This window comes from Pontibacter sp. H249 (assembly GCF_037892465.1).
GTDB lineage: Bacteria > Bacteroidota > Bacteroidia > Cytophagales > Hymenobacteraceae > Pontibacter.
Genome location: NZ_JBBKTR010000018.1, coordinates 1 through 57,671, shown reverse-complemented (window position 1 = coordinate 57,671; position 57,671 = coordinate 1). Strand labels below are relative to the sequence as shown.

General features: G+C 45.4%; 42 protein-coding genes (1 of these 42 running past the window's edge). 25 read left to right on the top strand and 17 right to left on the bottom strand.

All coding sequences use genetic code 11. The annotated features are described in order from the left end of the window. Both WG943_RS18345 and WG943_RS18340 read left to right on the top strand, forming a co-directional pair. Positions 1-290: the 3' portion of a mechanosensitive ion channel family protein gene (locus tag WG943_RS18345; protein WP_340411240.1), read on the top strand. It extends 799 nt beyond the left edge of the window; the window shows 290 of its 1,089 coding nt (coding positions 800-1,089); its start codon lies beyond the left edge, outside the window; its stop codon occupies positions 288-290. Between the two features lie 36 nt (positions 291-326). After that, a complete protein-coding gene (locus tag WG943_RS18340; RefSeq protein ID WP_340411239.1) occupies positions 327-926 on the top strand; it encodes a DUF2179 domain-containing protein in 600 nt (199 codons plus the stop codon). A gap of 146 nt (positions 927-1,072) precedes the next feature. Here WG943_RS18340 and glgB read toward each other — a convergent pair whose 3' ends face one another. Genes glgB through WG943_RS18325 form a run of 3 tightly spaced genes read right to left on the bottom strand, consistent with a single transcriptional unit; the run spans position 1,073 to position 8,749 of the window. After that, positions 1,073-3,373, bottom strand: a complete 2,301-nt coding sequence (gene glgB / locus WG943_RS18335) for a 1,4-alpha-glucan branching protein GlgB (RefSeq protein ID WP_340411237.1) — start codon at positions 3,371-3,373, stop codon at positions 1,073-1,075. Next, positions 3,366-6,701 carry a maltose alpha-D-glucosyltransferase gene (treS, locus tag WG943_RS18330; RefSeq protein ID WP_340411236.1) on the bottom strand — a complete coding sequence of 1,112 codons (3,336 nt, stop codon included), beginning with the start codon at positions 6,699-6,701 and terminating at the stop codon, positions 3,366-3,368. Before treS ends, glgB begins: the two co-directional genes overlap by 8 nt. A gap of 23 nt (positions 6,702-6,724) precedes the next feature. After that, positions 6,725-8,749, bottom strand: a complete 2,025-nt coding sequence (locus WG943_RS18325; RefSeq protein ID WP_340411235.1) for an alpha-1,4-glucan--maltose-1-phosphate maltosyltransferase — start codon at positions 8,747-8,749, stop codon at positions 6,725-6,727. 213 nt (positions 8,750-8,962) lie between these two features. On the opposite strand from WG943_RS18325, the gene treZ reads away from it, so the two are divergent. From treZ to WG943_RS18300, 5 genes are all read left to right on the top strand, one after another. Next, positions 8,963-10,807, top strand: a complete 1,845-nt coding sequence (gene treZ, locus WG943_RS18320) for a malto-oligosyltrehalose trehalohydrolase (protein ID WP_340411233.1) — start codon at positions 8,963-8,965, stop codon at positions 10,805-10,807. A gap of 1 nt (position 10,808) precedes the next feature. Next, a complete protein-coding gene (locus tag WG943_RS18315; RefSeq protein WP_340411231.1) occupies positions 10,809-13,232 on the top strand; it encodes a DUF3536 domain-containing protein in 2,424 nt (807 codons plus the stop codon). A gap of 1 nt (position 13,233) precedes the next feature. Continuing rightward, on the top strand, positions 13,234-15,942 hold the full coding sequence (treY, locus tag WG943_RS18310; protein WP_340411230.1) for a malto-oligosyltrehalose synthase: 2,709 nt from the start codon (positions 13,234-13,236) through the stop codon (positions 15,940-15,942). After that, the gene (gene malQ, locus WG943_RS18305) at positions 15,939-17,480 is read left to right on the top strand and encodes a 4-alpha-glucanotransferase (protein ID WP_340411229.1); all 1,542 of its coding nucleotides are present in this window, start codon (positions 15,939-15,941) and stop codon (positions 17,478-17,480) included. Before treY ends, malQ begins: the two co-directional genes overlap by 4 nt. A gap of 69 nt (positions 17,481-17,549) precedes the next feature. After that, the gene (locus WG943_RS18300; RefSeq protein ID WP_340411228.1) at positions 17,550-18,107 is read left to right on the top strand and encodes a thioredoxin family protein; all 558 of its coding nucleotides are present in this window, start codon (positions 17,550-17,552) and stop codon (positions 18,105-18,107) included. Here the strand turns inward: WG943_RS18300 and WG943_RS18295 are convergent. Next, on the bottom strand, positions 18,088-18,924 hold the full coding sequence (locus WG943_RS18295) for a murein L,D-transpeptidase catalytic domain family protein (RefSeq protein WP_340411226.1): 837 nt from the start codon (positions 18,922-18,924) through the stop codon (positions 18,088-18,090). The genes WG943_RS18300 and WG943_RS18295 overlap by 20 nt on opposite strands. A 154-nt stretch (positions 18,925-19,078) precedes the next feature. Here WG943_RS18295 and WG943_RS18290 point away from each other — a divergent pair, with 154 nt between their 5' ends. Beyond that, positions 19,079-20,434 (top strand): M23 family metallopeptidase, encoded by a 1,356-nt coding sequence (locus WG943_RS18290; protein WP_340411224.1) that lies wholly within the window; start codon positions 19,079-19,081, stop codon positions 20,432-20,434. Positions 20,435-20,475: 41 nt separating this feature from the next. Here WG943_RS18290 and WG943_RS18285 read toward each other — a convergent pair whose 3' ends face one another. Continuing rightward, complete coding sequence (locus WG943_RS18285) at positions 20,476-21,375, bottom strand: Ppx/GppA phosphatase family protein (protein WP_340411223.1); 900 nt, start codon at positions 21,373-21,375, stop codon at positions 20,476-20,478. Between the two features lie 206 nt (positions 21,376-21,581). Next, a complete protein-coding gene (ppk1, locus tag WG943_RS18280; RefSeq protein WP_340411222.1) occupies positions 21,582-23,684 on the bottom strand; it encodes a polyphosphate kinase 1 in 2,103 nt (700 codons plus the stop codon). A gap of 184 nt (positions 23,685-23,868) precedes the next feature. Between ppk1 and WG943_RS18275 the strand changes: the two genes are divergently transcribed. The 3 genes from WG943_RS18275 to WG943_RS18265 are packed head-to-tail and all read left to right on the top strand — an operon-like array spanning position 23,869 to position 26,390. After that, positions 23,869-24,333 (top strand): hypothetical protein, encoded by a 465-nt coding sequence (locus WG943_RS18275; protein WP_340411220.1) that lies wholly within the window; start codon positions 23,869-23,871, stop codon positions 24,331-24,333. After that, a complete protein-coding gene (locus WG943_RS18270; protein ID WP_340411219.1) occupies positions 24,305-25,393 on the top strand; it encodes a hypothetical protein in 1,089 nt (362 codons plus the stop codon). Before WG943_RS18275 ends, WG943_RS18270 begins: the two co-directional genes overlap by 29 nt. Before the next feature lie 55 nt (positions 25,394-25,448). Further along, positions 25,449-26,390 carry a DUF5996 family protein gene (locus WG943_RS18265; protein WP_340411217.1) on the top strand — a complete coding sequence of 314 codons (942 nt, stop codon included), beginning with the start codon at positions 25,449-25,451 and terminating at the stop codon, positions 26,388-26,390. Positions 26,391-26,425: 35 nt separating this feature from the next. Here WG943_RS18265 and WG943_RS18260 read toward each other — a convergent pair whose 3' ends face one another. The 5 genes from WG943_RS18260 to WG943_RS18240 form a co-directional block, all read right to left on the bottom strand. After that, positions 26,426-28,081 carry a S41 family peptidase gene (locus WG943_RS18260; RefSeq protein ID WP_340411216.1) on the bottom strand — a complete coding sequence of 552 codons (1,656 nt, stop codon included), beginning with the start codon at positions 28,079-28,081 and terminating at the stop codon, positions 26,426-26,428. Between the two features lie 66 nt (positions 28,082-28,147). Then, complete coding sequence (locus WG943_RS18255) at positions 28,148-29,305, bottom strand: amidohydrolase family protein (protein WP_340411215.1); 1,158 nt, start codon at positions 29,303-29,305, stop codon at positions 28,148-28,150. A gap of 33 nt (positions 29,306-29,338) precedes the next feature. Further along, a complete protein-coding gene (locus WG943_RS18250; protein WP_340411214.1) occupies positions 29,339-29,929 on the bottom strand; it encodes a hypothetical protein in 591 nt (196 codons plus the stop codon). Between the two features lie 167 nt (positions 29,930-30,096). Continuing rightward, positions 30,097-30,420, bottom strand: a complete 324-nt coding sequence (locus WG943_RS18245; RefSeq protein ID WP_340411212.1) for a 2Fe-2S iron-sulfur cluster-binding protein — start codon at positions 30,418-30,420, stop codon at positions 30,097-30,099. Continuing rightward, positions 30,420-31,427, bottom strand: coding sequence for an NAD(P)/FAD-dependent oxidoreductase (locus WG943_RS18240; RefSeq protein WP_340411211.1), 1,008 nt, complete (start codon positions 31,425-31,427; stop codon positions 30,420-30,422). The genes WG943_RS18245 and WG943_RS18240 overlap by 1 nt, the downstream gene beginning before the upstream one ends. A gap of 565 nt (positions 31,428-31,992) precedes the next feature. On the opposite strand from WG943_RS18240, the gene WG943_RS18235 reads away from it, so the two are divergent. After that, positions 31,993-34,977, top strand: a complete 2,985-nt coding sequence (locus WG943_RS18235) for a M43 family zinc metalloprotease (RefSeq protein WP_340411209.1) — start codon at positions 31,993-31,995, stop codon at positions 34,975-34,977. A 102-nt stretch (positions 34,978-35,079) separates the two neighbouring features. Here the strand turns inward: WG943_RS18235 and gyrB are convergent, their stop codons facing one another. Further along, positions 35,080-37,041 carry a DNA topoisomerase (ATP-hydrolyzing) subunit B gene (gyrB, locus tag WG943_RS18230; protein WP_340411208.1) on the bottom strand — a complete coding sequence of 654 codons (1,962 nt, stop codon included), beginning with the start codon at positions 37,039-37,041 and terminating at the stop codon, positions 35,080-35,082. A gap of 638 nt (positions 37,042-37,679) precedes the next feature. On the opposite strand from gyrB, the gene WG943_RS18225 reads away from it, so the two are divergent. The 7 genes from WG943_RS18225 (at position 37,680) to WG943_RS18195 (ending at position 43,159) form a co-directional block, all read left to right on the top strand. Next, entirely contained in the window at positions 37,680-38,099 is a 420-nt protein-coding gene (locus WG943_RS18225; protein WP_340411206.1) for a DUF2267 domain-containing protein, read from the top strand. Between the two features lie 155 nt (positions 38,100-38,254). Further along, positions 38,255-39,181, top strand: coding sequence for a phosphate/phosphite/phosphonate ABC transporter substrate-binding protein (locus tag WG943_RS18220; protein WP_340411204.1), 927 nt, complete (start codon positions 38,255-38,257; stop codon positions 39,179-39,181). 58 nt (positions 39,182-39,239) lie between these two features. Continuing rightward, complete coding sequence (locus tag WG943_RS18215) at positions 39,240-39,986, top strand: MBL fold metallo-hydrolase (protein WP_340411202.1); 747 nt, start codon at positions 39,240-39,242, stop codon at positions 39,984-39,986. 188 nt (positions 39,987-40,174) lie between these two features. After that, positions 40,175-40,612, top strand: coding sequence for a hypothetical protein (locus WG943_RS18210; protein ID WP_340411200.1), 438 nt, complete (start codon positions 40,175-40,177; stop codon positions 40,610-40,612). Further along, on the top strand, positions 40,596-41,279 hold the full coding sequence (locus WG943_RS18205) for an SCO family protein (protein WP_340411198.1): 684 nt from the start codon (positions 40,596-40,598) through the stop codon (positions 41,277-41,279). Before WG943_RS18210 ends, WG943_RS18205 begins: the two co-directional genes overlap by 17 nt. 4 nt (positions 41,280-41,283) lie before the next feature. After that, on the top strand, positions 41,284-41,676 hold the full coding sequence (locus WG943_RS18200) for a c-type cytochrome (protein ID WP_340411197.1): 393 nt from the start codon (positions 41,284-41,286) through the stop codon (positions 41,674-41,676). A gap of 316 nt (positions 41,677-41,992) precedes the next feature. Next, positions 41,993-43,159: a sigma-54-dependent transcriptional regulator gene (locus WG943_RS18195; protein ID WP_340411195.1), complete on the top strand. Its 1,167-nt coding sequence runs from the start codon at positions 41,993-41,995 to the stop codon at positions 43,157-43,159. 102 nt (positions 43,160-43,261) lie between these two features. Here WG943_RS18195 and WG943_RS18190 read toward each other — a convergent pair whose 3' ends face one another. After that, entirely contained in the window at positions 43,262-44,182 is a 921-nt protein-coding gene (locus tag WG943_RS18190) for a zinc-dependent peptidase (RefSeq protein WP_340411193.1), read from the bottom strand. 206 nt (positions 44,183-44,388) lie between these two features. On the opposite strand from WG943_RS18190, the gene WG943_RS18185 reads away from it, so the two are divergent. Beyond that, on the top strand, positions 44,389-44,994 hold the full coding sequence (locus WG943_RS18185) for a hypothetical protein (RefSeq protein WP_340411191.1): 606 nt from the start codon (positions 44,389-44,391) through the stop codon (positions 44,992-44,994). Between the two features lie 83 nt (positions 44,995-45,077). Here WG943_RS18185 and WG943_RS18180 read toward each other — a convergent pair whose 3' ends face one another. Then, the gene (locus WG943_RS18180) at positions 45,078-47,486 is read right to left on the bottom strand and encodes an alpha-ketoacid dehydrogenase subunit alpha/beta (RefSeq protein ID WP_340411190.1); all 2,409 of its coding nucleotides are present in this window, start codon (positions 47,484-47,486) and stop codon (positions 45,078-45,080) included. A 193-nt stretch (positions 47,487-47,679) separates the two neighbouring features. Here WG943_RS18180 and WG943_RS18175 point away from each other — a divergent pair, with 193 nt between their 5' ends. The 3 genes from WG943_RS18175 (at position 47,680) to WG943_RS18165 (ending at position 52,060) form a co-directional block, all read left to right on the top strand. Continuing rightward, positions 47,680-48,462: a DUF1573 domain-containing protein gene (locus WG943_RS18175; RefSeq protein WP_340411189.1), complete on the top strand. Its 783-nt coding sequence runs from the start codon at positions 47,680-47,682 to the stop codon at positions 48,460-48,462. A 243-nt stretch (positions 48,463-48,705) separates the two neighbouring features. Then, positions 48,706-49,821 (top strand): alanine dehydrogenase, encoded by a 1,116-nt coding sequence (gene ald / locus WG943_RS18170; protein WP_340411187.1) that lies wholly within the window; start codon positions 48,706-48,708, stop codon positions 49,819-49,821. A gap of 370 nt (positions 49,822-50,191) precedes the next feature. Next, entirely contained in the window at positions 50,192-52,060 is a 1,869-nt protein-coding gene (locus tag WG943_RS18165; RefSeq protein ID WP_340411185.1) for an LTA synthase family protein, read from the top strand. Between the two features lie 174 nt (positions 52,061-52,234). Here the strand turns inward: WG943_RS18165 and WG943_RS18160 are convergent, their stop codons facing one another. Next, a complete protein-coding gene (locus WG943_RS18160; RefSeq protein ID WP_340411183.1) occupies positions 52,235-52,684 on the bottom strand; it encodes a type I restriction enzyme HsdR N-terminal domain-containing protein in 450 nt (149 codons plus the stop codon). 88 nt (positions 52,685-52,772) lie between these two features. On the opposite strand from WG943_RS18160, the gene WG943_RS18155 reads away from it, so the two are divergent. Then, complete coding sequence (locus WG943_RS18155) at positions 52,773-53,546, top strand: AMP nucleosidase (protein ID WP_340411182.1); 774 nt, start codon at positions 52,773-52,775, stop codon at positions 53,544-53,546. Between the two features lie 20 nt (positions 53,547-53,566). Next, complete coding sequence (locus tag WG943_RS18150; protein WP_340411180.1) at positions 53,567-55,228, top strand: amidohydrolase; 1,662 nt, start codon at positions 53,567-53,569, stop codon at positions 55,226-55,228. Between the two features lie 308 nt (positions 55,229-55,536). Here WG943_RS18150 and WG943_RS18145 read toward each other — a convergent pair whose 3' ends face one another. Then, on the bottom strand, positions 55,537-56,865 hold the full coding sequence (locus WG943_RS18145; protein ID WP_340411178.1) for an MFS transporter: 1,329 nt from the start codon (positions 56,863-56,865) through the stop codon (positions 55,537-55,539). Positions 56,866-56,971: 106 nt separating this feature from the next. After that, positions 56,972-57,671, bottom strand: a 700-nt coding sequence (locus WG943_RS18140; protein WP_340411177.1) for a hypothetical protein, incomplete at its 5' end; no start/stop codon positions are given.

The following is a 57,671-nucleotide window of genomic DNA, read 5'->3' as shown; positions in this document are numbered from 1 at the left end:
ATTATACTATACCTATTGAGGAAGTACGCAGCGAATTTGAAAGGATACTGGCAAGCACAGAACTTTGGGACAAACAGGTAGCAGTATTGCAGGTTACAGACTCAAAAGAAAACTCTCTGGAGTTACGCGCTTTAATGAGTGCTAATAGTTCTGGTATTGCCTGGGACCTGCGCTGCCTGGTGCGCGAAAAGCTGGTACAGTTTATACAGCAAAACTACCCCGATGCGTTACCGAAGGTACGTACAGAATTTACTAACCCTTCTTTGCAATCGTTCATAAAACATCCTTAACTTTAATCATCACCCTTACGCCACAGCATACCATACATGGATTTATTTGAAGGTATAAACCCCACCATTGTACAATGGGTCATCATCCCGTTGTTAATATTTCTGGCCCGCATTTGCGATGTTACCTTAGGCACACTGCGCATTGTTTTTATATCCAAAGGCGATAAGATTATTGCGCCTTTACTTGGTTTCCTGGAAGTGCTTATTTGGTTAATAGCCATTACGCAGGTAATGGAAAACCTGAACAACATAGCTTCATACTTGGCTTGGGCCGGCGGTTTTGCAACCGGTAATTTTTTAGGTTTACGGGTTGAGCAGAAACTGGCACTAGGACAAATGGTAGTACGTGTAATCACTGTAGAGCCTGCCGATAAACTGATAGACCGGCTGAAAGGGCGGGGCTACCGCCTTACCTGCATCGATGCACGTGGTACCCGTGGCAAGGTAAACCTGCTCTTCCTGATTGTGAAGCGCAAAAAGCTAAATGAGGTGATAGACATTATCCGGGATTACAACCCGCAGGCCTTCTACTCTATTGAAGATGTTCGGTCAGTATCAGAATTGGATTTACCTCAAGAGGAATCACAAAGACAACTGGACTTACGCAGACTCTTCCCCCTGCGTAAGGGAAAGTAATTTGAGTTAAAGGGTTTGGGAGTTAGAGGGTTGGGGAGTTATGTCTCCCCTCAATCTGTTCCAAGTATAAAGTATGGCCTAAGTAAAACAAATGTATATTATACTTTGGCCTGTACTTTCTTACATCTCTAACTCCCAAACTCAACTCATTTTCTAAGCTTAAAGTATACAACTGCCAGCGGTGGTAGCTTCAGTGTAATAGAGTTTTCTCTTCCGTGGAACGGCTCAGGTACAGCATGAAGCGGCTCCGTGTTATGTGCGTTGCTGCCCCCGTAGCGGCCGTCATCGCTGTTAAATACCTGCACCCATTCCCCCAGGTGCGGCACCCCTAATTTGTAATGCTCGTGTAGTGCCGGCGTTAGGTTGCATACTACCAGCAACTCCTCCATGGGTGTAGCGCCTTTTCTTAAAAAGCTGACCACAGAGTTGTGTGCATCATGAAAATCTACCCACTCAAACCCTTCTGGCTCAAAAGAAAGAGCATATAGTGCAGGTTCAGCTTTGTAGATGGCATTCAGATCGCGAAGTTCTTCTTGTAAACCATGATGGAAACCGTACTGCAATAAATGCCACTCCAGGCTACTGTCGTGGTTCCATTCGCTGGTCTGGCCAAACTCGCCTCCCATAAACAATAGCTTTGCACCCGGGTGGGCATACATGTAAGCATATAGTGCACGTAGGTTAGCAAAGCGTTGCCATTCATCTCCTGGCATTTTTCTAACCAAAGCACCTTTGCCGTGCACCACTTCATCGTGCGAAAGCGGCAGCATAAACCTTTCAGAAAAAGCATATACCATACTAAAAGTAATGTCCCCTTGGTGGTGACGGCGGTAGACCGGATCCTTTGAGAAGTAAGTAAGCGTATCGTGCATCCAACCCATCATCCACTTCATGTTAAAGCCGAGGCCGCCATTCTCTACCTTACCGGTTACTGCAGGCCACGCCGTAGATTCTTCTGCTACCGTTTGCACATCCGGGAAACGGTCGTGCACCGCTTTGTTAAAGTCCTTCAGGAACGAAATCGCCTCTAGGTTTTCGCGTCCGCCGTGCTCGTTTGGTATCCATTCGCCTTCTTTGCGGCTGTAATCTAAGTATAACATGGAGGCCACTGCATCTACACGTAGGCCATCAGCATGATATTTATCCAGCCAGAAAAGTGCATTGCTAATCAGGAAAGATCGAACCTCATTGCGACCATAGTTAAAAATGTAGCTGTTCCAGTCAGGATGGTAGCCTTTGCGCGGGTCGGCGTGCTCATACAAATGTGTTCCATCAAAGTATGCCAGGCCATGCTCATCCGATGGGAAATGAGATGGGACCCAATCCAGGATTACACCAATGTTGTGCTGGTGCAATACATCTATTAGGTGCATCAGGTCTTCTGGAGACCCTAAAAGACTTTGCGCTGCGAAATAACCCGTTATCTGATAGCCCCACGAGCCACTAAACGGGTGGTACATGATTGGCATCAACTCTACGTGCGTAAAGCCCATACTTTGTACATAGCCAGGCAGTTCTTCTGCCAGTTCGCGGTAAGTTAATGGCCTGTTGTTGTCTTCGGCTTTACGCTTCCAAGATCCCAGGTGCAGCTCGTAAACACTGTACGGCTGTGGCTGTCCTGCCAGTTCTTGTCGGCGCTGCATCCAATTGCTGTCCTGCCACTCATACTGTAAGTTACAGACAACAGATGCTGTTTGCGGAGGCATTTCACGGGCAAAGGCAAAGGGGTCGCTTTTCTCAACCTGATACGAGTTGTACTGAGACTTGATATGGTATTTATAAAGCATACCTTTTGACACCTCCGGAACAAATCCTTCCCAAATACCGGAACCATCATGACGCACAAATAGGCGATGGCTGTCACGATTCCAATGGTTGAAATCCCCTATAACTGAAACCTGCTCTGCGTTGGGAGCCCAAACAGCAAAGTATGTTCCCTGCCTGCCGGCATGCTCCATAGGGTGCGAACCTAATTTTTCGTACAGCTGCGTGTGCCTGCCCTCTTTAAACAGGTAAATATCAAATTCAGACAATAAACTAACCGGATATACAGCACGCTGTTCCTGTAACTGCGCTGCAGAGGCTGGCTCAACAGGAACAACCTCCTCTGGCATAGCCGTTGCCGGAACAGTTGCATTCTTCTTTGCGGTGGTTTTGGCAGCGCCGCCTGTTGTACTTTTGCTCTTTGTGGTTGGAACAGCCTTTTCTTTACCCTGCCCAGCAGTTTTTGTAGTGGTAGCTTTGGCTTTAGAGGCCCCCTTTGCACGAGCAGGTTTACCTGCCTCACCGGGTACTTTATCAGTTACAGGCACACCCATTTCTGCTACAGGAGCCTCTTCCTTTTTACGTGAAGCGGCTTTCTTTGCGGTTGCACCTGTTTTAGAAGTTTTAGCTTCTTTTTTTATACTTGCTGGTTCGGTTGTTGAGTCTGTTTTCTTCTTAGCCATTACTGTACTTTCTCATGATGTATTTAATGCCCCTGATCGGGATAAGTACCCAATCCGGACGATTATTCAGTTCATATCCAAGTTCGTAGATTGCCTTCTCCAGTAGGAATGTCTGGATCAGGATCTCGAAATCCTCCTCATTTGGCGGCACCACACCTGTACCCATGGTTTTGCCCAGGTAATTGTGCATATAGAAGTTGCTGGCATAATGGTACCACTGCTCTGCCCATCCCTCCAGGTATTCTGCATCCTCTTTACGCAGGCCCTCCTGCTGGAAGTATGCACTATAAGCTGCATAATGGAACGAGCGAATCATACCGGCTACATCGCGTAAAGCAGATCGCTTAAGCCTGCGCTCACTAAACGAACGTGCAGGTTCTCCCTCAAAATCTATGATATAGAAGTCTTTGCCTGTAAACAGCACCTGGCCCAAATGGTAGTCGCCGTGTGTTCTGATTTTTTGGGTATCAATCTTTCGCTTAAAGATCAGTTTCAGTCTATCTAGCACCTCAGCGCGCATTTGCAGTACTTCTTCGGCCTCTGCCCTGATGTGCTCCGGCAGGTTTGGCAAGTGTTTAGCCAGACTATCAAAGTTTACACGCACCAGTGAGATAAGTGAAGAGTACAACGAGCGTTGGTAGTGCAGCGAAAAATTCTCAGGCACAAAGTCCTTGTTGTCATAAATACTGCTGAGTGCCAGGTGCATTTCTGCTGTGCGCTGCCCCAACAGTTCGATACGCTCTACATGGGCTCCACCAATTTGTAACTGAATATCATCTGGTATTTCAGTAAAGGCCATTGGTCTTGAAAGTGTACCCAAAGCCGGCTTTAGTTTTGCCCGGTCGTTTTGGGTACGGATACGCTCAAACATACGCTTCAACGAATCACCTACATAGTTCCAGGCATCTCCCTGGTTTGGCACCAGCTCCTGCAGCATCATCAGCACCATAGGTGCCTGCCCCGGCTCATGCTCCTCTACAGCTCCTAAAAACCGTGGTACATGTTCAAATCCTACATTATCTGTCAGCACCTGTACTACCTCCACATCCGGGTTTATAATACGGTCCAGTTTGCGGTATACTTTCAGGAAGAAGGTGTTATTGTAGATGATGGAAGTGTTGCTTTGTTCGGCAGACAATATTCTGGATGTTAGGTTGCCTTCTGCCTCGTTAATCATGCCTGTGACAACACGATGGCTGTAGCCTACAAGTTCTGCTCCATCTGCCTTAATGCGTTTACGCTTTGCAACCAGCTGCAGCAGCATCTGCCTGAATTCTTCGTTAAACAAGGCATCGTAAAGTATACCTTCCTTGCCATCCTGCGACACCCGTGCAATTACGCTGCTTGGGTTGGCACTACTAATCTCATCGGCCTGCTCTCCGGTGGCAAAGGCTACAGACAGTTGGTACAGTTCTGGCAATCCTTCATTATAACTCACCTCTATCAGCAACAGCGAAGCGGCCTGTCGGCCAAATGGCATAGACAGGTTTCTGATGATCTGCATACGCTGTACCGTACGGGCCTTGCCTCCGAACCAACGACGCTGCAAAATGTAAGGCGGCAGCAAACGGTTCTCCAGCAATTTAACCGACTGGTTTGTAAGTGCCTGCTTTAAGGAACTGATCTGTACAGCTGGTTTTCCTTGCTGTTCTGCCCCCTCCTGTGGCGCCTCCTGCGGCTTAAGCTCTAACCAGTAGTAGCCATGTCCGCCAACTGTAAACAGGTAGTTATCGTCCTTAACACCCGGGAACTTGTTTTTGCTGAACACCTCTACCGGAACATGCCCTTTATACTCGTGCAGGTCCAGTTCCACTGCCTCCGGAAAACGGGACAGGTTAGCAATCACAAGTATGGTTTCATCTTCGTACTCCCTGATAAATGCCAGCACTTTAGAGTTGCTTGGGTTCAGGAACTTTATACTTCCGCGGCCAAAGGCTTTGTAGCGCTTACGCATGTTAATGGTGCGTCGCATCCACCAGAGCAAGGAGTTTGCATTATGGTTCTGTGTTTCCACGTTCACCGACTCATACTTATACTCTGGGTCTATGATAACCGGCAGGTATAACTTTTGCGGGTTAGCTTCAGAAAAGCCAGCGTTGCGGTTATCGTTCCATTGCATCGGAGTACGTACGCCATCCCTGTCGCCGAGATAGTAGTTGTCTCCCATACCAATCTCATCGCCATAGTATACCACCGGTGTACCGCGCATCGAAAACAGCAAGATGTTCATCAGTTCAATCTTGGTGCGGTCGTTGCCTAGCAGCGGGGCCAGGCGGTGGCGTATACCCAAGTTAATGCGCGCCTGCGGATCTTTTGTATATACTTTGTACATATAATCACGCTCCTCGTCTGTTACCATCTCTAGCGTCAGCTCATCGTGGTTGCGCAGGAACATGGCCCACTGGCAGCTTTCAGGTATGGCAGGTGTCTGGTTAAAGATGTCGATGATCGGGTAACGATCTTCCATCTTTAAAGACATGAACAGGCGCGGCATGATCGGGAAGTGGTAATTCATGTGGCACTCGTCACCATCGCCAAAGTATGAAGCAGAATCCTCTGGCCACATGTTGGCCTCAGCCAATAGCAGTTTACCAGTATATTTCTGATCTACGTGCGCGCGCAGCTTTTTCAGGAAATCGTGCGTTTCGGGTAAGTTTTCACCATTCGTACCTTCCCGCTCGAACAGGTATGGCACCGCATCCAAACGGAAACCATCCACCCCAAGATCAAACCAGTAATCCAGCACTTTAAACACCTCCTTCTGCACGGCAGGGTTATCGTAGTTCAGGTCTGGCTGGTGCGAGAAAAAACGGTGCCAGTAGTATTGCTCGGCCACCGGGTCCCAGGTCCAGTTACTAGGCTCGTAGTCGGTAAAAATGATGCGTACATCTTTATACTTGTTCGGGTCATCGCTCCATACATACCAATCCCTGTACTTAGAGCCTTTCTTGGCACGGCGTGCACGTTGGAACCACGGGTGCTGATCGGAAGTATGGTTGATGACTAATTCTGTGATCACCTTCAGCCCACGGCGGTGCGCCTCCTTCACAAAGGCCTTAAAGTCCTGCATGTTACCGTAGTTAGGGTTTATGCTAAGGTAATCTGCAATGTCATAGCCGTCGTCGCGAAGGGGTGATGGGTAAAAAGGTAAAAGCCAGATAGCTGTTACGCCCAAATCCTCGAGGTAGTCAAGTTTCTGCATCAGGCCTTTAAAATCGCCGATGCCGTCGCCGCTGCCATCTTTAAAAGCTTTAATATGCAGCTCATAAATAATGGCATCTTTATACCAATGAATGTTGTCGTCTAGTTCAAATTTCTCGTCTGCCATAGTGTTGGTACAGGGTGTTTTGCTTATTCGTTAGTTGTATGGTGATCGGTTGGTAACCAGGTATCGTCTAAATTATCATGGCCCATGCCGGGATTTGCGGCTTCTATACGGAATACGTGCACAGGCATTTCGCCAGGCCTCAGTTCTACGTAGTTCCACTCGTCATGCCAGGTATATTTATGCTCCGTCAGCAGGTCGTGCACCAGGTACTGCTGGCCTTCTGGTATTTTTAGTTTCCAGAGCGGCACTTTTACCCAAGCCGACTGTGTATGATGCGGGTCTAGGTTTACGACAACCATTATCTTGTTTGTGAAGTCGTCGTTCCACTTGGCGTAGCAAAGTATACTTGGGTTGTCAGTCTCCCCGAAAATGATATTCCAGGTGGTTTGCAGCGCTGGGTTTACTTTACGTATTTTATTGATAAGCGTGATAACCTCTCGGATCTTGGTTTGCTTACCCCAGTCCCAGTGTTTAATTTCATACTTTTCTGAATCGAGGTATTCCTCCTTACCGGACACAGGCGTGGCTATGCCGAATTCGTATACCGGACCGTACAAACCATAGTTAGATGACATAGTTGCCGCCATTACTACTCTTGTAATATGTGCAGCCTCGCCTCCCTCCTGCAGCGCTACCGGGTTAATATCCGGGGTATTTGGCCAGAAGTTAGGGCGATAATACTCTCGCAGGTCCGTTTGAGTGAGCTCCGTCATGTACTGCTTCAGTTCATCGGCAGTGTTGCGCCAGGTATAGTAAGTATAGGTTTGGGTAAAGCCGATCTTTGCCAGGCGCTCCATCACCCGTGGCCGGGTAAAGGCCTCCGATAAAAAGATGACCTGCGGATGGTTTCTGTGAATATCAGCAATAACCCACTCCCAAAAAGCAAAGGCTTTGGTATGCGGATTATCCACCCTGAAAATAAATACACCCTGATCGATCCAATGAAGCAGCACGCGTCTCAATTCCTTCCACAAGTTTTGCCAGTCTTCGGTTTCAAAGTTTACAGGCAGCACATCCTGGTACTTTTTTGGTGGGTTTTCAGCGTATTGTACTGTACCGTCAGGTCGCCATTTAAACCATTGCGGGTGCTCTTTTACATAGGGATGATCCGGAGAACACTGAATAGCAAAGTCAAGGGCAACCTCAATGCCGTGCTCTCTTGCCTGGTGCACAAATTCACGGAAGTCATCTAATGTACCGAGCTCCGGAAGTATGGCATCATGGCCTCCTTCTTCGGAACCAATGGCCCACGGAGAGCCAGGCTCGCCGGGTTCTGAGGTTACGGAATTGTTTTTACCTTTTCGGAAAGCGCGGCCAATCGGGTGTATCGGTGGCAGGTAAATGGTATCAAAGCCCATCTCGGCAACACGTGGCAGCAAACGCGCAGCATCTTTAAAGGTACCATGGCGGCCGCCCTCCTGCGCTGCCGACCTCGGGAAGAATTCATACCAGGTACTGAATAGTGCTTTCTGCCTTTCCACGTCCAGAGGGAGCACCTTTTCGTAGGTAGACATATTCCCACGTTCGCAGCAGGCATTCATCAGGTCGCTTACATCGTGGCCGGTAGCCAGTGTTACAGCGTCTGCCACAGAAGTAACGTTCTTAAGCTCCTCTGCCCATTTATGTAACCGTTTCTGCTGGCCAGGCTTGGCAGTAGCTGCCGCATTCTCAAGGTGTTGTGCTCCTATCAGCAACTCAACGGCAATATCCTGGTTAGCTTCATACTTTTTCTTCAGGCCCTTCTGCCACGAGTAAAAATGATCTACCCAACCTTGCACCGTATACTCGTAGCGGCCCATCGAATCCGGTGTAAAGGAGGCTTCCCAGCGATCGTTGCCCAAGAAAGTCATCGGTACTTCTTCCCATTTCTTTCTTCGGCTGTGCCTGTACACAAGTATGGCCTTTACTTCGTCGTGTCCGTCAGCAAAAACATCGGCTGTAACAGTTAGCTTTTCTCCTACCACACGCTTGGCAGGGTATCTACCACAGTTTATCTGCGGTTTTACATTTTCTATAACAACACGTTTGGTTCCTTGTACTCCTTCCATGTAGTAAGTTCTTCTTAAGTTATGTAGTTACTACTGTCGTAAAAATATGTTTCGGACAATATTCTAAAACACATTGGTTGCTTCGTAACTGCACTAAATGCACAAGTAAATACGCTTGCAACGCTACACTTGCTTGCATACGGTATTTGCTAAAAATCCACAACTTATTACCCTAAAAGCCAGTTAATACGTGCTGTAAAATACCGTGCGCGTATGTCTATATTAAGAGAGATTGGAGCAAACTTTAAGGCAGAAAATGGAACAGTGTTTACGGTGTGGGCACCGGAGGCAGAAGATGTAAAGGTAAAACTGCACAAAGCTAAACCGGAAGAAGTGCCGTTGCAGCGTGAGGCTTTTGGCTACTGGACGGCTCTGGCAGAAAATGCAAGGCCTGGCACTACCTATACTTTTGTGCTGGATAAAGAGAAGGAGCGACCAGACCCAGCCTCACATTATCAGCCAGACGGAGTACACAAGCCATCCGAAGTGGTAGACCATAGCAGCTTTGCCTGGACTGATAAGAAATGGAAAGGCGTACCACTGCAGCAGTATATTATTTACGAGTTGCATGTAGGCACTTTCTCAGATGAGGGCACTTTTGATGGAGTAATTGAAAAGCTGCCACAGCTCAAGAACCTGGGTATAACAGCCATTGAAATAATGCCAGTAGCACAGTTTCCTGGAAACCGAAACTGGGGTTACGACGGCGTGTTTCCGTTTGCAGTACAAAACTCTTATGGCGGCCCCGACGGGTTGAAAAGGCTGGTAAATGCCTGCCACGCGCAGGGCATGGCAGTAATACTGGATGTAGTATATAACCACCTCGGCCCCGAAGGCAACTACCTCCGCGACTATGGCCCATACTTTACAAATAAGTATAATACCCCATGGGGCGAGGCCATTAACTACGATGACGCCCACTCAGACCCGGTTCGCAACTTCTTTTTCCAAAACGCCCTGCTTTGGTTTAGGGAGTATCACATAGATGCCCTTCGATTGGATGCTGTACACGCAATTTTTGACAATGGAGCTAAGCACTTTTTACAGGAGCTACAGGAGCACGTGCACCAGTTGGAGGAACAGGAAAGCCGAACGTTTATACTTATAGCAGAAAGCGACTTGAACGATGTACGCCTGATAAACTCTATGAACCGTGGCGGCTATGGTCTGGCTGCGCAATGGAACGACGACTTTCATCATGTCATTCATGCCATGGTTACCGGAGAGCAGAACGGTTACTATGTTGGTTTCGGAACGGCAGAGCAGCTGGCAAAGGTTATGACGCACACGTTTGTATACGATGGTTTATACTCTGAGCATCGCAAGCGCACCTTTGGCAGTTCGGCTGCAAATAATCCGGCACAGCAGTTTGTAGTTTTCTCACAGAACCACGACCAGGTAGGCAACCGCATGCTAGGCGAACGACTATCTCAGTTGGTTAATTTTGAGATGCAAAAAGTTGTGGCTGGTGTAGTAATACTCTCTCCTTATCTGCCTATGCTTTTTATGGGCGAGGAGTATGGCGAGCAGAATCCGTTTTTATACTTTGTGAGCCACAGCGATAAAGAGTTGATCGAAGCCGTACGTAATGGCCGTCGTGAGGAATTCTCTTCGTTTGCATGGCAAGGAGAAGCCCCCGATCCGCAAAGCGAAGAAGCGTTTAACCAGTCTAAGTTGCAGCACAGTTATACTTCTGATGCGAAGCAACTGCACCTGCGGGAATTCTATAAACGCCTGATTCTTCTCCGTAAATCCTGCCCTACTTTTGTGGCACCTGACAAAAACAAGGTGCTCGCTCAGATGGACGATCAGGACCAGGTGCTGCACCTGATCCATACAACAAAATCGCCGTATATCTACTGTTTATTTAACATAAGTGATGCACCTAAAACAGTTCATCTGCAGCAAATAGAAAGCAAGGGCAAGTGGGTTATGCTACTTTCCTCTGCTGATAAACAGTGGGGTGGCCCAGGATATGAGTTTGCACAAGAATATGAGTCCGGTGCAGAAGTAACTCTTCCAGCAGCATCCATACTTATACTTCAACATCAAGCCTAACATGAACCGCTACATTTGTATACACGGCCATTTTTATCAGCCTCCGCGCGAAAACCCCTGGCTAAACGAGGTGGAGCTGCAGGAGTCTGCCGCCCCTTACCACGATTGGAACGAGCGCATATCCGATGAGTGCTATGCCCGTAATTCTGCCTCACGCATCTTAGATGACAAAGACAGGATTGTGGATATTACGAACAACTACAGCAACATGAGCTTTAACTTTGGCCCTACCCTGCTGGAGTGGATGCAGAAAAAAGACCCTGATACGTACCAAGCCATACTGGAGGCTGACAAGAAAAGTATAGAGCGCTTCTCCGGACATGGAGCTGCCTTGGCACAAGTATACAACCACATCATCATGCCTCTTGCAAACGAACGCGACAAGCATACGCAGGTGATCTGGGGTATCTATGATTTTACAAAACGCTTCGGAAGGGCACCAGAAGGGATGTGGCTGTCAGAAACAGCGGCAGATAACGCTACTTTGGAGGTAATAGCAGAGCATGGCATCAAATTCACCATACTTTCACCGTACCAGGCAAAGCAATTCCGGAAGATCGGTGAGAAAGAGTGGCACAACGCAACAGGCTCAAATATAGATCCTAAAAGGCCATACTTGTGCAAGCTGCCATCTGGTAAGGAGATCGTATTGTTTTTTTACGATGCACCTGTATCGCAGGGCATTGCTTTTGAACGGCTCCTGAACAGCGGAGAAACCTTTGCCAACAGACTGGTCAGTGCTTTTGATGAGAAGCAAAAGGAGCCGCAGCTAATGCACATCGCCACAGACGGCGAAACGTATGGGCACCATCACCGCTTTGGAGAAATGGCACTCTCTTATACCCTGCACCACATTCAGGAGAAAAAGCTAGCTAACATTACCAACTACGGGGAGTACCTGCAAAAATACCCACCCCAGTATGAGGCACAGATTATTGAGCCTAGTTCCTGGAGTTGTGCCCATGGCGTAGAACGCTGGCGCAGCAACTGTGGCTGTAACACCGGTGGCCACCCCGAGTGGAACCAGGAATGGCGAAAACCACTGCGAGAAACATTCGATTGGCTGCGAGATAAGCTTATCCAAATTTATGAAGAGGGATTAGCGCCTTTCGGTGCAGCCCCATGGGATACACGCAACGATTACATTCAGGTGATCATGGACCGCTCTGAGCTGAACGTGGCAAATTTCATCAACAACCATACTTCCCGGCAACTGAACGAGGAAGAAAAAATACGCTTCCTTAAACTGATGGAGCTCCAGTACCACGCCCTGTTAATATACACCAGTTGTGGCTGGTTTTTTGATGAAATTACGAGTATTGAGCCGATGCAGGATGTTCTTTATGCAGCCAGAGCCATACAACTGGCCAAAGAGCTGAGTGGAAAAGACCTGGAACCTGAGTTTTTAAGTAGGATTTCTCAAGCAAAGAGCAATAAAAAAGAATATGCCGACGCAGCAGAAGCGTACCGCAGTGTAGTAAAACCTACTGTTATAGACTTGCTGCGCGTGGGCGGCCACTATGCTGTTTCATCACTCTTTCAAAAGTATACCGACGACTTTGATCTTTACAGTTTCAGAGCCACATCAGAGGCGTACGAGTTTATGGAGGCTGGCAGGCAAAAACTCGTAACAGGCCGCGCCAAAATAAAATCAAAAATAACCTGGGAAGAGGTAAACATTACATTTGCGGCTTTTCACCTCGGCGACCACCAGTTGTTTGGCGGTGTTCGGGAGTTTATGAGCATCGAGAACTATGAAAGCCTGAGAGCGGAGCTGCAGTCGGCATTTGGCAAGGGCAATGTAAGTGAGGTGATTATGCTGCTGGACAAGCACTTTGAGTCGCATAATTACTCGTTCTGGCACTTGTTTAAGGATGATCAGAAAAAGATACTTGACCAGGTGCTGGCCAATACCATGCAAGGGGTAGAAAACGATTTTCAGCAGCTCTACGACAACAACTACCCGCTTATCGCAGCCATGCGTTCTATTAATATGAAGCTGCCGCGCCCACTGCAAACCACCGTAGAGTTTATCGTGAATAACAGGTTATTGCGCGAGTTCGAAAGCGAGAAACCTGATCCCGATGAAATTAAAAGACTGCTTGAGGAGGTAAAACGCATGCGGATAAGGTTGAACTACACGCAGTTGGAGTTTGCTGTTACCAACCGGGTAGATATACTGATGCAAAAGATACAGCAGGAGCCACAGAACCTGAATGCTATAAACCTGCTCATCAGGCTGCTGGAAGTGTTAGAGGGATCTAAACTGGAAACTGATTATTGGCAAGCCCAAAACATAGCTTTTTACATGCAGCAAAACGGCTACAAAGACTATAAAAAACGTAGCGAAAAGGGGGACAACGAAGCGCAGGCATGGTGCCAGCAATTTGAAAAACTATACCACAACCTCAACCTGAAATTATAGCATGACATATATACCATCGGCAACCTATAGGCTGCAGATTTCGCCGAACTTCACACTGAAACAAACTTTAAACCTGATCCCGTACCTGCAGGAACTGGGAGTTAACACAATTTATGCAGCTCCTATTTTCTGTGCAAGACCAGGCAGCGAGCATGGTTATGATGTAACAGCTCCCTACGATATTAACCCACAAGTAGGCACGCAGCAGGAACTGCAGCAACTTGCAGCTGAATTAAGAAGCAGAGGCATGGGTTGGTTGCAGGATATTGTGCCCAACCACATGGCTTTTCACCCGGATAACACATGGCTAATGGATGTGCTGGAGAAAGGGCCTCAATCAGGCTTTTATACTTTCTTCGACATCGATTTTCAGCACCCAGATTTTGCGGGGCAGGTCATGGTCCCCTTTTTAGGCGATAAACTGGATAAGGTACTAGCAGAAAAGCAGCTGCAGATAGCGCTTACAGAAGAAGGCTTAAAACTACAATACTTTGACAACACCTACCCTGTTTGCCTGGCAACTTACAAAAACCTTTTGCAAAAAGCGCTGAAAGACTCCGGCGAGCCTGATGTTACGCCCCTGTCAGGTAAGTATCTGGGAGACCTGCAGCACTTCGAAGAAGAAGAAACTATAACCCCTGCCGCCTGGACTAACTATAAAAAGAAGCTCTACCAAACCGAACCACTAAAGAACGCACTGGATGAAGCAATAGAGCAGATAAACCAGAACGAGGAGCAGCTAAGGGAGGTACTGGAGCAGCAGCATTTTATACTTTGCCACTGGCAGGAAACAGAAAAGCAGATCAATTACCGCCGTTTTTTCACGGTAAACGACCTGATCTGCCTGCGCATGGAAAATAAAGAGGTATTTGACCAGTACCACCATTTTATAAAGCAGCTGTGCCATAACAATACCTTTCAGGGGCTGCGTGTAGACCACGTGGACGGTCTTTTTGATCCGACTACTTACTTAAAACGGCTGCGCGAAATGGCAGGCCAGGAAAAGTATATTGTAGTGGAGAAAATACTTGAAGGGGAAGAGCAGCTGCCTGAACGCTGGCCGATTCACGGTAACAGCGGCTACGACTTTCTGGCCTGGGTAAGCAACCTTTATACTTCGGGTAGCGGCCGTAGAAAATTAACTGAAGTTTACCGCCGCCTGGTACCAGATGCCCCCACGAATTACGAGCAACTGGTGTACAAAAAGAAGATGTTCATCCTTAAAAACTACATGGAGGGTGAGCTGAACAACCTGTTGCGCGTACTGCAGGAACGGCGCCTTATTCCGCTGGAGAACGAAGATAACTGGCGCGAAGCATTGGCTAACCTACTGGCTGCTTTCCCGGTGTACTGTATTTATGGCAACCGCCTGCCCCTGTCTTCTGGCGAGATAGAGGTAGTTAATCAGGCTTTTGAACAGGCACACGAAAAAGCACCGGAAGTAAAGGCACAGCTGGAGCACCTGCACTCACTTTTTACCCTAACCCCTGAAGATACAGATGAGACAAAGCGCCATAAGTTATACTTTGTAATGCGTAGCCAACAGTTTACTGGCCCACTGGCGGCAAAGGGTGTAGAGGATACAACTTTTTATAACTATAACCGCCTGATCTCACTAAACGAAGTCGGCAACAGCCCTGATATTTTTCACCTGGAGGCAGATGAGTTTCATGAGCGTATGCTTTACCGGCAACGTGTTTACCCCCATTCCATTAACGCCACCGCCACCCACGATACTAAACGCGGAGAAGGTGCCCGCATGCGCCTGAACGTGTTAAGTGAGCTACCAGAAGAATGGGAAGCGCACGTAAAGCAGTGGATACAACAAAGCAAAAAGTATACTTCTGAACCTACGGAGAATGATTTATACTTTATCTTCCAGACGATACTTGGAGTGATACCCTCAGAGGGAGAGGTAGGCCACAAACTGGTAGAGCGCCTGCAGGAGTACCTGGAGAAGGCACTGCGCGAAGCTAAGGTAAATACCGACTGGGCCAACCCAAACGAGGATTATGAGAATGCGGTGAAAGACCTGGTGCACCAGTTGCTGCAGGAGGACCAGGAGTTTAAGCAATCTTTTATGCCTTTCTATAAAAAGGTTGCCCACTTTGGCTGGATTTACGCACTTTGCCAAACGCTGCTTAAAATAACATGCCCTGGGGTGCCCGATATTTACCAAGGCACCGAACTCTGGGACCTGAGCCTGGTTGACCCCGATAATCGCCGCCCCGTAGATTACCGCCTGCGACAGCACTACCTTCTTAATATCCGGCAGAAAGAAAACCAGAACACACAGGAACTACACCGCGAGCTGCTACAGCACTGGGAGAACGGGCAGATAAAGTTATACCTCGTATATAAAGCACTTAATGCCCGCCTACGCTTTCAGAAACTCTTCTCTGAGGGTGATTATATACCACTAACCGTTACTGGAAAACATAAAGCTCATGTGCTGGCATTTGCTCGGCATTATAAAGAAAGTTGGGCGCTTGTAGCAGTGCCGTTGCAATTAACTAAACTGGTTTCTGAGGACAACCTTCCGCTTGGCTCTGAAGTATGGGAAGACACAGCTGTAGCACTGCCTGAGAAAGCACCTGGGCAATGGGATTTTGTATTTGGCAAAGGCAGCTGGCAAGGCAGCGGTAGTATGCCGCTAGCTGAGGTTATAAATTCTTTTCCGGTGGCATTTTTAACGGCAACAACATCATGATCATACCAAAACGCAGCAGTGGTTTACTACTTCATATTTCCTCTCTCCCATCTCGCTTCGGGATTGGAGACATGGGGCCGGAGGCGTATAAATTTTGTGATTTGCTTGTGGAGGCCGGGCAGCGCTACTGGCAGATACTACCCCTGAACCCAACAGAACATGAGTATAGCAACTCTCCTTACAGCAGCCACTCTGCCTTTGCAGGTAACCCTTTGCTTATTAGCCCCGAACTGCTGCAGCAGGATGGTTTACTACATGCAAAAGACCTCCAGAGCTCTAAGGAATTCCCAGAGGACAAGGTAGACTTTAAAACTGTTGCCAAGTATAAAATAGCCTTACTTAAAAAATCGTATAAATTCTTTAAATCTGAGTTACCCGATGGTATCTGGAAAGAATTTACACTCTTCCAGAAATCAAACCAAACCTGGCTCGACGACTTTGCTCGCTTCTCTGCCTACAAGGCCCACTTCTCGCACAAAAGCTGGGTAGAGTGGCCTGAAGAGATAAAGTATCGTGAAGAAGAGGCAATGAAGCAACTTGACGTGGAACTGGAAGATGAGATCGAATTTGAGGAATACCTGCAGTTCCTGGTTTTAAGGCAGTGGCAAAAGCTTAAGGCATACTGCAACAACAAAGGAATTAGCTTTTTTGGCGACATGCCTTTTTATGTAAGCCACGATAGCTCCGATGTATGGGCGCACTCCAAGTATTTTAAATTAGATCGCGATGGCAACCCCACCGGAGTCTCTGGTGTGCCACCGGATTATTTCAGTGAAACCGGCCAGTTGTGGGGAACCCCAGTATTTGATTGGGAAACGATGGAAAAACACAACTTTGATTGGTGGATTGAGCGCATTGAGTACAACCTAAAGCTTTTCGACCTGTTGCGCCTGGATCACTTCAGGGCTTTCTCAGCTTATTGGGAAGTGCCTGCCGGCGATAAAGATGCCATTAATGGAGAATGGGTAAAAAGCCCGGGTGACAAGATTCTGCAACTGATCAAAAAGAAACATCATCCGATGCCCATAATTGCTGAGGACCTGGGGGAAATAGACCAGCCTGTGCGCGACCTGATGAAGAAGTTTGACCTGCCGGGCATGTTGGTGCTGCTTTTTGCATTCGGAGAAGATATTTCTTCTAACCCTTATGCGCCACATAACCACAGCGTAAACAGCATTGTATACACTGGCACCCACGATAATAACACCGTTCGTGGCTGGTACGAAAAACAGGCCAGCGCAGGAGACAAACACAGGCTAAGCGAGTATAGCAACCACAAATTAAGCTCAAACAATGTGGCCGATGTAATGATGCACCTGGCGCTGGGTTCGGTGGCACAACTGGCTATACTTCCGGTACAGGATGTGCTGAGATTAGGCGCTGATGCTGTAATGAACGTACCATCTACCTCTAAGGGTAATTGGGAGTGGCGCCTAAAACCAAAGCAATTTACCCAGCAGGCTATAAAGCACTTACATGAAATGACCGCTTTATATGGCCGCTGCGATACAGGCAATACCAGCATAAACAATCTGTAGGTATAAATGTTGGCAATGTAGATTTAAAACCATACTTTAGAGATAGTATCCCACCTTAACCCTAAAACTATGGCACACTCTACCACTCAGATCGAACTAGGTGCAAAAGCCCACCACTTTGCCCTGCTGGACACAGTTTCGGATAAGCTTGTTTCCTTAGACGATGTGGCTTCTCAGAAAGCGACTGTGATTATGTTTATCTGCAACCATTGCCCCTATGTAAAGCATATTCTGCCGGAGCTGGTAAAGCTTGCCACAGAATACCAGGAGAAGGGAATAAGCTTTGTTGCCATCAGTTCTAATGATGTGCAGCTGCAGCCACAGGACGGGCCGGAGGAAATGAAAATGCTGGCCGATGAGATGCTGTTCCCGTTTCCGTACCTCTACGACCAGACCCAAATGGTGGCGCGCCACTACATGGCCGAGTGCACTCCTGAGTTTTTTGTGTACGACGGCAACAAGCGGCTTGCCTACCACGGCCAGTTCGATAGCTCAAGGCCGAACAGTGGTGTGCCGGTAACAGGCCAAGATTTGAAGCAGGCATTAGATCTATTGCTGGATAATAAACCTGCCCAGGCACAGCAACATCCAAGCGTAGGGTGCAGCATTAAGTGGAAGATGCAGTAGCCGGTATGTCTTTCTTATTCTCGTTAATTAATTCTGCCATGGCTGTTACATGATCCAGGTATTGGGAAGTATAGGCATCGTGGGCAGCGTGTATGTACATGGCTGTACCTCCTACTACTGTTTTGATGATATCTTCGTGTTCCTCCATGGGTATAGCAGGGCAGCCTAAACTACGACCTAATCTGCCAGCTTGTTTTATAAAAGCTTCGTTAGCATACTCTGCTCCGTGCATTACAATACAACGGTCCTTGGCATTCGTGTTAAAACCCTGGTCAAGCCCCTCCAACTTAAGGGAAAGGCCATGTTTGCCTTGGTAAGTATATTCAGTTACATAGAAGCCAATGCTGCTCATAAAAGACTTTTCCTCATTTGAGAAGCTCTCAGCAAACTCGTCTCCTGAGTTGCGCCCATGCGAGACGTAGGTGTTATGTAGTATCTCCTTCTTATCCAGATCCACCACCCAAAGCCGTTTTTCGTTTGATGACTTTGTGAAATCTACAATGGTAAGTACAGGCTTTTCAGAAACCTCATCCCGGTGCCTCATGTTATAATAACCAGTGAGCGCCTTATCAAAAACTTCAAACCTAAGGCCTGTTTCCTGTAAGCCCATGTGGTTGTACAGGTTATAAGCCACTTGGTTAAACTTCATTACCTTATAATCTGTAATGCGCGATTTAACCCGGTTAAAGTCGTTGTTAGGTGCCGATGTTGAAGCGCCTATTGGTGTTGCCAATGGGGTGAGCGCAAGCGGCGCAAATAAGGGAAGTACTCCTTTTGCTAACCTTCTGCGAATGTATCTGAACCTGGGCTTTCTCATATGCTTTGCAGTTTGAACTAGTATTTTCTACGAAGCAGCGCCCGCTCGGTTAAGTTTTACACCAGCGAAGCTCAAATAAGCATGCAGCAGATACAAAAGGCACTATTTTTGTTTATCTAATTGTTTATCAAGTTAATCCGAATATAAACTTCACATGCTAAACTTTAGTCGAGGTAGTATAAATTTCTTTTTGTTTTCATTGCTTATACTCTTTGCAGCAAGCTGCGGTGCTCCGCAAACACTGCGTACAGTATTTAAAAACCAGACGCCATACGAGGCTTATGTAGCCAAAATAAAAGATGCCAAACTAGACCAGACTGCACTCGGCCAGGACTGGATCAGGGCCGGAGAAAAGGCACTGCAAGACTCTATTACCGTAACCTTACCTTTTAAAGAAACAGGCTACTTTTCTGCTGATAAGCCCAGAGCTTTGGGTTACAAAATAGATGCAAAACGTGGTGAGCGTATTGTGGTAAACCTAGAGGTAAAAGCACGACAGGCGATGTTGGTTTTTATGGATATGTTTGAGGCAGTTGGTAACCCAAAGCACCTTGCCTTTGCAGACACAGTAAGCAATACACTGGTATATGAGGTGGAGGATGACGTACAACATGTACTGCGTGTGCAGCCAGAGTTATTGCGTAGTGGGCAGTACACATTAACTATAAAGTCTGAACCAACATTGGCTTTCCCGGTGGCAGGTAAAACCAGCCGCAACATAGCCAGTATCTGGGGCGACCCGCGTGATAACGGAGCACGCTTACACGAAGGAGTAGATGTATTCGCAAAGCGTGGCACTCCGGTAATTGCCTCCAGTCCAGGTGTTATCTCTAGGGTACAAACAACGCCTAGAGGAGGTAAGGTAGTATGGCTGGCAGATCGCGATCGCAATCAAAATTTATACTATGCCCACCTCGATAGCCAGGCCGTAACAGCAGGCCAACGCATACAGGTTGGCGATACATTGGGCTTTGTTGGCAACACGGGGAATGCAAGAGGCACTGCCCCACACCTGCACTTTGGCATTTACCGTTATGGCCAAGGCCCTACCAACCCTTACCCTTACCTGCACGACAGCAACAAACCAATACCCGCTATACAGGTAGATGCGGAAAAACTAGGTAACTGGGTACGTGTATCTTCTAAAGCAGCCAATGTACGCCAGCAGCCATCTACAAAATCGAATGTGTACAGGCAGCTTACACAACACACTCCCCTACTGGTTACAGGTGCCTATGCCAGCTGGTACAGAGTAGCGCTGCCGAATGGATCGGAGGCTTATATCGCCAACAACTTAGTAGAGGCTACCACCAAACCCATCAAATATGAAAAACTGGCTTCCACCACCGACCTGTTAGACGGGGCAAGTACACTTGCTCCTGCCAAAGACAGTTTAGCTGCCGGTAGTAAAATTGCCGTGTTAGGTGGTTTCAATGGCTATACTTTTGTGAAAGCCGAGAACGGCGAACTAGGTTGGGTACAGGATAATGTTGTGTTGGGTGTGCGATAAAAAGCTATTCTAACAGAACAGCCCCTACTCACAACACTCAACTAACCTATCTTGCTGATTACAAACCGTTCGGGATGGTTGCGTTCGTAAAGGGCGTGCATGATACCGTCTTTTAAGCCAACAGTTGGCACGATCATACTTTCTAATTTAGCCCATTTCATGGCAGAAAGGTAAATCTCAGCGGCAGGAAGTATAACATCGGCACGGTCTGGGTTCAGGAGCAGGTTTGTGATACGCTCTTCCATGCTCATACTTGCCACCATCGCCGATACTTCTTCTATCTGTTTACGGTAAATAGGCTTTCCTGCTGCTTTGCCAGCCAGTTCGTAGATCTTGTTAATGTTGCCGCCTGTACCAATGGCACGGGATAATTGGTATTTTCTGGAGTTGGTTTCAATCCATTCGCGCATGCTGTTCCAAAGTTCTTCAGAATCTCTGCCGTGCATGTGTCGGATCGTGCCTTGCTCAAAAGACTGTGAAGCTATTTTCTCACGGTTCACGTAGATATTGAACTCCGTACTCCCGCCACCCACATCAATGTGAAGGTAATTGCGCTCGTCAAGGTAGTTTATGATAACTTTATTGATAAGCTCTGCCTCAGCTACCCCGTCTATCACATTTATTTCCAAACCTGTTTCCTGGTACACACGCTCCAGAATCTCAGGTGCGTTCAGAGAGTTTCGCATGGCAGAGGTAGCGCATATCATGTAGTGGTCCACGTCGTGCACATCTATCAATAGTTGCAGCGCACGCAGCAGTTTGATAAACTTCTCTACCTTGTATTCGCCGATGTAGCCAGTGTTAAACACATCCTCGCCGAAGCGGATGGCATAGCGGATATACTCTATCTTCTTGAAAATGACAGTACCGTTTTGGTTTAGTACACTCGAGATCTGGCATCTCACAGCGTTTGAACCAATATCAATAGCAGCTAACTTCAATAAACTGGGATTTTAATGTTAATGATATGCCTGTAAATATACGCATAAATGCCGGAGAGTTTGGGCGAAAAATGAACTGAATGAGTTATCAGACTTACTATTTATTTGTTCTTTTTTGGGAATACATATTTTGCATGTCAGATAAAAAATAAAAGCCGGAGCAAGTATGAACTTCCCCGGCTTTTACTGATTTTAGTTATACTTCGCTATACAATTTCCTCTACTGCTGCCTCAACAAAATGCTTGTGGTAAAAGATCTTGTGAACATCTATCACTTCATCGCTGGCAAGGGCTCGCTTCTTTACATAGGTACCGTCTTCACGCATGATGTAAGAGTTTTGGTTATCCAGCAAGTTGTAATGCAGAATATTAATAGTCTCACGCTTTAGTTCTTCGTTGGCAATCAGGAACAGGGCTTCTATTCTGCGGTCAAAGCTGCGCACCATACAGTCTGCGCTGCCGCCGTATAATTTAGGGTCGCCGTTGTTATGGAAGTAGTACAAACGTGCGTGCTCCAAGTACTCTCCTACTATACTTTTAACTGTGATATTCTCACTCAAATCTTCACGGCCCGGACGCAGACAACAAATGCCACGCACGATCAGTTTGATAGGTACACCTGCTTTAGAGGCTTTATACATCTCATCGATGATTTCCTTATCCTCCAGAGAGTTGATCTTGATGACGATGCCACTCTTCAGCCCTTTCTTTGCGTTCTTTGCCTCATGGCGTATCAGCTCGATCAGCTCGTGGCGCATGTTTTTCGGCGAGGTCATCAGGTACTTGTACTCGTTTGGCCTGGAGTGGCCTGTAATTACATTAAAGAACTCTGATACATCGTGGGCATATACTTCGTCGGTAGTTAGCAAGCTAACGTCGGTGTACAGCCTGGCGGTTTGCTCGTTGTAGTTGCCGCTGCCAACGTGCACGTAACGCGTTACCTTCTCCCCTTCTTTTCGGATGATCATCATCATTTTGGTATGCGTTTTATACTTGCTGATACCGTAGATAACGAAGCAGCCGGCTTTTTCGAGCTTCTCGCCCTCTCGCAGATTGCGTTCCTCGTCAAAGCGGGCCTTTACCTCAAACAACACCGATACGTGCTTCCCGTTTTCAGCAGCTTTTAACAGGGCCGCTGTTACCCTGCTCTGGTCGGCAAGGCGGTAAATGGTTTGCTTTATACCAAGTACGGATGGGTCTTCGGCGGCACGCTCCAGTAACTCCACCACGGGCTCCATACTGTTGTAAGGGTGGTGCAGCAACACATCGTGCTCCTTCAGGTACTCAAACAGATCTACGCCATCGCTTGGCAAACTAAGCGGTGCCACCGACGACGGTTGCTTGAAGCCCTTATCCTTGAACTGCCGGTGGTTTATGATCTGCCACAGGCTGCGCAGGTCTATCAGGTTATTGATCGTGAAGATGTTCGCATTGTCAATCGTCCAGCGTTCTTTTAAAATGCGCAGCATAAACTGCGAAGGGTTACGCTCTATCTCCAGCCTTACCACACGGCCTTTTTTTCGGGTCTTTAGCTTAGACTTGATTTCCTGCACAAAGTCAGCCTCCAGATCGTCGGACTCCTCCAGGGTAAAGTCGCCGTTGCGGGTAATGCGGAACAGGTTAACCGATACGATCTCCACATTTCGGAAAAGCTTTTTGATCTTCCAGCGCACGATCTCCTCTATCGGCACAAAAATAATCTTGTCCTTACGGGTAAGTTCGTAAAATCGGGCCAGGTTCTGCGGTATCTGTACAAATGTTACCCTGTCCAGTGCTTTTTGCTCTTCGGTGGTGCGGGTTACTACGCCAAACGTAAGCAGCTGGTTCATCAGTAACGGAAAGCCGTGGTAGTTATCAAACACCATCGGGGTTAGCAGCGGGTAAATCGTGTTCTTAAAGTATGAATCTACTTTCTTCTGCTCGATCTCTGTCAGCTCACTAATCTTGAGTATGTCGAAGCCGTGCTTTTCGCAGAGTGGTTTTATCTCGCTGTTAAACGTAAGGTACTGGTCGTTCACGAAGCGGTGCGCGTAGTCGAGCAGCTTTTTACGGAACGGCAACTCACGCAGCCCTGAGTAGTCGAGGCGCTCCTTGCCGTAGTCCAGGTAATTGTACAAGCTGCCTACCCTGATCATGAAAAACTCATCGAGGTTAGACGAGGTAATGGCCAGGAACTTCAGCCTGTCAAAAAAACTCTTGTTTGTATCGCGTGCCTGGTCGAGTACACGGTAATTAAAACGCAGCCAGCTAAGGTCGCGGCTGATGTATTTACTTTTCTTTATCTGGTCAGAGACCTTATTGATAAGCATGTTTTCTGTTATTATGAGCGTATAAAACGCGAAAAACCTAAGATACTATTAAACTCAAAATATAAGCAGAAAGTATAGGTATTCCTTCATATAAGCTAGTTTTATTTAATCTTACATCACTCAGCATATATTTTATTACTTTAGATACCTTGTTCTAAATTGCACTGCCAGTAGCTGGTTTTTTATGAAATTGAATCCCAACAAAGGTTTAAAGTATACTAAACGCTTGGTTGCGGTAAGTATGGCTGGCTCTATACTTTCTGTTGTAACAGGTATGGCCGGATTTGGCGAGTTATATCCCTTTGCTACCTGGAAACTTTATACTCAGCCACTTGGCAGCAAAAACATTTATGAGGAATACAGAATTTATACGCTTGCTCCTGATAATGCCATGTGGCAGCGCCAGTCTGTGATGAACAACCCTAAAGATTTTACTCAGGACGAATACGTTTACACCTTGAATAAGTTAGTGGCCGGAGCGCTGTCAGATGCTCCCGATTCTGTGATGTTCAGGAGTCGGCTGCAGTCTTTTGTAAAGTATGTTGCCCCGCCTGCGGCAGCTTATAAAATTGTAAAGGAAACCTATCACCCACTGGAGCACCTCCATCACCCGCAGCACTATGACACGCTTACTGTATTACGTTTCTGATAGATTGAAGGGAGTGGATATTTCCGGCGACCGGGAGGTTAAGTACAGGAATGTGTTTAGCTTTTATTATGCTGTGCTGGCCCTGCGCCTGTTCAGCTTTCTGTGGCTTTACTGGACAGCAGCCAAATACCTGCAACTGCAGCAGCGCCCCACTGATATATTTTGGTTCGACCATACGTTGGTAAAATGGTTGATGCCTTCTTTACCTAATGCACCGTTGTTTTTTGGTGTACTGGCCTTGGCTGTAGTTTGCAATGGCTGGCAGTTGATCAAAAGCAAATCATCCTTCGTGTTGCAGCTTCCATTGGCACTCAGCCTGCTTTGGTTAAACCTGCCGCAATGGGGCTATGGATTTTTAAGCCATGTAAATCATACTTTCCTGCTCGCGCACTTGTTCCTGGTGTTCATCCCCATCAGCAAAGCATCGCTGCAGCACCCCGGGCAGCAACTGCATAAAAGTATAAACTGGTTTTATGCTGGTATACTTTTCACCTATACATTAGCCGGACTCTGGAAAATACCATCTCTGCTTTATAAGCTGCTCTTAAATACAACTGATGTGCATTGGCTGCACCCGCATGCCTCCCTTTACAATGCTTTTGTCAGTTTCCGGAACTACGACCTGCCATTTAACCTGGCACCTGTTTTTACAGATTATGCACTGTTCTGGCAGCTAAGCTTTCTAGTTGTCGTGTATCTGCAGAGTGCAAGTATAGTTGCTGCCTTCCGGCAGGAGCTGCGACCGCTTATGGGTGTTTTGCTGGTACTGTTTCATGGTATGAACATGCTTGTTTTCCAGACATACTTTGTGGTAGCCACACTTGTTCTCTTATGCCTGCTGCTGCCATACGATGTGCTTCTAGGTAACAAATTCAGGAAGCTTGCAGCTGATCTTCAAACAAACTTCACAGAAGCACAGCCTGCCATAAGTACACTCACTCCTTTCGAGTGTTTTAGGCAGCGTGTTAAATCTAAGTCTTTTTATCTTTCCGGCATTTTATTTTTGCCTGGAGTCCGGATGCTTGCCAATGGTATTACCAGGATAGCTGGCAAACTTTGAACACAAAATGTAGCCAGAGCTCGTAACATAAAGGCATACCATCTTACCTAAAGTTATGGCTAAAGCAGAAACTACAGCAGCTAAAAATCCTGATTTCCCGCCACTGCCCCTTAAGGATTGGGAGCCGACAAAAGACACTCTGATTTTATACTTTCAGATAATAGGCAAGATCAGGTTAATGCTAATGCCCCGTCGCAACCACTGGTGGAACGTTACACTATATGTTACTTCGCGCGGGTTAAGCACGGGCCCTATCCCTTATAAGTTTTATACTTTTGAGATAGACTTTGACTTTATAGAGCACCAATTAGTGTTACGAACCAGCACAGGTGCAACAGAAAGCATTGCGTTGCAGGATGGTTTAAGTGTATCAAACTTTTATACTTCCGTGATGAAGGCTTTAAAAGTGTTAGGAATAGAAGTAGCCATACTTGCTAAACCATACGACAATAAAAGCAAGATACCTTTTGCAGAGGATTACACACATGCTACTTATAACCCGGAGCAGGTACACCGCTACTGGCGCGTGCTGGTAACCGTAGACCAGGTATTAAAAGAGTTCAGCGGGAGGTTCTACGGTAAGATATGCCCGGTGCACCTGTACTGGCATCACATGGACTTAACGGTTACCCGCTTTTCAGGAAAGAGTTTACCTGTGCCTATAGAGAAAAGTGTGGTAGAGAAAGATGCATATTCGCATGAGGTAATCAGTTTTGGCTTCTGGCCCGGAGACGATCAGGTGCCTTACCCAGCCTTTTACTCATATACTTTTCCGTCGCCAGACGGTATTGAGCTGGAAAAGCTTTACCCAAAGCAAGCACAATGGGCAGACGCAAACGGTAGCCCTATGGCCTTATTAAACTATGAAGAGCTACGCCAGCTAGACAACCCGCGCGAGAAGCTGCTAAGCTTTTTAGAGAGTGCTTACATTGCCGGTGCACAGTTAGCCAACTGGCCTGTAGAAGAGCTACGGGTTATACCGCTAAATGAGTTATAGCTTATACTTCCGAGGATTTTAATTTTATACTTTAGTTATTTTCCTGTTTGGATATAAAGTATGGCCCTGTCTAGCACTTCATCTTTTCCGTCAATAATACCTTGTATTGTTGGCTTGACTTCTATGTCAATTTTCACTCCTTTTCTTTGTGTTTCTGTGCTATCCGGGTAAAATATACCTATACCTGTTATCACTGTTTTATGGCCATCTACCATTTCAACTGTGCTTATATTCCCGTCGGCTCCTGAAGTCTGACTTCCTAGCGTGGTTACGTTATCGCCTGTTTGCAAAGCCATTACAGTAAACTCCGCATAGCTTTGCGATCTTTCATTTGTTAATAAAACCACTTTGCCCTTATATTTTAAATCACCGCTTTGTCCGCATTGTCGGCCGTTTTTCCAGATGAATTTTCCAGGATAATTTAAGTCAGGATAAGTAACCTTATAAAAGTCATTTCTTTTGGAGCTAATGTAGTCGGCTACTGCGTATAAAGTTCCTTTCGGATAATTTCTGATATCGAAGACAACAGCTTTAGTGCTTTGCAGTGCTTCCATTATCTCGGGAACGTCTTGGGGAACGATCACGCCCATGTTGACGTAGCCGATATTTTCGTCTAGTATCTTGAATTTCTTAGCTTCTTTAGCTCTGGATTTGAGCTCATTTACCAAATACCTTTTGATGGTTTTAGTGTATACTTGGTTATCTCTGATAAATTCAATTTTCAATGAGTCAGAAGAGCCGTTGAAGATAAAACGTAATGCATTAAGCTTTTTTCTTGAAATGTTTGAGCCGGTTATATATTTTGCTTTTTCTTTGAAGATGGATTCAACTTCCTGATCATTGACCTTGGTGATAGCATCGCCTATTCGTATATCGTCTATTCTTGCCAAAGAATCTATGTAAAAGCCGGTAATTACTGCTTTATTCTCTATCAATTCAAATTTTGCAGGAATTAGATACTGGCCGAAGAAGAGATCTAATTGGTCATTGTGGTATCCGGCGTGGCTATCGTCTATACTTACTACCAGTTCAAGCATTGCCAACTGGTACTCAAGTTCAGTTTTGGGATACAGGAACTTCGGAAGCATGGTTTGCAGTACTTCATCCCAGTCTGTTTCAGTTTGGTATTTATATGGAAAGAAATACTCCACTATATTCCAATACCGAAACAAGGCGAGTAGTCTTATATTTTCATTATTCCAATTAAAGTCTTTGTAGATAATTTCATTGGTGACTTTGACGTTGTTGGCTTTTTTGATGCTTTTGTTGGCAGACACATAGTATTTCTTTCCTTGATGCCTATTCTGTTCAATAAACTTAAGCCTTTCAGAGAGTTCGGCTGTGAAAGTATAATTGTCGTTAAACCAAATTAAATCGAAGTTCTTATCAAAGTATTCTATACTTGTATTTTGCTTACAAGTCCTACAGTCTTTTACTTTTCCCAGAGTGTCCAGCCACTTTATGTAGACCTGGGATAACTCTTCTTTTGTAGAAGCAGTCCTGACATGTGGCAGAATCTTGAATAGCTCTTCGTCCCAATTATACTTACCATCAGCCACTTTCGGGTGATAATACTTCAGGAAGCCCCATACTTTGGCAAGGCTTTCCAGCTTCTGATTCTCGGTTAACTTAGGTGTGGCAAGGGTTGTAAAGCTGTAGAGCAGTAGCAAACATAGAATAATTTTTTTCATAGGTTATTGTAAGGGGAAATGCGATTTAATTCGTCTATTTATCTTAGAAGTAATGCAAAAACTTTTTCATTTCAAGTTTAGTTGCCTCCCCTTTTTCCAAATGCGACTTATATTATTTAGTGCTGCCAGATCAATGGTAGGATCACCTTTTACAAGTAAAAAATTAGCTATTCGGCCTTCAGCGGGAAGTGAATTTTTATCCAGCTTATAAACTCTGACAGGATTTGCCGTGGCAGTTTTCAGTGCTTCTACCTCGCTTAAGCCCGCAGCAGATAGTAACTTAAGCTCTTCCACCAGGTCCGATCCAAACTTTAAGTTAAGATTTGGCGCATCAGTACCGGCTAAGAGTACAATACCAGCTTTATGCAGCCTTTTCACCTCTGCCTGCACCTCCTCTAAACTAAGATATTGATTAGACCGACCACTTTTTTGCCCGTACTCCAGCAGCCCTTTTGTGGCCAGCAGTGTGGGAGTTACAAAGGGCTTTTTCTGCTTCAGCAACTCTAACTCCGATGGTGTTATACTTCTATCAAACCAAACATGGGCAAAGCCATCAACGGATAGCTCTGCCAGCTTTGCAGCATCGGTGGCTGTAGATACATGTGCTATGGCTACTTTATTAAGTTGATGTGCACTCTGTACAAGAGCATTTATACTTTCGTAACTCAGGCTTTGCACCATTGGCTCCCTGATTATTTTGATGACATCTGCGCCCTCTTCTGCTCTTTCTTTTACAAAAGTATAAGGATCCGTTTCTGAGCTAACTGTTGGTATTTTGTAGCCGAACTGAGTGCCATGTCCGCCTGCAACTGTTATGGCAGGACCCGAAGATAGTAGTGTGGCAAAGTATAAAGAGTCTGAATATGCTTTTAAACTGTTGGCTACCCCAGGAGCAGAATGCAGATCAAGTAATGTAAAAACCCCACCGCTTAGAGCATCTCTTAACTGATTTTCAGAACTGATATGTACATGGGTATCAATCAGGGACGGCACAATTGTGTATCCATATGCCTCTATAATCTCCGCTGCATTGTACTTTGCCGCATCCGGTGCGATAGCTACAATCTGGCCTTTATTGATAACAACATTAGTCTTTTCATACACTTCTTCCCCATCAAACACCCTAACATCTTTAATTATTGTATCAACTTTCTGTTTAGGTGTGCATGCAACAGAACAAAAGATCATTAACGTGAACAGTAGAGTACCTCTGCCTTGACGCATACTTTTGTTTTAAGATAGTGTGGCTGATTTCGACTAAAAAGATTTCCTGTTTTTAGAAATGATATAGGCAAACTGAAGGCCTGCTGCAGGGTAAATCGTTTTGCTTCCAGAATCAAAGTCAGCACCAAAGCCTAAACCTATGTGCGTGTTAAATATAAACCGCTGTCCAAGCGGCCTTTGTATCCCCCAATGCATCTCGTTCAAAAGCGTCTTGTTCAATGGATCAAAGTCTTTTCTTCCGGAAATTCTGGCTGTGGTATACTTTGTCTGAAAGGCAACATAATTACCGGAGTTGTTTAGCATCGCTTTGCCTTTGCCGTATCGCTTCTCCCGGTTATAAATATACTTTACCTCTGATCTGAAATAAGCCACCGGGTCGTTTATGACCCAGGTGCTACGAAAGTCATTACCGTAAATGGAATATCCCCCACCCAGACCGGCACTAAGGTTAACAGTAAACTTTTTACTTATCGGTATTTCGTAGCCTGCGCCAACCCCATGAAGCCCCAACTCCAACTTGGTTATGCTTATTAATTCTGAGGGTTCTGTAAGAGGTTTTATAGACTGTGCGGATACTTTGAAACACAGTGTTGCAAAGGCTAACAATATAAGTTTTGTTTTCATAAATGATGTTGGTTTAGAATGTGGATGCAAAGTATAACTTTAGAGCTTAAAATATACTTTATGACTAATATAGTATAAATTCTTTACATACTTCATCTGTTACAGAAACTAAAAAGCCATACCCCCAAAAGAGATATGGCTATCTTGTACTTAAAATTAGATTATACTTATGCTTCCGGCATTAGCCTTACAACCAATCCGTCCAGTTCAGGTTTTACCTTTAGCTGGCACGACAGGCGGCTGGTGGCAGTAGCATGCGGCAATGTTTCCAGCATATAAGCTTCATCATCGCTGGGCTCTGGCAGCTCTGCGCTTTGCAGCACCTCTACGTGGCAGGTAGCACAGATGGCCATACCGCCACAAATTGCCGCCACGTCCAGTTCATTGGCTTTCATCACTTCCATCACCGAGAGGCCCATGTCTGTAGGCGCCTCCAGCATTACGCGGCTGCCGTCTTCCAGCTCTACGTGTATGTTTATGGTATCTTCCATTAGCTGAGTTCCTGTATTCCGTTAACTGTTGTATACTTCAGTACAAACTTCTTGTCCGGGTAAATGATGTTGTAAGCACTTTGTGCCATTAGTGCCGCCTCATGGAAGCCGCAAAGTATAAGCTTCAGCTTGCCTGGATACGTATTGATGTCGCCGATTGCAAACACGCCCTCTATGTTGGTAGAGTAATCGAAGGTGTTTACCACAATAGCGCCCTTCTCCAGCTCCAGTCCCCAGTTCTCAAGTGGGCCCAACTTTGGTACTAATCCGAACAACGGAATAAAGTAATCCGCCTCAATCTTGTGTTCTGTATCATTATCGATCAAAACCGTAACAGAGTCAAGTTTACCGTTGCCGTGTATATCAGTTACATTAGATTTCAGGAGCAATTTTATATGTCCTTCTTCGGCCATACTTAGCACCTTCTCAGCAGACTCTGGCGCACCTCTAAAGGTAGAGCCTCTGTGTACCAATGTCAGCTCCTCGGCAAGGCCTGCCAGGTAAATAGTCCAGTCTAGTGCGGAGTCGCCGCCGCCGGCCAGTACAATGCGCTTGCTACGGAACAATTCCGGGTCGCGCACCATGTAGGTTACGCCTTTGCCTTCAAAACCTTCCAGGTTTTCAATGGCTGGTTTGCGTGGCTCAAATGAGCCAAGGCCACCGGCAATCACCACTACTTTACAGGCAATTTCTGTGTTATCAGATGTTGTCACGATAAAAGAACCGTCCTCCTGCTTGTCCAGCTTCTCTACACGCTCACCGAGTGTAAACGTAGGGTGGAACGGCTCAATCTGCTTCATCAGGTTATCTACCAGCTCACCGGCAAGTATACTTGGGAAGCCTGGTATGTCGTAAATCGGTTTTTTAGGGTATATTTCGGCCAGCTGGCCTCCTACTACCGGAAGGGCATCCACAACGTGGCAGCGCATCTTCAGCAAACCTGCCTCAAACACCGCAAACAAGCCCACCGGACCTGCCCCTACGATACATATATCTGTTGTTATCATTTAGGTATTAACTTTTGTGTTTAACACTAACTGTCGCGGTAAATTTACAAGCAACAGTTTAGCATCCATAGTTTTTTCTGTTATTCTTGTTCATGATTCTCGTCATTAAAACTTAACAGGACTATGCTCATACATACTCTGATACGACAACAACCTAAATCCATTTAGGTTGTGATGCAGCGAAGATTTAATGTTACAACATGGTACCGCAGATTAAGGGGGGGGGATTATATTGACTTTTGGGATTTCTCTGCTGTACGTGGTCCAACCACCCCTGAATGTTTACCTCACCCCAGCCCTCTCCTAAAATCAGGAGAGGGAGTTTTGCTATTACTCAAGAATTATAAAGCCTTGTGGTTTATGCCTATCAATAGAACCCAAACTTGAACTATGAGCACAAAACTCCCATACTACAAATTGCTATTCTCCCTTTCAAAAGGCTCTTTCACTTCAATCTATTCATTTAGAGATATGAGATAAAATGAAAAACGTAAAATCATAATAACAACCTTAAACTTTACTATTATAAAATTTAAATATAACACTATGATAAATTGAATAAGCTATGAAAAAAAACTTAAATTACAATTTGAGAAAGTTTGTACTCCTTCTTTCTTTAACTTCTATTTTTCTTTTCTCTTATAATTCTTTTGCTCAGAAGCAGCTAGAACTCAACAAGTCCAATCAACCTTTTTGCTACACCTCTGAAGTAGAAAATTTATTGAGAAAGCAATATCCTGAACTTGGCAGTCAAGACGCCTTCGAAAAAGCTTTACAAGCAAAAATTATCGAATACAAAGAAACCCTAAAGACAAAACGTATCAAAGATGAAGTATTCATACTACCTGTAGTTTTTCATATCATCCATAATGGAGAACCTGTTGGTACAGGGGTAAACTTAAACGCTCAATATATTTATGAAGAGTTAAAAATTGTCAATGACTTTTTAAGACAGAGGGTCGAAAGCGTAAACCCTGCGTCTGCCGATATAGGTATAGAATTGGCTCCTGCATTACGTGACCCTAAGGGAGTATCTCTTTCAGAACCGGGTATACATCGATATGAATATAATATATATACACCAGGGATGACGCTGTTGGATGTATATAAGAGTATTGAAAACGAATTAAAACCTACTACAATTTGGGATTCAAATAAATACTTAAATATCTGGATAGTAGATCATAAAGATGGCCCTCTTAGCGATAGATCTTACGCCAACTCCCCAATAACTTTAACGGAAACTTATACTATTAGCGATCTTACCCAAAGAGATGGCATCGTCATTGATTACTTAAGTTCATCTATTAATAATTTCAGCGAAACTGTAGCCCATGAATTTGGCCATTGGTTAGGGCTTCGTCATACATGGGGACCATCAGACGAAGAAATACCCGACTGTTCAGGAGATGATTTCTGTGAAGACACCCCTGCTCACAAAGGGCCAAACTTTGGATGCCCTACTGGTATCGATACATGTCCAACCCCTGGTCTGGACCCAATTGACAATTTAATGAACTATTCTGATTGTAGTAATATTTTTACTAATGATCAGAAGGTAAGAATGCATACAGTATTGATGAACCTTACCTTAAGAAAATCCTTGTTGAAATCAACTGTACATCTTCAGGATAATGGTAAGCCCACAGCATATTTTGAAGTTGACCGAACCTTTGCATGCGCGTTGTTTACGAATTTCAGACTTACAGATCGCTCCACAAATAACCCTACTTCCTGGCAATGGTCAATCCTTGACAGATCTGGAAATCTTCTGAGTACTTTTACCCAGCAACATCTTACGGTCTTCTTTAATGTTATAGGCTCTTTTGGAGTACAGTTAGTTGTGCGAAACAACATAGGAAGCGACACTTTATATATACCCAACCTCTTAATTGTTAAGTCAAATACTTTTCTTACACTACCAATGAGGGAAGATATGGAAACAGCTGCAATATTTCCTAATTGGCTTAGCTATAACAAAAGTAATGATGGGTTTAGTTGGATGCTTGTACGTCAATTTAATGCTCCTATAAGAAATATCATAGGGTCAGATGGCAAACCAACAACTGCTTTAAAATGGGGTAGAGTGGAACAGTACACAAGTATTGTTTTCGGGGAAAGAAAAGAGGATTGGTTTTTGAGCCCTTTATTAAATCTTGCGCAATATAGGAATGCCGAAATTAGCTTTGATGTGGCCTATAAACCCATACTTGGTTCTGGGGACCCATTATACGATGATCGTGTGGTCAGTGCTAAATACTCTTCCTTAGATACAATATCTCTAAAGTACACAACGGATTGTGGCTTAACATATACTACATTATGGAAGAAAGGTGGGGAAGACCTTGCTACTCTCAAACCTGAAATACAGGAGCAAATATTCATACCAACTGCTGCTACACAATGGAGAAGAGAATCAATTTCTTTAGCGGGTCTAAATGGTTTGTCAAATGTTAGTCTTGCTTTAGTAATATCAGCAGGATCTTCCGGGCAAAATATATACATTGATAATCTGGAGATAAAAGTTCCTCCTGTTATGAATGTGCCTGTTTCTAATTTTAATGTTAAAAACACCTCTGTTTGTGAAGGTTTAAATATTCAATTCTCCGACATTTCCACAGGAGCTCCATCATCTTGGAATTGGTCATTTCCTGGTGGAGTTCCATCATCCTCTAAAGAACAGCATCCTTTTGTCACTTATTCCACTCCTGGAACCTATACAGTTACACTTACTACCTCCAATGCTTTGGGTAATAACACAATTAGTAAAAAAGACTTTATTGTTGTGAATGAAACAGGTCTTAAAGCTGCTGCATCCCTGAACACAGTTTGCTTGGGAGATACTATTTTTTTGATTGCTCAAGGAGGTGTTCCAAATAAACCATACTACTGGGAGGCCTCAAATGGTAAAAGCTTATTAGGGGCAGGTTATTTCATAAATCCATATATAATACCTGCAGAGTCTGGTACCTATTCATTTCGACTCTTCGGTGAAAGCGAGGCTGGATGTATAGTGCGCTCCTCTGTTGAGGTAGAAGTAAAAGATATTCCTACCAAACCTACTATTACACAAGGTGCTCCTTCTGGTTCAGGCATCGCCAAACTTACCTCTAGCAATACTAGTGGTAATCAATGGTTCAAAGATATGCAGCCAATTGTAGGAGCTAAAGAGCAAGTATATGAGGTAATGACATTCGGCTCATATGCTGTACAGGTAACATCAGAAAACTGTTCGTCTTTAATTTCAGATGAGGTAAATATAGGAGTTACAGCCTTAACTCCTACTCATGTTCTTGAGAAATCAATTGAGATATTTCCTAATCCTGCTACACAGGAAATAGTTATTCGGACAGCATTACATACAAGCAAAAATGAGATTAACTATGTAATTTACAATATTTTAGGAGTTAAACTTGAAGAAGGTGTAATGAACAAGCGGGCAGAAAACTGGGAGCATAGAGTAAATCTAACAAATTGGAACTATGGACAATATGTTGTAGTGATTTGGTATGACCAAACTCGCGTTAGTCGTTCATTCGTAAAACTCTAGCCGCGGTTAACTAACCGCGAAGAACTTCAAGGTCCTAATCCCGATCAAAAAAGGCCAGCTGGTATGGCTGGCCTTTTTTGAAGTATAAAAATGTACGTTGTATTACACGTCTACACGGGCATATTTTGCATTGCGCTCAATAAAGTCACGGCGTGGGCCTACCTCATCACCCATCAGCATCGAGAACAGGTGATCTGCCTCAGCAGCAGACTCAATAGTTACCTGCTTTAAGCTTCTTACATCCGGGTTCATGGTAGTAGTCCAAAGCTGCTCCGGGTTCATCTCACCAAGACCTTTGTAACGCTGCACGTTTACGCTTTCCTCTCTGCCTTTGCCAAGCTCAGCAATGGCATCCAAGCGGTCCTGCTCACTCCAGCAGTAACGCTCTTCTTTGCCTTTCTTAACCAGGTATAGCGGAGGCAAAGCAATGTACACGTAGCCATTCTCGATCAGCTCTTTCATGTAGCGGAAGAAGAAGGTAAGGATTAGCGTACGGATGTGTGATCCGTCTACGTCCGCATCCGTCATGATGATGATTTTGTGGTAACGAAGCTTCTCCATGTTCAGGGCTTTCTCACCATCTGCCGTACCAAAGCTCACGCCAAACGCCGTGATCATGTTCTTGATCTCTTCGTTCTCGTAGATGCGATGCTCCTGCGCCTTCTCTACGTTCAGGATCTTACCACGCAGGGGAAGTATGGCCTGGAAACGACGGTTACGGCCTTGTTTGGCAGAACCACCCGCAGAGTCACCCTCCACCAGGTATATTTCGCAATTTGCAGGCTCGCTATCAGAGCAGTCGGCTAATTTACCGGGTAAGCTGGTGCTGGAAAGTACGCTCTTACGTTGTACCATTTCGCGGGCCTTACGGGCTGCGTTACGAGCTTGTGCTGCAAGTATAACTTTCTGCACAATCATACGCGCCTCCTTCGGGTTCTCCTCCAGGTACTCGTTCAGCATTTCGCCTACAGCCACATCTACCGCACCACCTACTTCGGAGTTACCTAACTTAGTTTTGGTCTGGCCTTCGAACTGCGGTTCCTGTACTTTTACGGAGATAACAGCTGTTAAGCCCTCTCTGAAGTCGTCACCGGCAATATCTATCTTCACCTTATCCAGCATACCAGATTTATCTGCGTAAGCCTTCAGGGTACGTGTAAGCGCGCGGCGGAAACCACCAACGTGCGTACCACCCTCTATGGTGTTAATGTTGTTTACATACGAGAAGATATTCTCGGTGTAAGACGTGTTGTACTGAAGCGCAATCTCTACGGGAACACCGTTCTTCTCACTCTCAATATGGATTGGCTCCGGTATCAGGTTCTCACGTGTTTCATCCAGGTAAGCAACAAACTCCTTCAAACCACCTTCCGAGAAGAAAGAGTCTGAATTAGTTGGTTCGCCCTGTTCGTTTAGCTCGCGCAGGTCCTGCAGGTTAATACGAATACCTTTGTTCAGGAATGCCAGTTCGCGCAAACGGCTGGCAATGGTATCGTATTTATACTCTGTGGTGGTAAAGATAGAAGCATCCGGCGTAAACTGTACGGTTGTACCTGTTCTGTCGGTTTCGCCGATCTCACGCACAGGATAAGCAGGAGCACCAATGTTGTAGTGCTGCTCATAAATTTTACCGTTGCGGTGCACAGTTACGTGCAGGTCTGTGGAGAGTGCGTTAACGCAGCTCACACCCACACCGTGCAAACCACCTGATACTTTGTATGTGTCTTTATCAAATTTACCACCGGCGTGCAGTACCGTCATTACTACCTCCAGGGCAGAGCGGCCTTCTTTCTGGTGAAAATCTGTAGGAATACCACGGCCGTTATCAGATACCGTGATAGAGTTGTCTGGATTTACGGTTACATTGATCGTATCGCAGTGGCCGGCAAGTGCCTCGTCAATCGAGTTGTCTACTACCTCCCAAACCAGGTGGTGCAAACCTTTTATACCGATGTCACCGATGTACATGGCAGGGCGCTTACGTACTGCTTCTAGCCCTTCAAGTACCTGAATACTATCTGCTGAATAATTATTATGCAATTGTTTTTCTTCCACTTCACTCATGTGTATTAGGGTAGATTGAATAGGTAAAACTAGCATTTTTATTTGGTTAATGCTATACTTTTTGAGGGCTGAAGTGCAGCAATAACAGTCGCTAATTACTACCTGCTATTTTACTGCGTTACAATCCACTTAATTTTAACAAATTAGATGCCCCGATAGTGCCTTAAAATGTAGCCTTAAGCTATAAAAAACACAAAAAGGCTACCCACTTTCGCAGGCAACCTTTCTGAGGTATTAAACAGGAAAAGAATACAAATTTTACTACTGTCTGCGCCTAGAAAATACCGCTTATACTATACTGCAACCTAGGCAACTTAACGTGAAGTATGTACTGATATTACCAGCACTATATAGTATTTCTACAACGATAATTGTGCCATAAAATTGGTAACCTTTAAAAAATTAATATCTGTTCTCAAATACTACCCTATGCTTAAGCAGCTTTTACATACCTTCTTAAAGTATAAAGCGGTTATTCCGCTACTCCAAAAAAACCTGTAAATTATGATTTTGACAGCATTATTTTTCCCCTCACCCTATACTTACCCCTCTTCCCGGTTAACCCATAACCCTGCTCTGTGTGCGTCGTTGATAAGTATAGACATCTTTAAATCAAAAAAAGGAGGTTAAAAATGGCTATGAATTTTGAGAATTATGTAAAGGACGCAAACACTTGGACGAATCAACTGTGTAACTACCTGGGCATTGAAGATGAGAACAAGGCTAACAGGATTTTCAGGGCGGTTCTTCATGCCATCCGCGACCGAATTCCTACTGCCGAAGCTATTCATTTAGGTGCACAGTTACCTATACTTTGGAAAGGCGTGTACTATGATGGCTTCCATATGCACAGCCCGGTACGCATCCGCCACGAAGACGAATGGCTGGAGTTTATCCGCACAAAAGACGCTTTTGCCGATAAAGCTGATTTCCCTACCCTTGATCACACATACTATGCTTTCCAGGATGTGATGACGTTTCTGCGTGACCATATTTCCGAGGGACAGTATAACCAGGTAGCACAGGCACTACACTCAGATATTACTGTTCCGGTATAAACGAAAACAAACCCCAAAACCAGGAGCCCGGCACATGTCGGGCTTTTTTTATGGCAAGTATGCTATAAATAATTTTTGGTGGCTGCAAACCAATCGGGCAATGTATATCCTGCTTAATCAGTTATCTTTACACTATTAAACTAGCCACCTGAACTATGAAAAAGTACCTATTACTGCTCTGCCTGCTGATTATACTTTGCGTAACGTATAAAGCAACCGCTGCACCTAAACCTAAAAAAGAACTTGTTGTAGCCACCTATACTTACGGCGACAACGACCGCCTTTCCAACATACAACCCATTGCCCTGGACATGGCCAAGGCGCTAAAGGCGACGCTACGCCTGAAAAGCTACCCAACCATTGGGGAGCTGGTGGAGGCACTGCGTCGTGGCGAGGCCGATGTGGCTGTAATGAACACCTTTGGCTACCTGCTGCTGCAAACCGACCCTACCCCACCCATTGTACCGCTTGCTGCCTTGGAGGTACCTGCCGATGCGCTTAAAGCTTATACGTCGTGCCTTATCGCCAGCAAACAATCAGGCATCAAAAGTATAGAAGAGTTGCGCAGCAATTCACAGACTTACTCGCTGGTATTTGCCGGCAAGCACTCTACCTCCGGCAACCTGATTCCGAGGTTATACCTAAGTTCTTTGGGCATACTTAACCCCGAAGAGCAGTTTGGGCAGGTAGACTTTCTGAACAGCCATGCCAGCGCCTTGCAGGAAGTAATCAGCGGCAATTCTGATGTGGCTGCACTTGGCACCGGCGAGTTTCACAAACAACTTTTGAATGGCAACCTGAAAGAGGGTGATGTAACTATACTTTGGCAGTCGGAAGGCATACCGCAGGGGCCCATAGTTTGCAAAGCCTCTATGCCAGCCCGGCAACAGAAAAAACTGCAAAAAGTACTGCTGCTTGCACATGAGAAAAACCCCGAAGCTATCACACAGCTAAAACGTGCCTGGACCGAAGCCTACGAAGCCGATCATTTCGAGCCTGTGTCGGAGAGTTACTATAAAAGCATCATCGATCTGGCCGGCAGCCGGGAGAATCTGAGAAAGGTGCTGGAGCAGCATTTGTAGTATACTTATCCCCTTTGTTAACCTCAGTTCAATACTTATCTCCAATTAAGGAAGCGTTATGAAACTCCATGTTCTGGACGTAAAATTTAATTTTAAAGGCAGAGAAGAGGTCATATACCCTGTAATTCTTCATCACGAAGACCAGCTCCTGCTTATCGACTGTGGCTATGCTGGCTTTATGCCATTGATAGAAAATGCAGCCAACCTTCAGGGAATTACTTTAGACAACCTTACTGGGGTTATTGTCACACATCATGACATAGACCACATTGGTGGGCTCTATGAAATAAAGCAGCACTATCAGGCAATAAAAGTATATTCCTCCGGGCTTGAGGCAGCTTATATTAGCGGAAAGGAGAAATCTCTCAGGCTTGTACAGGCGGAAGGCATTTACCAAGAGTTACCTGAAGATCAAAAGCCTGGAGCCAGGGCTTTTCAAAAAATATTGGAAAATGTAAGCCCTGTGGAGGTAGATTATGTCTTCCCTGAGGCAGAAGAGTTTTTGTTCTTAAAAGGAGTGAAGATAATTCCTACGCCCGGACACATGCCAGGGCATATATCAATCTACATGGAAGAAAGCAAAACACTTATTGCCGCCGATGCGCTGGTTTGTGAGACTGGGAAACTGCAAATAGCCAATCCTGCTTATACGCTGGATCTGCCTCAGGCTATAGAGTCGGTTAAAAAACTGTGCCATCTAGAAATTGATAGAATTGTGTGCTACCATGGGGGAGTTGTTGAAGGCAATATCCGGGAGAAGTTAAACAGCCTGGTTTATGACTACTCGGATAGCAAAGTCAGTTAAACTCTTCCCCACTCCTTTGCACATCCCGAAAGGCAACCGTACCTTTGCAGTAAGTGATGCTGGTAAAGCCTAGGTTATACTTTCAAAGCTATAGTAAAGCGGCCTGTCATCACGCGTTTATACCTTGAGGAACAAATAAAACCTGTGCCTGTTAGGACAAAGTATGGCTCCTCATTTCATCTAAAGTCATGAAATACCTTATACTATCCATCAGCTTTGCACTTGCTATACTTTGTAGCTGCAGCCAGGGCCAAAGTCCCAAAGAACAAAAAGAGGCACTGGAGGAACGCGTGCTGGCCGTGCACGACACCGCTATGGCTAAAATGGGAGACATCTATAAACTCCGTAAAGGCCTGCGCACTCTCCGCGACACTTTGGAAGTTCAGCAAGCCGATTCTTCTACGCTAAACAGCCTGCAAATACAAATACAGCTGCTAAACCGCGCCGACGAAGCCATGATGGTATGGATGCGCCAGTACAAAGCCCCTGCCAAGGACATGCCAAATGAGCAGGCTCTGAACTACCTGCAACAGGAGTTGGTTAAAATAGAGAAAGTACAAACCCTTATGGACAGCACCATCAACGCTGCCCGCAATACCTATACATCTTATGATCAAGATAAGTAAAGCACCCTTTAGCAAGTATACTTTACAGCTGGCAGTTATACTTAGCATTGGCTTTTTCTCAGCCTGCAGCAGCGACTCTGCCGATAAAACCTTGCCTATACTTGGCCATCGCGAAGCCGTGGAGCGTGTAGTTGATGGCGAAACGGTAGTAGACACCTTTTACCACCAGATACCTGACTTCGCTTTTATAAACCAGGACAGCCAGCAAGTAACCCAGGAAACCGTAGCCGGAAAAATATACGTAACGGATTTCTTCTTTACCAGCTGCCCTTCCATCTGCCCTAAAATGAAAAGCCAGATGCTGCGCGTGTACGAGAAGTTTAAAGACAACCCGAACGTAGTTATACTTTCGCACAGCATAGACCCACAACACGACACAGTAGCAGTACTACGGGATTATGCTGATCGCCTGAATGTACAAACTAATAAGTGGCACTTTTTAACCGGCGACAAAGACAACATCTACGCTATGGCCCTGCAGTACTTTACAGGTGTACAAGAAGATGCCCAGGCAGAAGGCGGCTTTGCGCACAGCGGAGACTTTATGCTGGTAGACCAGAACCGCCACATACGCGGCCACTACCACGGCACAGAGCAGGAAGATGTGGACCGACTGATGAAAGACATGGATGTACTGCTGAAAGAAAAGCAAAATGGCCAGAAATAAACTTATGGTAGTAGCACTGGGCGGCTTAATGCTTACCACCCTTACCCAGTGCTTCACAAATAAGAAGAACGAAGGCCAGCGCCTGTACGAAGTCAACTGCCAGAGCTGCCACATGGCAGACGGTAGCGGTCTGCGCGGCGTTATCCCTCCTATTGCCGGTGCCGATTACCTGGAGCAGCACCGCGACCAGTTGGCTTGCCTCATACGTCATGGTATAGATGGCCCGATAACCGTTAACGGCATCGAGTATAACAAACCAATGCCCGGCGTAGACCTGCGCGAAGACCAGATAACCAACCTGCTAAATTACATCCAGACCAACTTCGGCAACAACAACCAAAGATATACTATGCCGGAAGTAGAAAAACAGCTAGAGGCTTGCCCGCCGCACAGGTAGTAACAACCTTTGTAGAGGGACAGGTCGCGACCTGTCCGCGCGATGACAATAGCAATGAAACGGCAACAGTACATGCAGCAATCAAATCCTGCTTACCCTTTTGAGACTTAATAATCCTGATTCAGACAGATGGCCTGTGCACGATTCGGACAGGTCGCGACCTGTCCCTACAAGTAACTCAACTAATCCCAAAGTATAAAACCTGTAACCTCCCCTACCCTAATTCAGTTAAAACTGAAATTCCACACCTATGCAGCCGCATCCTTGACAAGCGGTTGTTTATTTCATATACTTAGCCTGACATTAAAATAAGACTATGCCCAAAATTCTGATTATAGACGACGAAAGGGCCATCCGAAGCACGTTAAAAGAGATTCTTGAGTTCGAGGATTATATTGTAGACGAAGCCGAAGACGGAGAAAAAGGACTGCAGCACCTGAGCAAAAACAAGTATGATGTAGTGCTCTGCGATATTAAAATGCCCGGCATGGATGGCATCGAAGTGCTGGAAAAAGCCATGGAAATTACGCCAGACACGCCTTTTATCATGATTTCGGCACACGGCACGATTGATACTGCCGTAGAAGCCACTAAAAAAGGCGCCTACGATTTTCTGCAGAAGCCACCAGATCTGAATCGCCTACTGGTAACTGTACGCAATGCGCTGGATAAATCGACACTGGTAACGGAAACGAAGATCCTGAAAAAGAAGATCTCCAAAGCCTACGAAATGGTTGGTACCTCGCCAGCATTGGGTCGTGTAAAGCAGGCCATAGAAAAAGTAGCCCCTACCGATGCCCGCGTGCTGATTACCGGGCCAAACGGATCGGGTAAGGAACTGGTTGCACGTGCCATACACGAACACAGCAACCGCAGCAACGGCCCCTTAATAGAGGTAAACTGCGCCGCTATACCAAGCGAATTGATCGAGAGTGAATTGTTTGGCCATGAGAAAGGCTCTTTTACTTCTGCGGTAAAGCAACGCATCGGTAAATTTGAGCAAGCTAACGGTGGCACACTTTTCCTGGATGAGGTAGGTGATATGAGCTTATCTGCCCAGGCTAAAGTACTGCGTGCGCTACAGGAGCATAAAATCACACGTGTAGGTGGCGATAAAGATATTCAAGTGGATGTGCGTGTGCTGGCGGCTACAAATAAGAACCTGCTGGAGGAGATTGAGGCCAAGAATTTCCGGGAAGACTTATACCACCGCTTAGGGGTTATACTGATACATGTGCCGCCGCTAAACGAACGCCGTGAAGACATCCCAGACCTGGTAACCAAGTTCCTGAATGACATAGCCAACGATTACGGCAACAAACCAAAAACCATTACAGCTGATGCTTTAGAGTATCTGAAAGGCTTAGACTGGCGTGGCAATGTGCGGGAGCTTCGAAACGTGGTGGAGCGCCTCGTAATTATGAGCGGACCGGAAATCACAGCTGAGGATGCCAAAGCTTATGCAAGGCCGGTTGTTTCGTAAAACCTAAATTGACTTAAAAATTAAGCCCCCTGCAGCGCTTGTTGCAGGGGGCTTAATTTTTATCCTCTTGTACATCTTTATCAGGAAAGTATAAATACCGCACTAAGCTGCCTGCTTTTTGCCTAAACAGCAGTTTTTATACTTTTCGCCGTTACCACAGGGGCACGGTTCGTTGCGACCAAGGCGCTTGCCATAAGGGTTTAGCAACTCCCTGAAGTTTATCCGGAAACGGCGCTTCGGGTTTTGCTGAAAAATCTTTGTAAGTAAAGTATAAAGCCTAGGGTGCTTCTCTGCCAGCTGGTCCGGCTTCTCAAAAAAATACTCGGTTACAACTGCAAAAAACTCAGCCTCGCTGGTAGCACCGTAGTCATCAATATCAGACTCCCCTTTCTTTATACTTTTGATCTTACGGTACATGAGTTCCTGCCACGGCTGCACCAACTCTGCCGGAAGGTATGCTTCAGGAGTTCCGTCTATCTCACCGTCAGCCTGGTCTAGCATGTGCGCAAACTCATGAATGCCTACGTTTTTACGATCAGCCATGTCGTTAAACCCACGCTCCAGGGCAGGTTTAGACAGTGTTACATAATGATCGTTCTGGAAAGGATTTACACGGCCCAATATCTCTGAAACGGCCTCACTTTCTTGATCTTTAAACTTTTGGATGCTCCCCGGGAAAACAAACACCTCGCCCAGATTTCGGTACTCCCAGTCACGGAAACCATAGATGGGGATAATGGCACTGGCGGCAACAAGCACTTTGGTTGTATCGTCTACCTCTACCTGGATGCCTGTTATGCGTTTCTCAGACAGAAACAACTGCAGCATTTTCTCAAAGCGACCTCTATCTTCATCTGTTTTTAAAGTATGGTAAAAGCCTACTCTATCTGTTAAGATTTTGCGCCATTCCGCAGGAAATTCCTGAGCAAGCACTTGTTTACGGTGTCGATCCTTCCGGGTAGCCCATCTGTAGAACAGCAGCACCGCCACTCCTACCAAAACAATAAATACTATGTATCCCATGCTCCCGTTAAACGTGCCGTCATTAAAAAAGTAGTGTATACGCCCAGCAGCACAATAAAAATTCTACTAAAGGTGCCAGTGTCGGTTTGCTTATGTGGTATAACAGAGCTATATACGCACATGAAAATGTATCCGAATAATTTAAAACAATTCCTATATTGTATGCGTTTGATTTAGTAAATTTAGCTTCATTTCCTTCATTCCACATGAAATACCTGCTAAAGTACAGTACAAGCTTATTGCTACTGCTGCTCGTGTTAAGTTCCTGCCGCAAGGAGCCTAGTTATCCTGATACTCCTGAAATAGAGTTTCTGAGGGTAGAAACTGAGTATAGAAAAGAAGTAAATGATAGCAACCAGGAAACAGGCATCACCACTGCCATACTAACCATGATAGTCGGCTACCAGGATGGTAACGGTGATTTGGGGTTAAGGCCATTAGATAATACTCCCAACACTTCAGACCCTGATAGCCAGGCACCTTTCCAGCCTGGTTCTATTTATGAAAATAACTTTATAGCTGAGTTATTTATAAAGCGTCCGGTGCCCGGCAACCCCACCGACTCAGCATTTGTGAAGTATGAGTTACCTGTGGCCGGCTTCGATTTTAGCGGCCGTTTCCGCAGACTTACTTCTGATGATCGTACTGAGCCACTGGAAGGCGAAATCAGGTATACTTTGTCGAGCATTACAAGTGAGTTCTTCAAGCCGGGAGATATTATCAAGTTTCAGATTTACATCTACGACAGGAACTTACCTGTTCCAAACAGGAGTAACATTGTAGAAACCACACCTATAAAACTTACATTTTAATAGCCATTGATTAAAGTATAAAAGAAAACCCCGGTAGCTTGCGCTACCGGGGTTTTCTTTTATACTTTAATTATGTTTACTACTTAGTAAATCTTAGGGAATGCCTGCGGATCTGCCTCGTTTAGTATCTCATAAACTGTTTCAAATACGTCTTCTGCGTTTGGCTTAGAAAAATAGTCACCATCTGATGAATAGGGAGGGCGGTGCGCTTGTGCTGATAAGCACTGCGGCTTAGAATCCAGCCATCTCCAGGCTCCTTGCTCATCCACTACCTGCTGCATCATGTAAGCAGTTGCACCACCCGGTACATCTTCGTCAGCAAACAACACACGGTTTGTTTTACGAACAGAGTCTGCAATCATGTGCTCAATATCAAAAGGCAGTAGCGTCTGCACATCAATCACTTCAGCAGAAATACCAAACTCCTCTAACTGTTTGGCGGCTTCCATTACGATACGGCACATAGAACCATAGGTAACAATGGTGATATCTTCTCCCTGTCTCAAGATTTCCGGTTTACCAAGCGGCACTGTAAATTCAGCGATATTGTTCGGAATGCGCTCTTTCAGGCGGTAACCGTTCAGGCACTCGATGATCAATGCCGGCTCATCAGACTTCAGCATAGTGTTATAGAAACCAGCAGCCTGTGTCATATCGCGCGGCACCAGCACGTGCATACCTCTAATGCTGTGCAGGATCATGCCAATCGGAGAGCCCGAATGCCAGATACCTTCCAGCCTGTGGCCACGTGTACGCACAATAAGCGGAGCTTTCTGGCCGCCTTTGGTACGATACTGTAAGCAAGCCACGTCGTCAGACAATATTTGGATCGCGTATAACAGATAATCCAGGTACTGAATTTCAGTGATCGGACGCAATCCGCGTAAGGCAGCGCCTATACCTTGGCCAATAATGGTACACTCACGGATACCGGTATCGGTTACGCGTAGTTCGCCATACTTTTCCTGTAATCCTGCAAAAGCCTGGTTCACGTCACCTATAAAACCTACGTCTTCGCCGATGGCAAACACGCGTGGGTCGCGGGCAAGTATGGCATCAAAGCAAGCCTGCAGTACCTCACGGCCGTCAACTACAGGCGAGTTATCATCAAATTCTGGCTTTACCTCCTCTACCAGCAGCGCAGACTCATCGGACTGGCTGAACAGGTATGAGTTAAATCTATCTGAATTTTCGCCTAGCGTCTGCTCCAGCCACTCCACCAACTCACGTTTGGCTTGGTTGCGCTCGTCACGCACGTAGCGTAGGGCGCGGCGCGCGGCTCTAACAGCATCGCTACGGATCGGGGTACCTACTTTGCGAAGTTCTTCGGTAATTGTAGCAACTTCAGTGATGTGCTCACTGGCAGCAGCTAGGTTAACCAACAGGCGGAGCGCCTCTTCGTGGTCAGCTTTGATATCGCTGGCAAAGGCATTCCAGGCGCTGCTTCTAGCGTTTCTAACTGCCTCTTTCGCCTCATTCTCTATACTATCTAACTGCTCTGTGGTAGCAATTTCTGTGCTCAAGATCCACTCGCGCATCTTTTTAAGGCAATCATACGCTGCCTCCCATTCCAAACGCTCTTTAGACTTGTAGCGCTCATGCGAACCAGAGGTTGAGTGTCCCTGCGGCTGCGTAAGCTCCTCTACGTGCACCAGTACCGGCACATGCTGCTCACGGCAAACACGCACAGCAGCCTCGTAAGTCTCACATAGAGCGGCATAATCCCAGCCCTTCACTTTAAATACCTCGTAGCCCTGCTCCCCTTCCGCATTGCGCTGGAAACCGGCTAGAATCTCAGAAATACTTCCTTTGGTAGTCTGATACTCCGCTGGCACAGAAATACCGTAGCCATCATCCCAAACCGACACCAGCATAGGCACCTGTAATACACCGCCGGCATTTATGGCCTCGAAGAACATACCTTCTGAGGTAGATGCATTACCGATGGTGCCAAAGGCAACTTCATTACCATTTACTGAAAACTGATTCAGGCTTTGCAGCTCAGGGTTTTGGCGGTACAGTTTAGAGGCATAAGCCAAACCTACCAAACGCGGCATTTGCGATGCAGTAGGCGATATATCAGAACTTGAATTCTTTGAATCAGTAAGATTTTTCCATTTGCCTTCGTCGTCTAACAGGCGGGTACCAAAGTGGCCGTTCATGGCACGGCCAGCGGTTGATGGCTCTGCCTCTACATCGGTGTGGGCATACAACTGAGCAAAGTATTGTTGCAGCGTTAATTCACCAATGGCAAACATAAAAGTCTGGTCGCGGTAATAGCCGGAGCGGAAGTCGCCGTTCTGGAAGAACTTGGCCATCGCCAACTGCGCCACCTCTTTGCCATCTCCGAAGATGCCGAATTTGGCTTTGCCCATGAAAACCTCCTTACGACCAGCTAAGCTGGCCTGACGGCTTTCCCACGCAATACGATAATCGTTTAATATTTCTTCAGCTGTTAATCTCTGAGTTATAGATGCTTCAGCAGTTTGCATGATTTCTTGTTTAAACCAAATGATTTTATTCTTGTCAAAAGTACAGAAGATTCACCTAAATTCAAATTAGGCGCTTTTCTACAGTAAACTGGCACAATAGCAGCCTTTCTGTTTTTGAAAAAAGATTTTATATATTTGTCTTGCCCGGTGTAGTATGGGCACTTTTTACTAAATTTTTGCTTTCTTTAAGCATATGAAAAGAAATCTTTACTTATTATTGCTACTTTCCTTTATATTTGCTGTAGGTACAGCCAATGGGCAAGGTGCGTTAAAATTTGAAAAAGAGACACACGATTTCGGTACAATTGCCGAAGGTACCCAGGCTGCTTACGAGTTTAAGGTTAAAAATGTAGGCAACCAACCCGTAATTATTTCGGCGGTACAGCCATCTTGCGGTTGCACCACTCCGGATTGGACCAAAGATTCGATCCTGCCAGGTAAAACTGGCACGATTAAAGCAATGTATAATAGCACAGGCCGGCCGGGCCCGTTTCATAAGTCCATCACTGTTACGTCGAACGCTGCAACGCAAACGCAGGTTTTGTACATAAAAGGCGAAGTTGGACCAAAAGATTTGAAAACAAGTTACACGCAGGAACAAAAAGCAAGGTCGCCGCGTTTGGCAGTTGGAAGCACAAGCTATAACTTTGGAAAACTTGAAAAAGGACAAAAAGCAGTAGCTAAATTCACAGTAAAAAACACTGGCCGGCAACCACTTGTTATACAAGGTGTAAAGGCCTCTTGCAACTGTGTAAGCTTTAAGGTTTCCGAACCATCATTAAAGCCCGGACAAACGGCAATTTTGGAACTTACTTACGTTCCGATGATGTTGAAAGAGCAAAATGAGGTGGTTACCATCGTTTCGAATGATATTATAATGCCGGACCTGAAGCTAACGCTGAAGGCAACTGTAGTAGAGAGTCTGGCTTCAAAAAATATGTTAAGGGAGGGCGCACAGCCGGTACCTTTCAGATAGTTTTTTTCATAGTTTTATTTTGTACTAATGGCAGTGATTTTATCGCTGCCTTTTTTCATTTAAAGGGGTTTGTACATCCGCATACTTGGCACGAAATATTTCACTCATTTCAGGCATTTTCAGCCTTAACCTCAGCCACTTAACAAGCTCTGTTTAATTACCCTTTTATTTCCATTAACTTATGGTATATTTGCGCCAACTTTAACAAAAACTAAACACATTTTACCATAAATTAAGAACGACATGATTATTGGTGTTCCTAAGGAAATCAAGAATAACGAGAACCGTGTAGGTGTTACTCCTGCTGGTGTGGTAGAACTGGTGCGCAATGGCCACACAGTTTATGTACAGTCTACTGCCGGTGAGGGTAGCGGATTCTCGGATGATTTATATGTAAGCGCTGGTGCAACTATACTTCCTAGCATTGAAGAGGTTTATGGCATCGCCGAGATGATCATCAAGGTAAAAGAGCCAATTGAGTCTGAGTACAACCTGATTAAGGAAGACCAGTTGTTGTTCACGTACTTCCACTTTGCTTCTTACGAGCCGCTTACGCACGCCATGATCAAGCAGAAAGCTATCTGCCTTGCTTACGAAACAGTAGAGCGTGCCGACAGAAGCCTTCCTTTGCTTGTTCCGATGTCAGAGGTTGCGGGCCGTATGTCTATCCAGGAAGGTGCTAAATACCTGGAGAAGCCACTTAAAGGCCGTGGCATTTTGCTAGGTGGCGTACCAGGTGTTCGTCCTGCTAAAGTTATGATTTTGGGTGGTGGCGTAGTAGGTACAAACGCTGCTAAAATGGCTGCCGGTATGGGTGCCGATGTAACTATACTTGACACAAACCTGGCAAGACTGCGTTACCTGGATGATATCATGCCTGCTAACGTGAACACGTTCATGTCGAACGAATATAACATCCGTGAGCTGCTTCCGACACATGACCTGATCATTGGTGCTGTACTTATCCCTGGCGCTAAGGCTCCACACCTGATCACAAGAGAAATGCTAAAGGAAATGCGCCCAGGTACTGTAGTAGTAGACGTTGCCGTTGACCAAGGTGGCTGTATCGAGACGTGTACACCAACTACGCACGAGAACCCAACTTACATTATCGATGATGTGGTTCACTACTGCGTGGCTAACATGCCAGGTGCTGTACCTTATACTTCTACGCTTGCCCTTACAAACGCTACGCTCCCTTACGCTATCCAGATAGCGAACAAAGGCTGGAAGCAGGCTTGCGCCGACAGCAACGAGCTGAAGCTTGGATTAAACGTGGTAAAAGGTAAAGTTGTGTACAAAGGTGTTTCCGAGGCATTTGGCCTTGACTATACTCCAGTTGAGACTGTACTAGCGTAAGCTAAAATTTTATACTTATAGAGCGCCTTTCTGACTTCGGTTGGAAAGGCGCTCTGCTTTTGTACGGAATTTTGGTTGTATCTTTGTGATTGGGTTATAGGAGGGTTCAGTAGATGTAAACCTGCCCCTCCCGCTCCCAAGAGGAGAATCTCTATTTCTGACGCGGAAATTATTTCCGTACCTAACGATGATGTTGAATCTGAGATTCGACTGGTCCAGATTCCCAGTTATAACAGGTCCCGAGGATAAACTCTTGCACCATATTTAGAAATTGCCCTTTTAAGGGCTTAGGAGTGGGTAAAATTTTCCTTATAAATGTAAAAGCTATTGCAGCCATACTTTAGCTGCAATTTAGATAAGATTATACTTGATGTTTGATAGTTCATTTAAGCTGTTGCTGCGGCGGCTGGGTTTACTCCTGGTTTTGTACATGCTACTTCGGCTGCTATTCTATACTTTCAACTACAGCGCTTTTGCTGAGGCATCGGCTACAGATACTTTTTTGGCGTTCCTGTATGGCTTACGGTTTGATTTTGCTGCTATTGCCATTATTAATGCTCCATTTATACTTGGCTCGCTTTTTCCGTGGGGAAAAACCTTGCACCCAACTTACCAGCGAGTGCTTAAAATATGGTTTATACTGACCAATGTACCTTTTATTGCGCTGTCGTTAGTAGATGTAGAGTTTTTTAAGTTCATCGGCAAACGCTCCAGCAACGAGGTAACCACCATCACAGCTGATATCATGGACCAACTGGGCCAATTGATACAGAACTACTGGCTGATTGTACTGGGTTTTATAGTGGTGGTATACTTGCTGGCAAAAGTATATCCTAACGTAAGAGAGCCTTATACTTTCCAGAAGAACATCCTGCTGCGCTCTATGCGGCTGTTATTTGTAGCTGCACTTGCTGTACTGGCAATACGTGGCGGTTGGCAGCTAAAGCCCTTGCGCGTGAGCCATGCTTTTATACTTGAACCTGCCTCTCTTGGGCATTTATCGCTGAATAGTTCGTTCACCTTTATCAAAGGCATAGGCAAGCCCCAACTGGAGCAGAAAAATTACTTCCCCGACCAGGAAAGCCTATTAACTGCCTTAGCTTTCAACCCTGCCAAGTATAGCCAGCAGGGTGAAAAACAGCTAAAGGAGAATGTGGTGATCATCATACTTGAAAGCTTTGCAGCTGAGTATGTAGGTGCACTTAACAACGGTAAAGGTTACACCCCTTTTCTGGATTCATTGAGTACGCAAGGAGTGCTCTTTAACAATGCCTTTGCCAACGGACGCAAGTCTATTGAGGCGTTGCCATCAGTACTTTCGAGTATACCTTCGCTCATGCAGGAGCCTTATATTACCTCTGCTTATCAGGCTAACAAAGTATATGGATTGGGCACCGTGATGCAGGAAGCCGGCTATAATACTGCTTTTTTCCATGGGGCTGCCAATGGCACTATGGGCTTTAACAACTTTGCCAAACAAGCTGGCGTTCAGGAATATTATGGTCTTGACGAGTATCCATCTGAAAAACGGGCTGAGGATTTTGACGGCTTATGGGGCATTTTCGATGAGCCTTACCTGAACTATGTAGCAACCAAGTTAAGTGATAAGGACAAGCCTTTCTTTGCTACCCTGTTTACGCTAAGCTCTCATCAACCTTACACGGTACCGGCAAAGTATAAAGGCCGCTTCCCACAGGGTGAGTTGGAGATACACGAATCTATTGGCTACGCAGACCATGCCCTGCGCGAGTTCTTTAAAACTGCTTCTAAGCAGCCCTGGTACAACAACACATTGTTTATACTTACTGCAGACCATACCCAGAAAAGTATAGATCCGGCTTACCAGAACGAGCTAGGCCATTACCGTGTGCCGCTGTTGCTTTTTCACCCAAACAAACAACTCGAAAGTATAAACCCGGCGCAGATTGCCCAGCACACTGATATTCTACCCACTGTGGTTGATTACCTCAACATCAATACAAACAAAGTGCTACCCTTCGGAAAATCATTGTTTGATAGCACTACCACCGGAAGCGCCATACTTTTTAATGGCAACTCATACTTACTCGTGCAGCAGAACGCCGTAACAGAGCTTACATTGGATGACCATATACGGTTTTATACTTTCCCCGAATTTGCCCCTGCCTCCTCTCCTGCCCCAGCTGCGGAGCAACAGCTAAAAGCTTACGTGCAGTATTTCAGAAGCGGAATGGTGAATAACAGGCTTTATTTGGAGTAATTTTGAATGAGTGGATGAGTGATTGAGTGAATAATTAAACTGTTATCTCGAACACTCGTGAGGCGTAAGTCGAAGAGAGCCAGCTTAGCTGTAGAGATCTAAATAGAATTCTAAAAAGATCTTTCCTATCGTCGGGATGACAAAAATGGAGTATTCACTCAATCACTCATCCACTCAATCAAAACTGCAAAGAGGTATCTCCTGCAGCGGTTCAAACTTTCTGGTTTCAAAATCTACCTGCCAGCAAAAATGTTGCAGACCATTGGTGATAACTACAAACTTTGCCTGCAGTGTTTGGTTGTACACAGAAACCTGTTTCACAACATCCTGCGTAATGGGCACGTATGCGGCCTTACACTCTACGAGCAGGTGCGGCTTGCCCTGTTGGTTATACACGCAAAGATCTGTGCGCTTTTGAAGGGTGTTGTAACTGGTGCCGCGCTCTATACTTACCAAGCCTTTAGGATAACCCAACGTACCGATCAGGTAGTGCACAAAATGCTGCCTTACCCACTCCTCAGGCGTAAGTACAACGTTTTTTCGGCGCAGGGCATCAAAAATCAGGTAATTAGCGCCGGATTTTGTAATTTTGTATTCAAATGGTGGCAAGTTGAGTGCTTCCATGCCGCAATTTAGCCATTTTATCATGCTCCGCCCCAGTAGCTACCCTACCAAGGCGGATTTTTTATATCAAATTACTTAACTTGACATTATGAAGACCAAAGAAGAAATAGTTAGCGATTGGTTGCCCCGGTACACCGGCGTGCCTCTCGATGAGTTTGGTGAGTACATTCTGCTTACTAACTTTATAAATTACGTTAGAATGTTTGCCGACCGGTTCGGTGTAGAAATACGAGGCCTGGACAAACCAATGCAAACGGCTACGGCCAACAACATTACCATTATCAACTTTGGTATGGGTAGCGCCATGGCTGCAACTGTAATGGATTTGCTTTCTGCCGTTAAGCCAAAGGCTGCTTTATTCTTAGGCAAGTGCGGTGGTTTAAAAAGAAAAACCCAGATCGGCGACCTTATACTACCGATTGCAGCTATCCGTGGCGAAGGTACCTCTGATGATTACCTGCCACCTGAAATTCCTGCTCTTCCGTCGTTCCGCTTGCAGCGTGCAGTTTCGTCTATGATCAAGAAGCATGAAATGGACTACTGGACCGGCACAGTTTATACGACTAACCGTCGTGTTTGGGAACACGACGAAGACTTTAAAGAATACCTGCGTCAGATCCGCGCCATGGGTATTGATATGGAAACAGCTACTATATTCACGGTTGGGTTCATCAACGAGATTCCGCATGGTGCACTGTTGCTGGTGTCTGATAACCCGATGATACCGGAGGGTGTGAAGACATCTGAAAGCGATAAATTAGTAACTACTAACTATGTAGAAAAGCACCTGAGCATTGGTATTGACTCTTTAACAGAACTTATTAATACCGGCGACTCAGTAAAACACATGCGCTTCGAATAATAAGCACAACACTAACCCTTATGACCAGAACCTTACGCACCTTTGCTGCTGCCTTACTGTTGGGCAGCGCTACTTTAAGTGCCTGTACCAGCGCCCAGACAGGTGCCGAGCAAGCTGACCTGATCGTGTACAATGGCACGGTTTATACTGTGAACGACAACTTCGATACTGCCGAGGCCTTTGCCGTGAAAGACGGTAAGATCATAGCCGTAGGTACATCTGACGAGATTCGCGGAAAGTATAAAGCTACTGAAGAACTAAACGCTGAAGGCAAAGCTGTTTACCCTGGCTTTATTGATGCGCACGCTCACTTCTACCGCTATGGCCTGGCACTGCAGTCTGCTGACCTGGTAGGTACAGAATCGTTTAAGGAGGTGGTGCAGAAGGTAACGGAGCAGCGTAAGAAATATCCGGACACAGAGTGGATAACAGGCCGTGGCTGGGATCAGAATGACTGGACTGTGAAGGAGTTCCCGACGAAGGATACCTTGGACCAGCTGTTTCCGGATGTGCCGGTTATACTTACCCGCGTAGATGGGCATGCTGCTTTAGTTAACCAAAAGGCACTTGACCTGGCCGGCATCACGCCTAAAACCAAAATGGTAGGTGGCTTGGTTGAGGTAGAAGGTGGCAAAATGACCGGTATCCTGATTGACAATGCCATTGACATGGTATCAGCTAAAATACCAGATGCAGACGAGGTAGATAAACGCCAGGCCCTTAAAAACGCTGAAGCAAACTGCTTTGCAGTTGGCCTTACCTCTGTAGATGATGCTGGTTTGGATAAGTCTACGGTAGATCTGATGGACGACATGCATAAAAAAGGCGAAATGCAGATGCGTGTTTATGCCATGCTAAACCCAAGCAAAGAGAACCAGGACTACTATTTCAAGAACGGTACTTACAAAACTGACAGGCTGAATGTGCGCTCTTTCAAGATTTATTCTGATGGCGCGTTAGGGTCAAGAGGCGCTAACCTTATTAAGCCGTACGCCGACAAGCACAATCACTATGGCTTTTTACTGGCTTCGGAGCAGGAGTTCCGCGACCTGGCTAAGCTGATGAACCAGCATGGTTTTCAGATGAACACACATGCCATCGGCGACTCTGCTAACCGTTTGTTGCTGGATATCTATGGTGAAGTATTAGGCGGCAAAAACGATAAACGCTGGAGAATAGAGCACTCTCAGATCATCAACCCAGCCGACATGGACAAGTTTGGCCAGTACAGCATTATCCCGTCTGTGCAGCCAACACATGCCACTTCGGATATGTACTGGGCTGGCGACAGGCTGGGTAAGGAGCGTATAAAGCATGCTTATCCGTTTAAGCAGCTGTTGCAGCAGAATGGCTACATTCCGCTGGGTACCGATTTCCCTGTAGAAGACATTAACCCATTTTATACTTTCCATTCGGCAGTAGCACGCCAGGATGCAAAAAACTGGCCATCAGCCGGTTTCCAGATGGAGAACGCCTTGAGCCGTGAAGAGGCTCTTAGAGGCATGACGATCTGGGCGGCCAAGTCTAACTTCGAAGAGAACGAGAAAGGAAGTATAGAGGCCGGTAAATTCGCCGATTTCATACTTGTAGACAAAGACCTGATGAAAGTAAAGCCTGAGGAGATGCGCGGCCTGCAGGTGCTTTATACTTACCTGAATGGCAAGCAAGTTTATAAGAAGTAGAAATGTAAAGAGGCAAATGCTCTTTAAAACAAAAATCCCGCTGGAGTTTATACTTCAGCGGGATTTTTGTTTTGATGGATTCTGTTGCTCTATGGTCTTTCTAGTGCAAGTGCTTAGCGCAGTATTACTTGTAACTTAATATGATGGAAAGTCTTCAGACTTCAGCGAGCCGTAACTTATATTTTCAGAGGCATCAAAGTATAAGCTTATACTTCCTCACCTACCAATAACGAAACCAATCGCCCTGTAGCAAGCAAGACGCAACGTATTGCGTCTCTACATCTCCGAACGCCTAATAAACAAGATAACTATACCTTAGCAGGCTCATTTACTTCAGCCTGGGGCTCCAGAGATTTCTTACCCTTTATCCTAAACAAGAATATCAGACCAATAGCAAAGAAGACGATAAGGGCAAGTATACTATTGCGCATGGAGCCTGTTATTTGAGCAATAGCACCATATGCCAGTGTACCCAGTACAATAGATACTTTCTCGGTTACATCATAAAAGCTAAAGTATGACGCATGGTCTTGTGTTGCCGACGGAATAAGCTTGGAGTATGTAGAACGAGAAAGCGTCTGAATACCACCCATTACAGAACCAACAATAGCTGCCAGCACATAAAAGTCGAACTCGCCACGAATAAAGTAAGCGCCAATACAAATGCCTATCCAGATGATAACAGCTATAATTAAGGCTCTGATGTTGCCATACTTACCAGAAAGTATAGCAAAAGCGTAAGCACCGCCAATGGCCACTAATTGTATGATTAGGATGGTTGTGATAAGCGCGTTACTCTCCAGGTTAAGCACTTCGATTCCGAAGATAGTAGCCACATACATTACTGTTTGTACCCCCATGTTAAAAAAGAAGTAGGCTAGCAGAAAACGCTTGAGCATGGGCAGTTGCTTTACTTGGCTCAGTACCTTTTGCAGTTCTTTAAATCCGTTTAATATCCAGCTGCCCTTTGGCTTGCGATGGTACACATTGCTGGGCAGATGGTAAAAAGTATACTGTGCAAAGCCAAACCACCAGATGCCTGTCGTTAGAAAAGCGATGCGCGGTGGTAGTGATGTGTTTTCGGCCGCAATTCCGAAAAAGCCCGGCTGCAGAATCATAGCCAGGTTAAAGATTAGCAGCAAAACACTCCCGATATAGCCCATCGAAAAGCCTTTTGCACTCAACCTGTCATACTGATCTTCGGTGGCTATCTCTGGCAGGTATGAGTTATAGAACACAATACTGCCACTAAACCCGATAGAGGCCATTACAAAAAGTAAAACAGAAATGGTAAAGGTATCGCGGGTAAAAAAGTATAGGCCGGCACAGGATATGGAGCCAAGATAGCAGAAAAGCTGCATGAACAGCTTTTTACGTCCGCTGTAGTCGGCAATGGCTGTGAGCAATGGGCTCATCAGAGCGATGATCAAAAACGCTCCTGAAATGGCATAGGAAAAGAGCACCGAACTTTCCAGGCTAAACCCAAAGAAACTAACAATAGAAGTACCATCTGGATTTTCGGCAACCGCGCTGTAATAGATCGGGAAAATAGTTGAGGTAATTACCAGCGAATAAACAGAGTTGGCCCAATCATAAAAGCACCAGGCGCGGGTAACAGTGGGGTTGTTCTTTTCCATACTTGAAAAATAAGAAAAATATCGACACCCTTGTTAAATCCTGCTGATTTACCGTTAATACACCACCTCTCCAATGGGTCCACTAAATAAATTTAACTACAAGTATTTAGAATGAACTCTGTACTATACTTTTCGTGCTATTACTATTTCTTGATTTTATAATGTTCAGCACAATTTCCCATAGGTGTTCATATGGAATTATCTCCACCTCTGCAAAGGCAGATCCGGGTATAGGTAGCTTCTGCAGAGACTCTAAAATAGCTTTGTCTTTCTTAATAATGACATTATAATCCAAGTTTGAGTTAATGGCCAGTAGCATTAGCTTAAAAAAAAGTTTGGCCCGCTCAGCTTTTGGTCCTTTCAGATATTTAAAAGTGTAACTGTTGATTCTGTCGATATGGCTCTGGCTCAAATCAAATCCTGGCTTAGCAAAATCTTCTAATAGGCCTAAGATTATAATCGTGATATTGAAACCAACCTTATCTTTAGGAATAATAGCAAGCGAATCTGTTACATTAGAAAGAATCGTATGCGAAAATATATCATTGCCGGCATGCTTTGAAGCTAACAGAGCATAACGGCGATATAATTCCCAACACTCTTTAGAATACTCTGCAAGTTTAGCGATATGTTGTTCATGAAAAGCGGTAGCCAGAATATTTAAGGCTAGCACATAATCTTTAGAATGGATTGCCAATAGAAAATAATTCTCCATAAATGCAAACCAGTTTATAGAATATGAATCAAAGTACTTTATATACTTTTGGGCTGATTCTATACCAAGTTTGTATTGTCTCGTCTGAAGT

What these genes read in the sequence shown, in the direction of transcription:
- WG943_RS18235 (WP_340411209.1), top strand. Translation starts at nt 31,993, where the DNA reads ATGAAAAAAAACTTAAATTACAATTTGAGAAAGTTTGTACTCCTTCTT.
- WG943_RS18155 (WP_340411182.1), top strand. Translation starts at nt 52,773, where the DNA reads ATGAAGACCAAAGAAGAAATAGTTAGCGATTGGTTGCCCCGGTACACC.
- WG943_RS18270 (WP_340411219.1), top strand. Translation starts at nt 24,305, where the DNA reads ATGACACGCTTACTGTATTACGTTTCTGATAGATTGAAGGGAGTGGAT.
- WG943_RS18315 (WP_340411231.1), top strand. Translation starts at nt 10,809, where the DNA reads ATGAACCGCTACATTTGTATACACGGCCATTTTTATCAGCCTCCGCGC.
- WG943_RS18180 (WP_340411190.1), bottom strand. Translation starts at nt 47,486, where the DNA reads ATGCAAACTGCTGAAGCATCTATAACTCAGAGATTAACAGCTGAAGAA.
- WG943_RS18165 (WP_340411185.1), top strand. Translation starts at nt 50,192, where the DNA reads ATGTTTGATAGTTCATTTAAGCTGTTGCTGCGGCGGCTGGGTTTACTC.
- WG943_RS18190 (WP_340411193.1), bottom strand. Translation starts at nt 44,182, where the DNA reads ATGGGATACATAGTATTTATTGTTTTGGTAGGAGTGGCGGTGCTGCTG.
- WG943_RS18255 (WP_340411215.1), bottom strand. Translation starts at nt 29,305, where the DNA reads ATGCGTCAAGGCAGAGGTACTCTACTGTTCACGTTAATGATCTTTTGT.
- glgB (WP_340411237.1), bottom strand. Translation starts at nt 3,373, where the DNA reads ATGGCTAAGAAGAAAACAGACTCAACAACCGAACCAGCAAGTATAAAA.
- WG943_RS18250 (WP_340411214.1), bottom strand. Translation starts at nt 29,929, where the DNA reads ATGAAAACAAAACTTATATTGTTAGCCTTTGCAACACTGTGTTTCAAA.
- WG943_RS18225 (WP_340411206.1), top strand. Translation starts at nt 37,680, where the DNA reads ATGAATTTTGAGAATTATGTAAAGGACGCAAACACTTGGACGAATCAA.
- WG943_RS18295 (WP_340411226.1), bottom strand. Translation starts at nt 18,924, where the DNA reads ATGAGAAAGCCCAGGTTCAGATACATTCGCAGAAGGTTAGCAAAAGGA.
- WG943_RS18185 (WP_340411191.1), top strand. Translation starts at nt 44,389, where the DNA reads ATGAAATACCTGCTAAAGTACAGTACAAGCTTATTGCTACTGCTGCTC.
- WG943_RS18150 (WP_340411180.1), top strand. Translation starts at nt 53,567, where the DNA reads ATGACCAGAACCTTACGCACCTTTGCTGCTGCCTTACTGTTGGGCAGC.
- WG943_RS18260 (WP_340411216.1), bottom strand. Translation starts at nt 28,081, where the DNA reads ATGAAAAAAATTATTCTATGTTTGCTACTGCTCTACAGCTTTACAACC.
- WG943_RS18160 (WP_340411183.1), bottom strand. Translation starts at nt 52,684, where the DNA reads ATGGAAGCACTCAACTTGCCACCATTTGAATACAAAATTACAAAATCC.
- WG943_RS18340 (WP_340411239.1), top strand. Translation starts at nt 327, where the DNA reads ATGGATTTATTTGAAGGTATAAACCCCACCATTGTACAATGGGTCATC.
- WG943_RS18175 (WP_340411189.1), top strand. Translation starts at nt 47,680, where the DNA reads ATGAAAAGAAATCTTTACTTATTATTGCTACTTTCCTTTATATTTGCT.
- WG943_RS18205 (WP_340411198.1), top strand. Translation starts at nt 40,596, where the DNA reads ATGATCAAGATAAGTAAAGCACCCTTTAGCAAGTATACTTTACAGCTG.
- WG943_RS18300 (WP_340411228.1), top strand. Translation starts at nt 17,550, where the DNA reads ATGGCACACTCTACCACTCAGATCGAACTAGGTGCAAAAGCCCACCAC.
- WG943_RS18215 (WP_340411202.1), top strand. Translation starts at nt 39,240, where the DNA reads ATGAAACTCCATGTTCTGGACGTAAAATTTAATTTTAAAGGCAGAGAA.
- WG943_RS18325 (WP_340411235.1), bottom strand. Translation starts at nt 8,749, where the DNA reads ATGGAAGGAGTACAAGGAACCAAACGTGTTGTTATAGAAAATGTAAAA.
- malQ (WP_340411229.1), top strand. Translation starts at nt 15,939, where the DNA reads ATGATCATACCAAAACGCAGCAGTGGTTTACTACTTCATATTTCCTCT.
- gyrB (WP_340411208.1), bottom strand. Translation starts at nt 37,041, where the DNA reads ATGAGTGAAGTGGAAGAAAAACAATTGCATAATAATTATTCAGCAGAT.
- WG943_RS18265 (WP_340411217.1), top strand. Translation starts at nt 25,449, where the DNA reads ATGGCTAAAGCAGAAACTACAGCAGCTAAAAATCCTGATTTCCCGCCA.
- treY (WP_340411230.1), top strand. Translation starts at nt 13,234, where the DNA reads ATGACATATATACCATCGGCAACCTATAGGCTGCAGATTTCGCCGAAC.
- WG943_RS18210 (WP_340411200.1), top strand. Translation starts at nt 40,175, where the DNA reads ATGAAATACCTTATACTATCCATCAGCTTTGCACTTGCTATACTTTGT.
- WG943_RS18290 (WP_340411224.1), top strand. Translation starts at nt 19,079, where the DNA reads ATGCTAAACTTTAGTCGAGGTAGTATAAATTTCTTTTTGTTTTCATTG.
- WG943_RS18220 (WP_340411204.1), top strand. Translation starts at nt 38,255, where the DNA reads ATGAAAAAGTACCTATTACTGCTCTGCCTGCTGATTATACTTTGCGTA.
- WG943_RS18195 (WP_340411195.1), top strand. Translation starts at nt 41,993, where the DNA reads ATGCCCAAAATTCTGATTATAGACGACGAAAGGGCCATCCGAAGCACG.
- treS (WP_340411236.1), bottom strand. Translation starts at nt 6,701, where the DNA reads ATGGCAGACGAGAAATTTGAACTAGACGACAACATTCATTGGTATAAA.
- WG943_RS18200 (WP_340411197.1), top strand. Translation starts at nt 41,284, where the DNA reads ATGGTAGTAGCACTGGGCGGCTTAATGCTTACCACCCTTACCCAGTGC.
- WG943_RS18275 (WP_340411220.1), top strand. Translation starts at nt 23,869, where the DNA reads ATGAAATTGAATCCCAACAAAGGTTTAAAGTATACTAAACGCTTGGTT.
- treZ (WP_340411233.1), top strand. Translation starts at nt 8,963, where the DNA reads ATGTCTATATTAAGAGAGATTGGAGCAAACTTTAAGGCAGAAAATGGA.
- ppk1 (WP_340411222.1), bottom strand. Translation starts at nt 23,684, where the DNA reads ATGCTTATCAATAAGGTCTCTGACCAGATAAAGAAAAGTAAATACATC.
- WG943_RS18145 (WP_340411178.1), bottom strand. Translation starts at nt 56,865, where the DNA reads ATGGAAAAGAACAACCCCACTGTTACCCGCGCCTGGTGCTTTTATGAT.
- ald (WP_340411187.1), top strand. Translation starts at nt 48,706, where the DNA reads ATGATTATTGGTGTTCCTAAGGAAATCAAGAATAACGAGAACCGTGTA.
- WG943_RS18245 (WP_340411212.1), bottom strand. Translation starts at nt 30,420, where the DNA reads ATGGAAGATACCATAAACATACACGTAGAGCTGGAAGACGGCAGCCGC.
- WG943_RS18240 (WP_340411211.1), bottom strand. Translation starts at nt 31,427, where the DNA reads ATGATAACAACAGATATATGTATCGTAGGGGCAGGTCCGGTGGGCTTG.